A 56,141-nucleotide genomic window follows, 5' to 3' on the forward strand; every position below is an offset into this window, starting at 1 on the left:
GATCTTGGGCGTCGGAAAGTCGGCGAAGCAGATCGAGATGTCCATCGCGGTGATGACGAACTCGACCGACTTGACGAACTTTTCCACCTCGAAGCGGACCCCTTCCACGACCGCAGGGCTGCCGAGCGGCTTGCCGTGGGCGCGCTCCCAGAATCGGGCGTAGCGCCCTTGAGGGTGAAAAACGCCAGGTCAAGCGCGGGAAGGCGGCGCCCGTTCCATGATCAATCGCAAGAAGGGATCGCGCCGGTCACAGCCGTCCCGCTACCGTACTGGTAACACGCGCGTCGCTCGTCGTGGCGGAAGCAACCCGCCCGGCGGCACGCGCCGGGCATGGGATTGGGTCGGTGAGCCATGGCCGGGTCGCAGTCCGACGGTCGGCTGTCGGATGTCAGGTTCCTGACCGTCGCCGAGGTGGCGACGGTCATGCGGGTGTCCAAGATGACGGTCTACCGTCTCGTGCACAGCGGTGAGCTGACCGCGGTGCGGGTCGGCCGGTCGTTCCGGGTGCCCGAGCACGCCGTGCACGAATACCTCCGGGGCGCGTTCCAGGAGACCGCCTGACCGGCCGCCGGCCAGGCCGTCGAGTGCGACGTAACGGGCATCGACGGGGTCGCGTTGGTCCTGCTGATACGCTCCCGCTACCCTGGACTCCGATCGTGACCGCACACCGGTGCGCCCTGCCCACCACGCTGGTCCGGTCCGTTGTCCGCAAGCGGTCACCGGCATCACCCGAGGTGGTGTCACCCGGTCCGCCCCGCACGTTGCATCGAAAGGCTGTCGTATGGGCTCGGTGGTCAAGAAGCGCCGCAAGCGCATGGCTAAGAAGAAGCACCGCAAGCTGCTGCGCAAGACCCGCGTCCAGCGTCGCCGTCTCGGCAAGTGACCGGGGCCGGGCTCCGGCCCGGCACCCGGCATCACTTGCCATCTGTCGACCCTCGGAGGCTCAGGTGATCAGGCCGTGGCTGTCCCGGCTCGGTCCTGCCTGCCGGGCAAGGCGCGCGACATGACCCCCGGAGGCACCCTCGGTGCTCCGGGGGTTGTCGTCGTGACCGGGGTCGGTCGCTACCTCGGCGCGCACGTCGCCGCCCGCCTCGCCGCCGACCCCCGCATCGAGCGCGTCATCGGGGTCGATGCGGCGGCTCCCGTCCCCGAGTTGGCCGACCTGCTCGACGGGGTCGAGCGGATCCGCCTCGACCTCGACTCGCTCGGCGGCCTGCTCGTCGACCTCGACGTCGACGCGGTGGTGCACCTGGCGCTGGTCAGCGCGCCCGACCCGCAGCACGGCGGTCGGGCGGCGATGAAGGAACAGAACGTCATCGGCACCATGCAGCTGCTCGCCGCCTGCCAGCGCGTGCCGAGGCTGCGCAAGTTGGTGGTCCGGTCCTCGACCGCCGCGTACGGGGTGTCGTTCCGTGACCCGGCCGTCTTCACCGAGGAGACCGAGCCACGCGAGGTGCCGCGCGGCGGATTCGGCCGGGACATCCTCGACATCGAGGGGTACGTCCGCGGCTTCCGTCGCCGCCGCCCCGACGTCACCGCGACCGTGCTGCGCTTCGCGCCGTTCATCGGCTCCACCGCCGACACCACGCTCACCCGCTACTTCTCCCAGCCGGTGGTGCCCACCGTCTTCGGCCGAGACCCGCGGCTCCAGTTCGTCCACTTCGACGACGCCCTGGAGGTCCTGCACCGAGCGATCGCCGAGGACCACCCGGGGACGTACAACGTCGCCGGGCCGGGGGTGCTTTCCCTGTCGCAGGCGATCCGACGGGCCGGTCGGGTGGCCGTGCCGGTGCTGGAGCCGGGGTTCTCCGGTGCCGCCGCGATCGCCCGGAGCCTGGGCTTCGGCCGGTACGGGCTGGACCAGGTCGACCTCTTCGTGCACGGTCGGGTGGTGGACACCACCCGGCTCGAACGGGAGTTCGGCTTCACACCCCGTTCGACGGCCGCCGCCTTCGACGACTTCCTCCACGCCCACCACGGCGGTGCGGTGGTGACCGCGGAGCAGCTCGCCGCGGCCGAGCAGTTGGTGCTGGCGGGCATCCGGCAGGTGCGGGCCGCCGTACGGGAGCGGTCGTGAGCGGGGCCGACGAGCGGGGTGAGGCCCGCTACGGCGTACCGCTGGCCGTGCCCGGTCCGGACGCGGAGCCGGCGCGGCGCAACGGACATCGGCGCACGGCGGTGACGCCGGAGACCGACGCCACTCCCGTGCCGCCCGCGCCGGTCGTGGCCGACCAGCCCGGAGACCCCTGGGACCGCAAGGTCGCCAGCGGCCTCGCCTTCCTGCGGCGACGGCTCGCCGGCGACTACGAGGTGGACGAGTTCGGCTTCGACCCGGAGTTGACCGAGGCGGTCTTCCACCCGCTGATCCGGCTGCTCTACCGGGACTGGTTCCGCACCGAGGTCAGCGGAGTGGAGCACGTGCCGGAGTCCGGGCCCGGCCTGGTGGTCGGCAACCACTCCGGCACGGTGGCGCTGGACGCGCTGGTCCTCGCCACCGCGCTGCACGACCGGCACCCCGCGCACCGCTACCTGCGGCTGCTCGGCGCCGACCTGGTCTTCCGGATGCCGATGGTTTCCGAGCTCGCCCGCAAGACCGGCGGGACGGTGGCCTGCAACCCGGATGCGGAGCGGCTGCTCGGCAACGGCGAGCTGGTCGGCGTCTTCCCGGAGGGGTTCAAGGGGGTCGGCAAGCTTTACTCCGACCGCTACAAGCTTCAGCGGTTCGGTCGGGGCGGCTTCGTGTCGGCGGCGCTGCGCACCGGCACGCCGATCGTGCCGGTGGCGATCGTCGGCGGCGAGGAGATCTACCCGATGCTCGCCGACATCAAGCCGCTCGCCCGGCTGCTCAAGCTGCCCTACTTTCCGATCACGCCGACCTTCCCCTGGCTGGGGCCGCTGGGCATGCTGCCGCTGCCGAGCAAATGGCTGATCGAGTTCTGCCCGCCGATTCCGACCGCGCACCTGCGCGACTCGGCGGACGACCCGCTGGTCGTGTTCAACCTCGCCGACCAGGTGCGCGAGACGATCCAGCAGACCCTGCACGAACTGCTCGAACGCCGTCCGGACCCGTTCGGCCCCTGACCATCAGCCAGCGCGGTGACGGCGGCGGTGCAGCGCCAGACCGGCGGTGACCGCGCCGGCGAGCAACCCGGCGGCGGCCGTCGACGGTACGGCGATCCGGACCGCCCGGCGTCCGGTGCGGAAGTCGCGGACGTCCCAGCCGAGCCGGCGGGCCTGCCGCAGCAGCGCCGGATCGGGGTTGACCGCCACCGGGCGACCCACGACGGAAAGCATCGGCAGGTCGTTGACGGAGTCGCTGTAGGCGGCGCAGCGGCGTAGGTCCAGCCCCTCGACCGCGGCAAGCTGGGCCACCGCCTCGGCCTTGGCCGGCCCGTGCATGAGATCGCCGACCAGCCGGCCGGTGTACGTCCCGTCAGCCACCTCGGCGACCGTGCCGATCGCTCCGGTCAGCCCGAGCCGGGCCGCGATCACCCGCCCGATCTCCACCGGGGCGGCGCTGACCAGCCACACCCGTTCACCCGCGTCCAGGTGCCGCTGCGCCAGCCCGCGGGTGCCGGCCCAGATCCGCGGGGCCATCAGCTCGTCGAAGATCTCTTCCGCCAGCCGCTCCACGTCCTCGACCCGCCAGCCGTTGATGAAGGCGAGCGCCGCCTCCTTGGCCTGCGACATGTCCCCGACGCGTTCGGTGGCGAACAGCCGGAACCGGGCCTGCTGCCAGGCGAAGCGGGCCAGGTCGCCGGTGGTGAAATATTTCCGGGCCGCCAGCCCCCGGGCGAACCAGTAGATCGATGCGCCCTGCATCATCGTGTTGTCCACGTCGAAGAAGGCGGCGGCGGTGGCGGAACCGGGCGTCGAGGCCGCCACGATCCGGGCCATGGCGACCTCCTCCCCTCGACAACCGCGTATCCCCCGTTGGCGAGCGTAGCCGGCGTCGGGTAACGGGCGGCTGCTCGCGACGAGGAGTGTGGGGTGCCCGGCGGGCGGTCAGCGCTCGTCGGGGCAGACGTCCGGGGTCGGGCCGAGGGAATCGCTGGCCGACGGTGCCGGCAGTCCGCAGGCGATGGCGGCGCGGATCCCGGCGGCGCGGCTGCTCGCGTCGTCTAGGAGGGCCAGCGACCGGTGGGCGCGATCCCGCTCGACGTGGTCGGCCCGGTGAAGCAGCCCGCGGACCGCCTGCTGTTGGCTGACGAGGAACGCGTCGATCGCGTTCAACCCAGCCGGATCGGAGCGCTGCGCGGCCACAGTGGCCAGCAGGCGTACGCCCTGTCGGGTGTCGGCGTCCATGTCGTCCAGGACGGCACTGAGCCTGGCCCGGTCGCCGCGCACCGTGGCCGCCTCGTCGAATCGGGTCCGAGCGAAGTCGAGGAAGAGCTGACCCCGGCTGAGATCCGAGCTGGCCAGGGCGAGCTGGGCCCGCTCGGTGGAGCGCTTCATGCCGTAGAGCGCGTCGCCGGGGAGCGCGTTTTCGCTGGCGGCGGAGATGCCGGAGAGCGCGACCGCTCCGGCGGCCACCCCGACCAGGATCGCGCCCCGGGCGCGGGCCCGCCGGCCGGTCACGGCCGGTAGCAGCGACCCGCGTACGCCGGCGCCCGCCGGGGCGGTGTCCGGTTTGGCCAGCGTGTCGGCGCTCTGCCGTTCGGCGGCGGCGACCAGCATCGCGCGCAGCCCGGTGCGGAAGTTCGCATCGACCTCGACGGCCGGCCGGTCGGCGACGAGCCGCTGACCCACCACGACGAGCGCGGCGAGTTCGTCATCGGCTCGGGAACGGACGTGGTGCCGCCGGCCGCCGTTGGCCTCGTCGAGGAGCTGCGCGAAGCGCTCGGCACGCCGACGGGAGAAGAGGTCACTGTCCACCGTAGGCACCCCCTCTCGCTGGTGACGGCCTCCTCGGCCGTCGTCGTCACCAGCGACCGGTGGCAGCGTGACGCGACGGTCGACCGAGACGGCCGACCATGCCCGCCGGACCGGGTGGCCCGGGGGACGCCGGGACAACCACTGGTCGCACCCGGAGAAACGGACCGCGCCGGTCGCCGGTTACGGGGCCGGGGGCGATGAATCACCAAGCGTGATCGCCGCCATCGGGGTCGGACGCAAGCGTCCGCCCGCCCCCGGCGTGTCACCGAGCGGCACCGGGGTCGGGCATGGGCTGGGGGTCAGGGTTGGAAACCGTCGGGCAGTAACCGGGCCAGGGCCCGGACCGCCCGGTACTGCAACGCCTTGATGGCGCCCTCGTTCTTGCCCATCGCGCGGGCCGTCTCGGCGACCGAGAAGCCCTGGAGAAAGCGGAGCACGATGCACTCCTGCTGCTCCGGGTTGAGCTGCTTGACTGCGCTGAGCAGCGCGACGTTGGTGATGTGCTCGACCACGGCCGCTTCCGGGCTGCCCTCCGGCCCCCGGTCCTCCCGGTCGGCGTCGAGCACGTCGCCGGTGGTGACCTCCAGCCGGTACCGTCCCGACTTGAAGTGATCGGCGACCAGGTTGCGGGCGATGGTGACCAGCCAGGCACCCAGGTCGCGCCCCTGCCAGGTGACGCTGCCGATTCGCTTGAGCGCCCGGAGGAAGGTGTCGGAGGTGAGGTCCTCGGCGAGCTGACGGTTGCCGACCCGGAAGTAGACGAACCGAAAGACCGTGTCGACGTACCGGTCGTAGAGCAGACCGAACGCCTCGGCCTCGCCGGCCTGCGCCCGCTCGACCAGCGTCCACACCTCCGTCGCCGGATCGGACGGATCGGGGCGGCTCGGGTAGCCGGTGGTCGGGGTCGCGGCGGCGGGCACCGCTGGCAGGATCGCGGTGTCGGCGGCCGGCACCACCGGGAGCACGGCGGTGTCGCCGGCGGGCACCGCCGGGAGCACGGCGGTGTCGCCGGCCGACGGGTCGATGGCCGTTGGACCGTCGCCGCCGCGCCGACCCTGCGCTGGCGCGGTCGGCCGGGACTGGGTGCCGAGCCGGCTGGTGGCCGGCTTCGCGTTGCTGCCGGGCACCACCGGTCGTGGCGGCGCCTCGTTGTGGTGCGTGCGGTTGCGGACTCGTCGGGCCCCCTCACCCCGCACCGCCGGGCCCCACGTGCCCTCGCCGGAGGCGCCGGACTCGACTCGTTCGTTGACCGGTGTTCGCTGGGTCGGGCCGGTCATGCCGGCCGGCCGGTCCGCGTAACCGAAGGTGGTCACCGCGCCTCCCCGATCCAGGCGGGGCACGACCGCACCGGCCGTCGTGGCGTCGCGGCGAGACCGCGTACGCCTCGGCCGGGCAGGGCCGTTCCGGGACGTGCCGGCGGGCGGCAGATCCCCTTGAGGTGCTGGTCCAATGCGCTCACAGGCATGGGGGCCTCCTCGGGCTGAGGGGTGTCGACTCACGGCAAATGGGGTGAGCCAACCCGAGTGATGATAGGGGCCAACGTCACCCGTAGGTGGCAAGTCCGTTACACAGAGCGGAAGTATTTCCCGCTGCGTCGCACCCGTGGCGGACCGGTTGTCCGTCGCGTGCGGTTGACTTTCGCGTTGGGCACCGGGTCTTGAGTGGAACTCCTGGTCGGAGCGAATTCCGTGGCTTTCGGCGTGTCGCGGGGGCGGGCCGTGGGCACCTACCGCGCCGTGCTCCGAGCCGCCTGCCCGCGCGTAACCTGACCGGACGGAGAGTGAGACATCCGAAGCACTATCAGGAGGCAGGTAACCGATGTCCAGTGACGCCCGGCTCACCCTGATCACCCGGCCCGGCTGTCACCTGTGCGAGGACGCGAAGGCGGCGCTCGACCGGGTGGTGGCGGTCACCGGCGACCGCTGGATCGAGAAGGACGTCACCGACGACATCGAGTTGGAGCGCGAGTACGGCGACCGGCTGCCGGTGGTGCTGTTGGACGGCAAGGAGCACGGTTACTGGCGGGTCGAGGAGGACCGGCTGCTGCGGGACCTGACCACCCCGCAGCTCTGACCCGCCCCTATCGTGCAGGGATGACCTCTGCTCGCCGCCACCTGGTGTGGGACTGGAACGGCACCCTTCTCGACGACCTCGACCTGGTGGTGCGGGCCACCAACATCGCCTTCGCCAGCGCCGGCGGCCCGGCGGTCACCGCCGACGAGCATCGGATGCGGTTCCGCCGGCCGATCGTCGACTACTACGCCGAGATGATCGGCCGGGCGATCGACGAGGAGGCGTTCGGTCGGCTCGACCGAATCTTCCACGACGCGTACCGGGCCGGGCTGACCGACTGCGCGTTGGCCGCCGACGCGACCGCGGCGATCGCCGCCTGGCCGGGCAGCCAGTCGCTGCTGTCCATGTGGTTCCACGACGAGCTGGTGCCGACGGTGCGGACGTACGGGCTGACCCCGCACTTCACCCGGGTGGACGGGCTGCGGGCCGAGGTGGGCGGCGGACACAAGGCCGAGTGGCTGGAGAAGCACCTGGCCGAGCTGGGGCTCGCCGGCCGCGAGGTGATGCTGATCGGCGACTCGCTCGACGATGCCGACGCCGCGCTCTCGGTCGGCGCCCGCTGCGTCCTCTACGCCGGCGGCCTCTCCGACCCGGCCCGCCTCCGCGCCTCCCACCACCCAGTCGCCGACACCCTCACCGAAGCGGTCACCCTGGCCCGCACCCTCCCCTGACCGCTCCGCCCCCACCCTCACCTAGGCGCGGAGGTGGGTTAGGACGGCTAGGACTCGGCGGTGGTGGGTTGTGGCGTCCGGGGGGAGGTCGAGCTTGGTGAAGATGTTGCGGACGTGCTTCTCGACGGCGCCGTCGCTGATCACGAGCGCTCGCGCGATGGCGGTGTTGGAGCGGCCCTCGGCCATCAGGGCCAGCACCTCCCGCTCCCGCGGGGTCAGCGCGGTCAGCGGGTCGTCACGTCGGCGTCGGACCAGCAACTGGCCGATCACCTCCGGGTCGAGCACCGTCCCGCCGGCGGCCACCCGGTTCAGCGCGTCCAGGAACTCGTCGATCGCGGCCACCCGGTCCTTCAGCAGGTAGCCGATCCCGCCGCCGGCCCCGCCGGTGGTGGCGAGCAGGTCGTCCGCATACGACACCTCGACATACTGGGAGAGCACCAGGACCGGCGTACGGGGCACCCGTCGACGGGCCTCCACGGCGGCGCGGAGCCCCTCGTCGGTGTGCGAGGGCGGCATCCGTACGTCCACCACCGAGACGTCCGGCCGGTGCGTCACCACCGCCTCGACCAGGGCGTCCCCATCTCCGACGGCGGCCACCACCTCGTGTCCCGACTCGGTCAGCAGCCGGATCAGCCCCTCCCGGAGCAGTACGGCATCGTCCGCGACAATCACCCGCATGGGTCCGGTGTCTACCACGTCCTCGGTCATCGGCCTGCCCCTCAGCGGGGAAGTTCGACGCGGATCACGGTGGGGCCGCCGGTCGGGCTGGTGACGTCGAGCACTCCGCCGACCGCCCGGACCCGGTCGGCGATCCCGCTCAGCCCGTGCCCCTTGGCCAGGTGGGCGCCGCCCACCCCGTCGTCCGCCACGCTGATCTCCAGCCGGCCCACCCGGCGGGTCACCTCCACGCGGCAGGCGGCGGCCCGGCTGTGCTTGGAGACGTTGGTCAGCGCCTCGGCCACCACGAAGTACGCGGTGGTCTCCACCGCCGGGTCGAGCCGTCCCTCGGGCGTACCCAGGTCGTCGTCGACCACGAGTTCGGTGGGGACGAGGGCACGGGCGGCGAGGGCGGCCAGGGCGCTCGGCAGGCCCCGGTCGACCAGGATCGGCGGGGCGATTCCCCGGGACAGGGCGCGCAGCTCGTCGAGGGTTTCCCGGGTCTGGGTGACCGCCTCGTCGAGGGTCTGCCGGGCCGCCTCGGGGTCGGCGGCCATCTGCTGGCGGGCCCGGCTGAGGTCCATGGCGAGGCGGACCAGGCGCTGCTGCGGGCCGTCGTGGATGTCCCGCTCCAGCCGGCGCAGCGCGGACGCCTCGGCGGAGGCGGCGGCCCGCTTCTGGTCCTCGAGCGTGCTGATCCGGTTGCGCATCTCGGCCACCCCGGTCAGCAGGGAGCGGGCCAGGCTGGCCTGGAGCCGGGCGCAGCCCCGGGCCACCAGCGGCAGGGTGAGCAGGAAGAACAGGCCGATTGCGGTGTTCAGGGCCACCCGTGCCCCCGCGCCGTCGCCCATGCCGAGGAGCTGGCTCAGGTCCTGGTTGTCCGGACCACGCGGGATGGCCCAGTCGTACGCGGCGTAGGGGGTGCCGACGATGGCCACCACCCACCAGACCAGCAGCACCACGAAGGCGGGCAGCGACACCAACAGCTTGATGAAGGCGTGCAGCAGGTCGAGCCAGGACTGGGCGTCGCGCAGCGGCGTGAGGATTCGCCGCCAGAGGCCCGACCCGGGCTCGGCCGCCAGATAGATGGGGCGGACCCGGGGTTGGTGGAGCACCCCGGGCAGCCGGAACCGTTCGAGATCGGCCAGTCCGCGGGCCGCGTACAGGGTGCCGGCAAGGACCGGGAGGCCGAGCGTGGTGACCAGCAGCCCGGCGGTGAGTGAGACTCCCGCCACCGACAGCGTGAAGCCGGCCAGCGCTAGGGGCAGACCGGTCAGCACGTAGCCGGAGTCGCGCAGGAGCTGCTGGAGGAGCCCTCGGGGGGTGGTGGTGGGGGCTGGGGCATTGGTCAGGGATGCGGCGGTCATGTTTCGAGGCTATGGGTCGGAGCCCGCCGTACCCATCCCGTGCACCGGCCTCTCCGGGGTGGGGTTCTCCCTACCGAGCGTGAGAGTCGCCACGTCGGGCGGTGACATGGCGTTACTGGGCGCGCGCGATTGGTCAGAGAAGTCGGGATTGAGCAATAATCACCGAGCGGCGCCGACGGTGCGCGGTTATCGATCTTGTGAAGTGGAGGGGCAGGTGGAGGCGCGGCGCCGGCCAGCAAGATCGCGATTTGTGCACCTGTTCACAAGCGCCTACTCTGTAGTTCCGACGCGCCCTGCTAGCACAGCCGGCAACCTCGGTCGCCAGCGGGAGTCCCGAAACGACCGGCCACCGACGCTGGTCGAGGATCGCACCGCACGGAGTCTCATGAGTCAGCACCGTCACCCTGGCGCGCCCGGTCGCGCCGGTGCCGTACCGGCGCTCCCGGACCTGCCCGAGGCGACCGTCGCGCGGCTTCCGGAATACCTCCGTGCCCTGCACGCCCTCGCCGACGCCGGCGACGAGACGGTCTCCAGCGAGGGGCTGGCCAACGCCGCCGGGGTCAACTCGGCGAAGCTTCGCAAGGACCTCTCCCACCTCGGCTCCTACGGGACCAGAGGGGTCGGCTACGACGTCGCCCTGCTGATCGACCAGATCGAGTCGGTGCTCGGGCTCACCCAGTGCCGGTCGGTCGCCCTGGTCGGCGTGGGTAATCTCGGTCACGCTCTGGCCGGCTACGACGGCTTCGCCAGCCGCGGCTTCCGGATCGCCGCCCTCTTCGATGCCGATCCCGTCCGCATCGGCGAGGAGATCAACGGGCTGCTCGTCCGGCACATCGACGAGCTACCCCGGGTGGCCGCCGACGAGTTGATCTCGATAGGGGTCATCGCCACCCCGGCGCCGGCCGCCCAGTCGGTGGCCGACCAGCTCGTCGCCGTCGGCGTGACGAGCATCCTCAACTTCGCTCCGTGCGTACTCTCGGTGCCGGAGGGGGTCGACGTGCGCAAGGTCGACCTCGCGATCGAGCTGCAGATCCTCTCCTTCCACGAGCACCGCAAGGCCTCATTGACCGCCCTGCCCGCCACCGGCGGATCCGCACTCACCGCACTGCCGGGCGGGCTCACGGCCACCGACACCCAGGAGGCGATCGGCACGTGAAACTGCTCGCCGTCGGCGCGTCGTACCGCACCGCTCCGGTCGCCACACTGGAGCGGCTGGCCGTTCCGCCCGCCGACCTCACCCGCACCCTGGACCGGCTGGTCGCCCAGTCGTACGTCGCCGAAGCCGTGCTCGTCTCCACCTGTAACCGGGTGGAGGTGTACGCGGCCGTCTCCGGTTTCCACGGCGGCCTCGGCGACATCTGCGCGGTCCTGGCCGAGCAGGCCGGCTGCCCGCCCGCGGCGCTCGCCAACCACCTGTACGTGCACTATGACGCCGCCGCCGTCAACCACGTCTTCCGGGTCGCCGCCGGGCTGGACTCGATGGTGGTTGGCGAGGCCCAGATCCTCGGCCAGCTCCGGGACGCGTACCACGGTGCCAGCGGTGCCGACTCGGCGGGCCGGCTGCTGCACGAGCTGATGCAGCAGGCGCTGCGGGTGGGCAAACGCGCGCACGCCGAGACCAACATCGACCGGGCCGGTCAGAGCGTGGTCACCGCCGCGCTCGACCTGGCCGCCGACCTGCTCGACGGCGAGCTGGCCGGCCGGCCCGCCATGGTGGTGGGCGCCGGCGCGATGGGCGCGCTCGGTCTGGCCACCCTCTCCCGGCTGGGGGCCGGGCCGCTGACCGTTACCAACCGCAGCGCCGACCGGGCCGTCCGGCTGGCCGAATCGTACGGTGCGAATGCCGTGCCGATGGCCGAACTGGTCGATGCGCTCTCCACAGTGGACATCGTAGTGGCCGCCACCGCGGCCACGGAACCGGTCCTCACCCGCGACGTGGTGACCCGGGCGCTGGCTCGGCGCGACGCCGGCCGGGGCCGACTGGTCCTGCTCGACCTGGCCGTTCCGCGCGACGTCGAAGCGGGGGTCGCCGAGCTGCCCGGCGTCGAGGTGATCGACATCGACCGGATGGCCGCGATCCTCGCCGACGGCGCCGCCGCCGCCGATGCGGCCGAGGTGACCCGGATCGTCGCCGACGAGGTCGAGGCGTTCCTCAGCTGGCTGCGCGGTGCCGACGTGGCACCCACCGTGGCCGCCCTGCGCGGGCGCGCCGACGACGTGGTCGCGGCCGAGCTGCGTCGGTTGGCCCAGCGCCGTCCCGACCTCACCGACGACCAGCGCGCCGAGGTCGCCCGCACCGTGCACCGGGTCGTGCAGCGGCTGCTGCACCAGCCGACCGTACGGGTCCGCCAGCTCGCCGCCGAGCCCGGTGGCGACCAGTACGCGGCGCTGCTGCGCGAGCTGTTCGACCTGCAGGTGCCGCAGACCTCTCCGGTCGACACCGTGCCCGACGTGGTGGAACCAGAGATCACATTGCTGGCTGACACCGCCCCACCCACCGGAGGTGCCCGATGACCGCCCCCCTGCGCCTTGGCACGCGGGGCAGCGCCCTGGCGATGGCCCAGTCGGGCCACGTCGCCGAGGCCCTCACCAAGGCAACCGGCCGCGAGGTCGAGCTGGTCGAGGTGCTGACCGCCGGGGACCAGTCCTCGGCCCCGGTGCACCGGCTCGGCGTCGGCGTCTTCGTCTCCGCGCTGCGGGACGCGCTGACCGCCGGCACCATCGACTTCGCCGTCCACTCGTACAAGGACCTGCCCACGGCGGACGCCCCCGGCCTGCACATCGCCGCGGTGCCGCCCCGGCAGGACCCGCGCGACGCGCTGGTCGCCCGGGACGGCCGTACGCTCGCCGAGCTGCCGCCCGGCGCCCGGGTCGGCACCGGCGCGCTGCGCCGCATCGCCCAACTGCACGCGCTCGGGATGCAGCTGGAGGTCACCCCGATCCGGGGCAACGTGGACACCCGCCTCGGCCGGGTGCTCGGCCCGGACGCCGACCTCGACGCCGTCGTCCTGGCCCGGGCCGGGCTCGCCCGCCTCGGCCGGACCGACCTGATCACCGAGACGCTCGATCCGATGCTGATGCTGCCCGCGCCCGCGCAGGGCGCGCTGGCCGTGGAGTGCCGGATCGACGACCAGGACATGGTCGAGCTGCTCGCGGTGCTCGACCACGCACCGTCCCGCGCCGCGGTCGTCGCGGAGCGGGCGCTGTTGGCCACCCTGGAGGCCGGGTGCAGCGCGCCCGTCGCCGCCTACGGTGAACTCGCCGAGGGTGATGCCGGCGAGGAGATCTACCTGCGCGGTGCGGTGGTCAGCCCGGACGGTACTCGTGACCTCCGGTTGTCCCGTACCGGAACGCCCGCCGACGCGGCGGAGATCGGCAAGGCACTCGCCGCCGAACTCCTCGAACTCGGCGCCGACTCGATCCTCGGCCAAGAAGGACACGCCGGCCCGGGGACCCAGCAATTTGGGAGCACAGAATGACCCGCACCCGTAAGCCCGTAGGCCGTATCGCGTTTGTCGGGGCCGGTCCCGGCGACCCGGGCCTGCTGACCCGCCGGGCGCACGACGCCCTGGTCGACGCCGACCAGGTGGTGTACGACCGGGGAATCCCCGAGTCGCTGCTCGAGCACATCCGAGCCAAGGCCAAGTCCGACGCCCAGTTCAGCCCGGCCGAGGGCGTGCCGGGGGACGTGGCGAAGGTGCTGATCTCCGCGGCCCGCTCCGGGCAGAACGCGGTGCACCTGGTCGCCGGTGACCCGTTCGGCCACGACTCGGTGGTCCGGGAGGTGCAGGCGGTGGCGCGTACCGCCGCGCGTTTCGAGGTGGTTCCGGGCGTCGGCCAGGCCGAGGGGGTGGCCACCTACGCGGGCGTGCCGCTGCCGGGAATGCGGACCGCCGCCGACGTCGAGGACGTCACGGCGCTGGACTTCGACGCGCTGGCCGCGGCCGTCGGTCGGGGCTCCCTGGCCCTCGCCGTGGACGCCGGCGACCTGGCCGCGATCCGGGACGGCCTGCTGGCCGCCGGGGTGGACGGCACCACCGGCGTCGGGGTGACCGGCGACGGCACCGGCGAGACGCAGTACACCACCACGTCGACCGTGGACTCCTTCGTCGCGGCAGCGCTCGGTTTCACCGGCCGGGTCGTGCTCACCATCGGTGCGGGCGTCCCCGAACGCGACAAGTTGAGCTGGTGGGAGAACCGGCCGCTGTACGGCTGGAAGGTGCTCGTACCCCGGACCAAGGAGCAGGCCGGTGCGATGAGCGCCCGACTGCGGGCGTACGGGGCGATCCCGTGCGAGGTGCCGACCATCGCGGTGGAGCCGCCGCGTACCCCCGCTCAGATGGAGCGGGCGATCAAGGGTCTGGTCGACGGCCGGTACGCCTGGGTGATCTTCACCTCGGTGAACGCGGTGCGGGCCGTCTGGGAGAAGTTCGCCGAGCACGGCCTGGACGCCCGTCACTTCGGCGGTGTCAAGATCGCCTGCATCGGCGAGGCCACCGCGGACGCGGTCCGGGCGTTCGGCATCCAGCCGGAGCTGGTGCCCTCGGGCGAGCAGACCTCGGAGGGCCTGCTGGCCGAGTTCTCGCCGCACGACGAGATCCTCGACCCGGTCGGCCGGGTGCTGCTGCCGCGTGCCGACATCGCCACCGAGACCCTGGCCGCCGGGCTCACCGAACGGGGCTGGGAGGTCGACGACGTGACCGCGTACCGGACCGTCCGGGCCGCCCCGCCGCCGGCCGAGATCCGGGATGCGATCAAGTCGGGCGGCTTCGACGCCGTGCTCTTCACGTCTTCCTCGACTGTGCGCAACCTTGTCGGTATCGCCGGAAAGCCGCACGCGCGTACCGTTGTTGCTGTCATCGGGCCCAAGACGGCGGAGACGGCGACGGAGTTCGGCCTGCGGGTCGACGTGCAGCCGGGCCACGCCTCGGTGCCCGACCTGGTGGAGGCGCTCGCCGCCTACGCCGTCGAGCTGCGCGAGAAGCTGGCCGCCATGCCGGCCAAGCAGCGCCGCGGCTCGAAGGTGCAGGGGCCGACCGCCCTGAGGTTCCGCTGACAGGAGGCTCCCGTGGCATACCCCGAGATCCGGCCCCGCCGGCTGCGTCGTAACGCGGCCGTGCGGCGGCTGGTCTCCGAGACTCGCGTCGACCCGGCCGAGCTGGTCCTGCCGATGTTCGTCAAGGAAGGGTTGACCGAGCCGCGGGCCGTCGCGTCGCTCCCGGGAGTGTTCCAGCACTCCCGGGACTCGCTACGCAAGGCTGCCGTCGAGGCGGTCCAGGCCGGGGTGGGCGGGCTCATGCTCTTCGGCGTGCCCGCGTCGCGGGACGAGTCCGGGTCCGGCGGCCTCGACCCGGACGGCATCCTCAACGTGGCGATCCGGGACATCATTGCCGAGGTGGGCGACGCCACTGTGGTGATGAGCGACCTCTGCCTGGACGAGTTCACCTCGCACGGGCACTGCGGGCTGCTCACCCCGGACGGCACGGTGGACAACGACGCCACGCTGGAGGCCTACGCCCGGATGGCGGTCGCCCAGGCCGACGCCGGGGTCGGCATGGTCGGGCCGTCCGGGATGATGGACGGCCAGGTCGGCGTGGTCCGCCGGGCGCTGGACGCCGCCGGCCACCAGGATGTGGCGGTGCTCGCGTACGCGGTCAAGTACGCCTCCGCCTTCTACGGCCCGTTCCGGGACGCCGTTGAGTCAGCCCTCGACGGCGACCGCCGCACCTACCAGCAGGACCCGGCGAACCTGCGGGAGTCGCTGCGCGAGGTCGAGCTGGACGTCGCCGAGGGCGCCGACCTGGTGATGGTCAAGCCGGCGTTGCCGTACCTCGATGTGGTGTCGGCGGTCCGGGCCGCGGTGGACGTTCCGGTCGCCGCATACCAGGTCTCCGGCGAGTACGCGATGGTCGAGGCGGCCGCCGCGAACGGCTGGGTCGACCGGGAGCGGATCATGCTGGAGACGCTCACCTCGATCCGTCGGGCCGGGGCGCAGATCATCCTCACCTACTGGGCGGTCGAGGCCGCCCAACTGCTCCGCCAGCGCTATTGAGCTGTCCGCTGCGTGCCGGGTGCCGCGCGGAAAGCCGCAGCCCCGGCGGCGGACGTGGCCGGCAGCGCATCGGGATCCTTCGCTGGTCGCCACCTGGCACCGGTCCAGGCCACCGCAGACCGTCACCCTGCGTGCCTGAATCGGCGTCCCCAACCCACCGCGCCGCTCGCTTTGCTCTGCAGCCATCCACGCAGCAGTAAACCCTCCGTGTCTGACGCGTATGTGGCTGCAGAGCAAAGTCTGGAGAGGGCTTATTGGGCGCCGACGCGGCAGGCGAGTATCTGCCCGATTTGAGGCTTACAGGAAGGCGATCGAGCGGGCTGGTGATCGGCCGTAATGCTGTTGGCGTTACCCAACGTTACCTTTACGGTGAGTAATCAATTCCGTGCCGGTGCCCCGGTTTGGTGAGCCCGCCGGCCCACTGACGCGGCCGGAAGTTGTCCACAAGGTGCTCGGTTTTCCACAGCCGAGCCGGCCGGGGTTGCCACGGTGCGGCCTGCGGGTAGAGCGTGGCGGGGTGACCGATGCTGCCACTCCCGAACGTCCCGGCCGGCCCGAAGAAGCCGTGGAACCGCCCACGGTGCTCACCGAGCCCTTCGACGTTCCCTGGCCCGCTGCCGGGATCGTCCGGGCGATCCGCCGTCGTGCCGATGCCAGCCAGCGTGAGCTGGCCCAGTTCGCCCGGGTGCACCCGACCACTATCGGCCGGATCGAGGCGGGCACGCTGACCCCGAGCCTCGCCATGCTGCACCGGATCATCAGCGTGGCGGGTTTCCGCCTCGCCGTGGTGGATGAGTCGGGCCGGGTACTCAAGCCGATGCGCGACCGCAGCGACCTGCGCGACGGGGCGGAACGCCGCTACCCGTCCCATCTCGACGTCATCACCGACCCGGAGCCAGGGGAGTGGTGGGCCGACCGGTATGGCCTGGCCCGGCCACCGGAGACGTTCTACCGCGACCGGGCGGTCCGCGACGCCCTGCGGCGGCGCAGCCAGTGGGAGGTGCGGGTGGCCAAGTACCGGAGTGTCCCGCCTCCGCCCGATCTGGCCCGTCGTGGATACCGACCTTGAGCGATCCGGCGGTCTGCGTCAGCGTGGCGGATCGAGGTGGTGGACCAACTCGGCGACGTCGACGCCGTATTCGCACCACTCACGGTCGGGACGGTAGCCCAGCTCCGCGTTGACCTTGAGCATGGCCTCGTTGGCCTGCGCGTTCCAGGTCTGCACCTCGACCAGCTCCGGCTCGGCCGAGCGCAGCTCCAGCAGCATCCGGGCCTTGATGGCCCGGTCGATGCCGTAGCCGCGGTGGTCGCGGACCACGATGGTGTCGTACTGGTCGGCCCGGGTCGGGTGCTGCGCCGGCACCACCACCTCGGTCAACCCGGCCACCTCGCCGGTCTGCTCGTGCAGGGCCAGCACGATGTACGGCTTCATCCCCCGCCGGTGCAGGGTGGTGAGGCTGTCCCGCAGCCGCTCCGGGTCGTACGAGCTGGGCCGCAGCTCGCCGTCATCGACGTCGCGTACCTCGGCCTTGGCCCGCGCGTACGCCTCGATCAGCTCGTCCGGTGGGCCGCCCGGGCAGAACTCCAGGTGGTATCCGGCGCTCACACCGGTGGCCATCTCGGCCAGCGCCGGCCAGTCCACCGCGTTCAGGTCGAGCACGCTGCGGGTCTCGACGTATTCGCGGGTGAAGCCGAGCGATTCGTAGAACGCCACGGCCGGGGTGTCGCCGACCACTTCCACGCCGATCGACTGGAAGCCCTCGTCCCAGACCCGACGGGCGGCCACCCGGACCAGCTCGCGGCCGAGGCCGGTGCGCCGGGCCGCCGGGTGCACCAGCACCTCCAGCACCCCGATCCCGCCTAGGAGCAGCACGTTGACGTGCCCCAGGATCACGCCCGGGATGCCGTCCCCGGCCGGCTGGGCCTGGGCGATCCAGGAGATCCGCCGCTCGCCGGGCATCACCTCGGAGAGGTATTCCCGCAGCGAGCTCTCCCGCCAGGGCGGATCCTGCGGCAGGTCGGCCGCCAGGACCGCGTTCAGCGTGTCCAGCAGCGACGCGATCTCGGCGGACGACGCGTTCCGCGGGTCCCACTCGCGCACCATCACCTGTCTAGCTTGCCGCCAACGGCTGCCCGGGGGAAGGGTTCGGTGCTCGAATGTATGCGTCCGGTCACGTCACGTACGGCTCAGTCGCCCGTATTCGTCCGCCTTGTCGAAGACGGCCTGGGCGTACCGGCGCACGTCGTTGTAGGAGAGGATGGCACCCCACCAGTCACCCGGAACGGTCAGGTTCCGGCCACCCTTGCAGAGGTAGCGGCCGGCAGCCAGGGCCGCGTCGTTGATGTTGTGGGGGTCCTTGATCCCGTCGTTGTCGGCGTCCGCGCCGATTTCCTGCCACGTGCTCGGGATGAACTGCATCGGCCCGATCGCCCGGTCGTAGACGGTGTCGCCGTCGAGCCGGCCCTGGTCGGTGTCGCGGATCAGGCCGCGGCCGTCTCGCCCGTCGAGCGGGTCACCGCGGATCTCGGGTGCGGCGACACCGTCCGGACGCAGGGTGGCACCGTTCGCGGAACCATGCCGGGACTCGACGTAGCCGATCGCGGCGAGCGTGGTCCAGCTGAGCCGGCAGCCCGGCTGCGTTTCGTTGAGCACCAGCTCGGCGTAGCCGTACGCCTGTAGGGCGACCAGCGGAATGCCGGTCTTCCCGCTGATGCCCTGCGCCCACCCGGCCAGCGCGTCGGCCGGGCGACCGGTCGGCACCGGCACCACCGGCCCGGTCGGTTGCCCGGCGTCCGGCGGTGGCGTCCCGGTCGGCGGGTCGGTCGGCAGCCCGGTGGGGGCGTCGGTCGACCCGGGCAGCGCGCCGCCCTCGGGCACGCCGTGGGCCGGCCCGGTCACGGTGGCGTCGACGGCCACCGGCCGCGCCCCGCCGCCGACGGCAGCCGGCACCAGCAGCGCGCCGGCCGCCACGGTGACCGCGACCAGGGCCAGCAGGAAGAGGCCACCGAGGGTGGTTCGCCCGGCCGGACGGCGGGACCAGCCCCGGATGGCCCGGGCCGCGGCGACGGCGAGTTGCCGGGGTGGTGGAATCCGGACCGCGTGCGCGAAGGGCATCCGCCGCCGTCGACCGTCCGCCGAGCCGCTCGCGTCCGGCTCCGAAGTGGTCGGTGCCGGGGCCACAGTGGTCGTGCCGCCGGCCGTGGTGGGCTCGGGGGCCGGTCGGGACCGGGGGACCAGCGGCGGCCCGCCACCGCTGTCAGGTGGCACGGCCGGTCGTAGGGGCCGAACCGTCAATCGTTCTTTGCCGTCCACCACCCGTCGAGTATTACCCACACCTGCCGTCGCGTCCGGCCCGGCCGTACCCTGGTGGCATGCCCCGGTACGAGTTTCGCTGCCGCGCCTGCGGAGACACCTTCGAGGTCAACCGGCCGATGGCCGAGGCCGGCCAGCCGGCGTCCTGCCCGCAGGGCCACACCGACACCGTGAAACTGCTCTCCACCGTCGCGGTCACCGGTCGGGGTGGCGCCGGTCGGGCCGGCGGGGCGACCGCCCCGACCGGAGGCGGCTGCTGCGGCGGTGCCTGCGGCTGCTGACGCCGCCGGCGATTCCCCTTCCCGGTCGTCCGTCCTTGCCGCAGGTGTCATCCTTTGGCACCTTGAGTCGGAATCCGCCCGGCCGTTCTCACGATGCGTGACGGCGTGACCATAGGGCAGCATAAAGCCGACGTCAGGGTGGGAGGTTCCACGCATGTCGCCACGGATTCACCTCCCGAGTGGCTGGGTGACCTTCGTCTTCACCGACATCGAGGGCTCCACGCGGCTGGCCCAGCTACTCGGTCCGGGTTACCGCCCGGTGCTGCGGGAGCACCGCCGGCTGCTGCGTGGCACGCTGGCCGGCACCGACGGGGCGGAGCTGCTGACCGAGGGCGACTCGTTCTTCCTCGCCTTTCCCGACGCGGCCACGGCGCTCGCCGCCTGTCTGACCGCTCAACGCGCACTGGTCAGCCACGACTGGCCCACACCCGAGGCCAGGCCCCGGGTTCGGATGGGCCTGCACACCGGATACGCCGAACCCCGCGACGGCGAGTACGCCAGCCCTGAGGTGCATCGGGCGGCCCGGGTGGCCGCCGCCGCCCACGGTGGACAGGTCCTGTGCTCGGCCGCGACCGCCCGGCACGCCGATTCGCTGCCGGACGGAGCGTCCCTGCTGGACCTCGGGCTGCACCGGTTGCGCGGCTTCGACGACCGGGAACGGTTGTTCCAGGTGGTGGCACCCGGCCTGGAGCGGCGTTTCCCGCGACCGCGCACCGCCGACGTGGTGGCGCACAACCTGCCCACCCAGGCCACCTCGTTCGTCGGGCGCGAGGCGGAACGGGCCGAGCTGAGACGGCTGATCGAGACGTACCGGCTGGTGACGGTGCTGGGCGCGGGCGGCGCGGGCAAGACGCGGCTGGCGGTCGAGCTGGCCACCGGGACCGTCGAGGCGTACCCGGACGGGGTGTGGTTCGTCGACATCGCCGCAGTGACCGACCCGGGCCTGGTCGCCTTCGAGATCGCCGCGGTGCTCGGGCTCCGCCCGGAGCCCGGCCGGCCGATGACGGACACCCTGGTCGAGTACGCGGCCGCCCGGCGCATGCTGATCGTGCTGGACACCTGCGACGCCCAGCCGGCCGCCTCGGCCGAGGCGATCTCCCAACTGCTGGCCGGGGCCCGGGACGTTCGGGTGATCGCCACCAGCCGGGAGTCGTTCGGCCTGCCCGGCGAGGTGGTGTGGCGGATCCCGCCGCTCTCGGACGATCCGCGCCCGGACGGCGGGCAGAGCGACGCGGTCACGCTGCTGCTGGAGCGGACCGCGGCGGCCCGGGGTGGTCGGTTTCCGGAGCCGGCCGAGCAGGCCGACCTGCGTCGGGTGGTCCGCCGGCTGGACGGGTTGCCGCTGGCCATCGAGTTGGCCGCGGCCCGGCTGCGGGTGCTCTCGGCCGGGCAGCTCGCCGAGCGGCTCGACGACATGCTCGGCACGTTGGACGCCGGGCGGGCGGAGCCGGCGCCGTCCACGGCGGCGCACCGGTCGGCACACGAGCGGCACCTGACCATGCAGGCCACGGTCACCTGGTCGTACCGGACGCTGGAGACGCGCCCGGCCCGGCTGCTGCGCTGGCTCGCGGTCTTCGCCGGGCCGGTGGACCTGCCGACGGTGCAGTGGTTGCTCGACGACGACCCGCTCGACCTGCTCTCCGTGCTGGTGGACAAGTCGATGGTGCTGGCCGAGCCGCGCGCCTCGGGCAGCACCTACCGGATGCTCGACCCGATCCGGGCGTACGCGGCTCGCCGGCTGATCGAGGCGGGCGAGGAGCGGGCCGCCCGGGACCGGCACGTCGCCTGGTCCCGGCACGCTCTGGACCGCGCGCATCTGGGCCCGGACGGCGACCCGATCACCGTGTCCCTGTACGCGCTCGACCCGCTCGCCGGGGAGCTGCGGGCCGCCCTGCGTTGGTGCGCCAGCGGCGGCAGCGCCCGGTCGGGGCTGCGGCTGGCCGGCGGGCTGGACCAGTGGTGGCGGGAGCGGGGGCTGGCCCGGGAGGGGCGGCTCTGGCTGTTCCGGCTGTACGGCCGGATCGCCGAGACCGGCGAGACGATCCCGGAGGCCGAGCTGGCGGCGGCGTACCACATGCACTCGTTGCACGCCGGCGCGGACGGCGAGGTCGCCGAGGAGCTGCGCTACTCGCAGCGGGCCGAGGCGGCCGCCCGGCAGGCCGGCGACCGGGGCCTGCTCGCCCGGGTGCTGGCCGGCCGGGCCGCGCCACTTATCGATATGGGGCAGTTCGCCGAGGCGGAACGGGTCTGCCGGGAGGTGATCGAGTGGGCGTACGCGCAGGACGTGGTCTCCGACGCGTTGCGCGCCATCTACAACCTGGCCGAGCTGCTCTGGCGCCGGGGCGCACTGGACGAGGCGACCGAGTTGCTTGGTGCGGCCCGCCCGGTCGAGGAGGCCCGCCCGGTCGAGCGGGGCCGCCGCTCGGTGGACATGTTGCTCGGCATGGTGGCGCTGGCCCGGGGCGACCTGGCGGCCGCGCACGAGCACCTGCTGGTGGCGCTGCGTTCCCGGATGAACCACGGCTATCTGGGGCGGGCCTGCGACACGTTGAACGCGATCGCGGTGCGCTGCGCGCTCGACGGGGACGGGGTGAACGCGGCCCGACTGTTCGGCGCGGCCCAGGCCACCCGGGCGGACCTGCGGGCCACTCCCGGCATCTACGGCCCGTACTGGCAGGAGCGGCAGGCGGAGCTGCGCCGCGAGCTCGGCGACGTGGCGTTCGGCGCCGCCTACGGCGAGGGCGGCGAGCTGGCCCTGGAGGAGGCGGCGGCGCTGGCCCTCGGTGTCGAGCATCCGGACCAGGCCGCCGACTCCCCGCGCTTACCCCTTCTTACCCGTCAGCGCACGAAGCGCGCCGGGCTGGCCGGGCCCTCGTTCCAGACCCGGTCGAGGGCGGTCACGTAATAGGTGTACGCCGTGCCGGCCGCCGTGTCGGCGTCCACCCAGGACTGCACGTCGCCGGCCGTGCCGCGCACGGTGCCGACCAGGTGGGACGCGTCGGCGAAACCGCATGCGTCGATGTGCGCCTTGCCGTCGAACCGGTAGATCGCGTACGCGGTGGCGGTGCCGAACGGTCCCTTGCCGTCGGCCGGCTGCCGCCAGCGCAGGTGCACCCCGTCGGCCTTCCGGTCGACTCCGACGATCACGGGGTGCTGCAGCGGTCTGGCCGGGAGTTGGGCCATGGTCGGCACCAGCGCTGGGCGGGAGTAGTGCTCGGCGGAGTAGCTGTCGGTGGCGCCGAGTCGGTTGGCCCGCACCTGTACGGCCGAGAAGTGCACGTTGCCGAGCACCTCCGGGTACGAGCGGTTGAGCGTCAGGTGGTCCGACAGCTCGTTCGGGTTCATCCAGAACGATCCGTACGCCGGGTCGCCGCTCTTGTAGTCGGCTTGCCCGATGTAGAGCTGAACCCTGGTGCCGCGTACCTGCTCGGCCCACCAGGGCACCAGCCGGGCGTAGTCGGCCGCCGGGTACTGGCCGATGTACCAGTAGAGTTGCGGCACCACGTAGTCGATCCACTCCTGCTTGATCCACTTCCGGGTGTCGGCGGAGATGATGTCGTACGACTGTGAGCCGGTGGTGTCGGAGCCGGCCGGGTCGGCCGAGCGGTTGCGCCAGATGCCGAACGGGCTGACACCGAACTTCACCCACGGCTTGACCGCCTTGATCTTGGCGTTCATCTCCTGGACCAGCAGGTTGATGTTGTCCCGCCGCCAGTCGGCCCGGTCGGTGAAGCCCCGGTTGTGTTGGGCGAAGGCGGCGTCGTCCGGCACCTCGTAGCTGCCGCTCGGGTACGGGTAGAAGTAGTCGTCGAAGTGCACGCCGTCGACGTCGTACCGCGTGACCGCGTCCATCATCGCGGTCTCGACGAACGCCCGAACCTCAGGAATGCCGGGGTTGTAGTAGAGCCGGCTGCCGGCCACGTTGGCCGGCGGGTACGCGAAGACCCAGTCCGGGTGCTGCCGGGCCGGGTGGTTCGGCGCGAGCTTCGACAGGTCGGCGCCGGCGCCCGGGGCCGGCATCGACACCCGGTACGGGTTCAACCAGGCGTGGAACTCCAGGTTCCGCTTGTGTGATTCCTCGACGAGGAAGGCCAGTGGGTCCCAGCCCGGGTCCTGGCCGCGTACCCCGGTCAGGTACTCCGACCACGGCTCGTACGGCGACGGCCAGAACGCGTCGGCGGTCGGGCGGACCTGGACCACGACGGCGTTGTGGTGGAGCTGCTGGGCCAGGTCGAGCCAGCTCAGGTACTCCGCCTTCTGCTTGGCGATCCGGTCGGGCGCGGTCTGTGATGCCGCGCTCGGCCAGTCGATGTTGGTGACCGACGCGATCCACATGGCCCGGAACTGCCGCTTGGGGGTGGCCGGGTCGGTCGCGCAGGTGGTCGAGGATGCGTTGGTGGCGGTGTCCGCGGCGCGTGCGGGGGTGCTGGCGGCGAGTGCGCCGAGCAGCGCCACGGCCAGCCCGGCGGCGCTGAGCCGAGTTGCCTTCATGCGGATGCGGTCCCTTCGTCGGGCTCCCGGGGGTGTTTCCGGTGGCGGCGGGCACCCCGGCGCATCCGGAAACATTCGCCGTGGAATGTCCGCAGCCGGTAAGAAACTTTCATCAATTGCCCAGGCGCGCAAGACCTTCGAACGGATCGATGCTCAGTCGAAGAAGCGGGCCAGGTGAGACGGAGCCGGGGGCGGCGCGTCGGCAGGCAGCGGGGTGAGGTCGGCGAAGATGGAGGCGGCGTCGCAGCCGACGTGCAGCGGATACCAGCGCGGGGTGCCGGGCGGACGCTGGCCGCAGATGCCCTTGAACGTCTGCACGTCGAGCAGCCGTACGTGAGTCGGGTCGGCCACCGCGTTCACGTGTCGCCACCAGGGGCTCATCACGTGCAGGACGCCGCCCGGCCGGAGCACCCGATGGCACTCGTCGAGCAGCGGCAGGAAGTCGATCAGGTGCTCCAGGATGTGCACCGCGAAGAACACGTCCACCGAGTCGTCGGCGAGCGGCAGCGACCCCGACAGGTCGGCCACCGCGTTCACTCCGGGCGCCGGGTAGATGTCCAGCCCCAGGTTCCCCGGCCACTGCTTGGTCGCCCCGCAGCCCAGGTCCACCACCACCGGTGTACGGCCGCCGACGGCCACCCGGCACCAGACGCCGAGCACCCCGGCCAGGCGGCCCACCAGGTCCCGAACCAGCCGCAGTTCGGTCGGGTCGGCCACCGCGCCATCCAGGTGTGCGACGCCCCGGTCGAAGCGCACCTCCACGGTCAGCGTGCGCAGCCGCTCGTCGTGCCGGACCAGGTCGGCCCACGCCTCGGCGAGGAACCCGTCGACCAGCCGCAGCCGCTCGGCCGAGGGTGCCGACTGCCCCATCGTGACCATGCGCCCACCTCCGGGCGGCCCGATACCCGGATTCCCGCCCGATATGCCGGCCGGCGCGGGTCAGTCTTCGGTGATCCGCCCGGCGTCCAACCGCAGCCGCCGGTTGACGCTCACCGCCGCCAACATCCGCCGGTCGTGGGTGACCAGCAGCAGCGTCCCCGGGTAGGAGGACAGGGCCGACTCCAACTGCTCGATCGCCGGCAGGTCCAGGTGGTTGGTCGGCTCGTCCAGCACCAGCAGGTTCACCCCACGCCCCTGCAACAGGGCCAGCGCGGCCCGGGTCCGCTCACCGGGAGAAAGGGTCGCCGCCGGCCGCAGCACGTGCTCCGCGCGCAGGCCGAACTTGGCCAGCAGCGTCCGCACCTCCGCCGGCGGCAGCTCCGGTACGGCGGCGCCGAAGGCGTCCAGCAGGGGCTGGTCGCCGAGGAAAAGCCCCCGGGCCTGGTCGACCTCGCCCACCACCACGCCCGGGCCGAGCGCCGCGTGGCCCTCGTCCAGCGGCAGCCGGCCCAGCAGCGCGGCGAGCAGGGTGCTCTTGCCGGAGCCGTTCGCCCCGGTGATCGCCACCCGGTCGGCCCAGTCGACCTGGAGATCCACCGGGCCGAGCGTGAAACCGCCCCGGCGTACGACGGCACCCCGCAGCGAGGCCACCACGGCGCCGGCGCGGGGCGCGGCGGCGATCTCCATCCGCAGCTCCCACTCCTTGCGGGGCTCCTCGACCACCTCCAGCCGCTCGATCAGCCGGTCGGTCTGCCGGGCCTTCGCCGCCTGCTTCTCCGAGGTCTGGCCGCGGAAGTGTTTCACGTGCTTGTCGTTGTCGGTGGCCTTGCGGCGGGCGTTGCGCACGCCCTTCTCCATCCAGGCCCGCTGCGTCCGGGCCCGCGCCTCCAACTGGGCGCGGGTGTCGGCGTACTCGTCGTACTCCTCGCGGGCGTGCCGGCGGGCCACCTCCCGCTCCTCCAGGTAGGCCGCGTAGCCGCCGCCGTAGTGCCGTACCTGCCGCTGGTGCAGGTCCAGCTCCACCACCCGGGTCACCGTTCGGGTGAGAAACTCCCGGTCGTGGCTGACCAGCACCGTCCCGGCGCGCAGCCCGGTGACGAACCGTTCCAGCCGGTCCAGCCCGGCCAGGTCCAGGTCGTTGGTGGGCTCGTCGAGCAGGAAGATGTCGTACCGGCTGAGCAGCAGCGAGGCCAACCCGGCCCGGGCCGCCTGCCCGCCGGAGAGGCCGGTCATCGGATGCGCCAGGTCGACGCCCAGGCCCAGCTCGGCGGCCACCTGCTCGGCCCGTTCGTCGAGGTCCGCGCCGCCCAGGTCGAGCCAGCGCTCCAACGCGACCGCGTACACGTCGTCGGCGCCCTCGGCCCCGGCGGTGAGCGCCTCGGTGGCCGCGTCCAGTGCCGCCTGCGCCGCCGCCACCCCGGTACGCCGGGCCAGGAAGCCCCGGACCGTCTCGCCCGGCCGGCGCTCCGGCTCCTGCGGCAGGTAGCCGACCGTGGCGGTGGGCGGGTTCAACGCCACCGAGCCCTCCTCGCGGGGCTGCAACCCGGCGAGCGTACGCAGCAGCGTCGACTTGCCGGCGCCGTTCACCCCGACCAGCCCGACCACGTCGCCGGGGGCGACGACCAGGTCCAGGTCGGCGAAGAGCAGGCGGTCACCGTGGCCGGCGGTGAGGTCCTTGGCGATCAACGTGGCGCTCATGAGGTGGTCGAGCCTACCGGTGAGAGACACTCACTGCCGTGCTGACCACTCTGGCGATCGACTGCGGCGGCGGTGGGATCAAAGCTTCCGTGCTGGACGCCGCGGGGACCATGCGGGCCCGGCCGCTGCGCGTGCCCACGCCGTACCCGCTGCCGCCCGCGCTCTTCGTCAAGACGCTGCTGGACCTGGCCGGCCGGCTGCCGGCGGCGGACCGGCTCACGGTCGGGCTGCCCGGCATGATCCGGCACGGGGTCGTGGTGGCCACCCCGCACTACGTGACCCGGTCGGGCCCGCGCAGCCGGGTCGACCCGGAGCTGGTGGCCGAGTGGTCCGGCTACGACGCGCGCAGCGCCCTGGCCGGGGCGTTCGGGATCCCGGCGCTGGTGCTCAACGACGCCGAGGTGCACGGCGCGGGCGTGGTCGCCGGGACCGGCTGCGAGCTGGTGCTGACCCTCGGCACCGGGCTGGGCAGCGCGCTCTTCGACGGCGGGGTGCTCGCCCCGCACCTGGAGCTGTCCCACGCGCCGGTGCGCTGGAAGACCACCTACGACACGTACGTCGGGGAGCCGGAACGCCGCCGCCTCGGCGACGCGTTCTGGTCGCGGCGGATCCGGCAGGTGGTGGAGGGGCTGCGGCCGGTGTTCCGCTGGGACCGGCTCTATCTGGGCGGCGGCAACTCGCGGCTGATCCGGCCGGAGCAGCTGGCCCGGATGGGCGACGACGTGGTGGTCGTCCCGAACACGGCCGGGATCGTCGGCGGGGTCCGGGCCTGGGACCTGGTCGGCGACCGCTACGACCCCACCACCTGAGGCGCAACTTCCGGCGGAGGAACACTCGCGCTCCGGCCGTTGTTGTGCCAGCGTCGGACCAAGGGTGGGCGACAGGGGAGGTGGGTCGAGTGGATCTTCTGGCGGAGTACCGGCGGGCGACCATGTTCTTCGAAGCGGGTGACGCGACCGGGGCGGCCCGGCTGCTCGAGCCGATCATCGAGGCGGAGCCCGGCAACTCCTCGGTGCGGCAGCTGCTGGCCCGGGCATACTTCCAGTCGGCCCAGCTCACCCGGGCCGAGGAGCAGCTGCGGGAGATGATCGACCGGGACCCGAGCGACCACTACGCGCACCACGTGCTCGGTCGGACCCTCGAACGGCTGAACCGGCCCGTCGACGCGCTGCGGCACCTGCGCATCGCGGCGGCCATGTACTCGACCAACACCGACTACACCACGGCGCTGCGCCGGGTGGAGGCCCGGGTCAACGGACGCTGACGCACGGCGAGGGGGCGGCCCAGCAGGGCTGCCCCTCGCCGTCTCCGGGTCCGGCGACCCGACGCGCCTACCATGGAGTCGTGAAGCTCAAGCTCGATCTCCACGACATCTTCAACAAGGGCCACGACATCGACCGCGCCCTGCGCGGGATCATGGACGAGGCGGTGGCGAAGAAGGCCACCCTCGTGGAGATCATCCCAGGCAAGGGCTCCGGCCAGCTCAAAAAGCGGGTGCTGCGCTTCCTCGACCAGAAGGACGTCAAGCAGCTCTACCACCGCGTCGAAAAGGACTCCAAGAACTTCGGCCGCCTCTTCGTCCACTTCCGCTGGAAGTGACCAGGGCGCTGCGGCTGCCCTGGTGAGTCGTCTGCGCCATCAGCTCCATAGGAAGCGCGACACCTTATCTGCCACGGGCGGAAGCCTTGGATTTCACAGCGAGTAGGTGTGCGCCACCGCCAGCATCTCGGAGGTGTGGGAGCCGGCCACGCCGACGCCGGGTGGGCGGGGGCGGAAACCGGGGATGTCGGACAGGCCGTCGCTGGCGTCCATCACCCGCAGCACCACTTTCTCCGTCTCCATCCGCAGGGTGAGGGTCACCTCGACACCTTCCGGCGGCGGGGCGTGGAACAGCAGTCCGAAGCCCCATTCACTCTCCGCCGGCACGGGCTTGAGCGTCAGCGGCACGCCGGCCGCGCTGGCCTTGGTGACGGTGGCCGAGCCGGATTCGACGTGCAGCGAGAGCAGGCGGACCGGGCGTTTCGGAGTCACCCGTACCCGCAGGGTGCGCTCGGCGCCCGCAGCGGTGTCCGCCAGCACCGTGACGGCCGGTGGCGGCAGGTTCGCCCCGGGAGCGTTCCCGATCTTCAACCGGCCGTCGCCGAGGGCGGGGAAGAAGCGAGAAACCGTCCCCTCGTCGGGCACGTACTGGGCCGTCCACGGTTGCGGCTCGTCCTCGCGACTGAGCCACATCGCCCGGCCGGTGTCTGTGTCCAGGGCGTACATCAGGTGGGTGGGCACGGGGTGGGCGGTGTCGAAGCGGTCCACGGCCAGGCCGACCCCGGCGAACACCACGGCGGCGAGCGTGGTGGCGGCGGCCGGCAGCGCGCCGAGCCGGCGGGCCCGGACCGCCATCATGCCGCGCTGGCCGCCGGCCTGCGGGTGCAGCAGGTCGACCACGGGTAGCGCGGCCAGCCCGAGCAGCACCGCGAAGAGCGCGCCCACCCCGCCCATCGCCATGCCCAGCGCCGGGAAGAGCAGCACCACGGCGGGCAGCAGCACCACCACGGCCACCGCGCCGGACAGGGTCGCCGCGGCCACCGGCCACGGGCCGTCCAGCCGGGTGCTCAGCGCAGCCAGCCCGGCGAGCGCGCCGGCCAGCGCGGGCAGGGTCGCCAGGTACGCGCCACCGGGCACCTCGGCGGCGAGCAGCACCCCGAGCAGGGCCAGCCAGGCGAGCCCGCCGAACGCGAGGGCGGCCGGGCCGATCCGGCGGCGGGTCAGCGCGTACCAGGTGAACAGGACGGCGGCGGCGAGCGCCAGCACGGCGAGCCGGTACCAGACCGGCCGGTACGGGTCGAGCAGCCCGGCGTACCCGGGGCGGATCGTGGTGATCGCGGTCCAGAGCAGCCACGCGCTCAGCGGGGCGACCACGATCGGCACCAGGGCCAGCCCGATGCCGGCGGCGAGCCTCCCGACGGTGGCCCGGCCGCGCCGGACCAGCAGCCAGCCGAGCAGGCCGACCGCGACCAGGGCGGCCAGCGCCAGCGGCACGGTCAGCCAGCCGGGGTAGCGGACCAGGCCGCCCGGCACCGGGAAGTAGGTGGCGTCGTGGTCGGAACCGAGCTTGGTCAGGTCGGTGCGACCGAATTCGCGGGCCAGGCCGAGCGCGTTGTCGCCGTGCATCTGGAGGCTGCCCCGGTCCATCGCCGCCGGGGTGTCCAGCGGCGTGTGGTAGATGGCGCCGCCGTCGATGTACGCCGAGTTCAGGCCGACGAAGTCGTGGTCCAGGAAGGCGGTGAAGTCGGTGTCGTTCGGCAGCGCCCGGTAGATCTCCACCGCGAACGAGGTGCCCACCGGATGCGGGGCGGCCCGGCCGAAGACGTCTACCAGCTCGGCGTTGTTCCGGGACGTCTCGAACATGATCACCGGTCCGGTGCTGCCGCGTGCCTCCAGGTTGAGCACCACCCCGCCGTCGGCGGCCAGCGGGTGGCCGGCGGCGAACGCCGACGCCCCGCACAGGCACGCCTCCTCCGCGTCGGTGAGCACGAAGACGATGTCGTTGCGCGGGCGCGGGCCGGCGGCGAGCGCCCGGGCCACCTCCAGGATGCTGGCGACCCCGGCGGCGTCGTCGTTGCCACCGGGCCCGGACTGCACCGAGTCGTAGTGGGCCACCAGGAAGAGCCGCCCGGTCGAATCGGTGCCGGTCAGTCGGGCCACCACGTTGCGGACCCGGGCCAGGGTCGCCCCGCCAGCGGCGCCGCTGAGCTGACCGGCCTCCGGGGCGACGGTGTCCTGCACCTCGGTCTCCAGGCCGAGCCCGCGCAGCACGCCGACCAGGTGCTCCCGGACCTGGTCGTTGGCCGGGCTGCCGGCCACGTGCGGCCGGGCCGCGATGACCTTGACATGCTGGTACGCCCGTTCGGCGCTGAACCGGTCCGCCGGCGCGTCGGCGGGGCGCGGCGCCGGGGTGGCCAGGTCGACCAGGACACCCGCGCCGACCGTGAGCAGCGCGGCGACCGCGGCGACCGTGGCGGGCAGCCGGCGGCGCGGCCGGGCCAGCGCCCGATCGGCGGGGCGGGTCGGGGGTACGCCCACTCGGAGCTCCTCAGGGGTGGTCGGGGTGGCCCCATCCTGCCCCTCCACCGCGCAGTGGTGAAGCCTTCTTTGTGTGCGACCGTTGTCTGATACAGGATGAGCAGGGCGCTCGGAAGGAGTCGGACATCACCAGCGAACTCCCGCGTATCGCGGCGGTGCCGCGGCCGTCCTTCGTGCCCCGGGCTGCCGCGCCGGGCGGGCATCCGACCAACCTGCCGCCCGGTGACCGGCTGCGAGTGCTGCTGGTTGAGGACGACGAGGGCGACGCCTTCCTGGTTGGCGAGCTGCTCGCCGAGACCAACTCGATGATCGATCTGCTGGTCGCCACGAGTCTCAGCGAGGCTCGGCAGCGGATGGCCGGGGTCGACTGCGTCCTGCTCGACCTGGGTCTGCCCGACGCGCAGGGCCTTGACGGGCTGCGCCGGGTGCTGGAGGTGGCCAGCGGGGCCGCGGTCTGCGTGCTCACCGGCCGCTCGGACGAGCACCTGGGCATCGTCGCGGTCGCCGAGGGGGCCCAGGACTACCTGGTCAAGGGGCAGGTCGATGGGGTCCTGCTGACCCGCGCGCTGCGCTACGCGGTGGAGCGCAAGCGGGCCGACGAGAACGCCCGGCGGCTGCGTGAGGTGGAGCTGCGTCAGGCCGAGTCTGCCCGCCTGGAGCGGGGCCTGCTGCCGCAGCCGCTGATGACCACCGACCAGGTGTCGGTGCACACCTTCTACCGGCCCGGCCGGCACGCCGCGCTGATCGGCGGCGACTTCTACGACGTGGTGCAGACCCGGCCGGACCGGATCGACCTGATCGTCGGTGACGTCTGCGGCCACGGCGTGGACGAGGCCGCCCTCGGCGTCGAGCTGCGGGTCGCCTGGCGGGCGCTGATCCTGGCCGGGGTGCCGGATGACGAGGTGCTGCCCGCCGTCGAACAGGTGCTGATGAGCGAGCGGCGCCTCCGAGAGATCTTCGCCACGGTGGCGACCATCCGGCTCGACCTGGCGGCCGGCCGGGCCACCGTGCGGCTCGCCGGCCATCCACCGCCGCTGCTGCTCAGCGGCGGTAGAGTCGCCCCCGTGCCCGCCAAGGGTGGTCTGTTGCTCGGCGTACGGCCGCGCCGGCCCGTCGCCTTCGACCTGGAGCTCGACGCTGATGACTGGTCCCTGCTGATGTACACCGACGGTCTCATCGAGGGCCGGGTGGGCGCCGGCGACGACCGGCTCGACGTGCCCGGGCTCACCGACCTGCTCGCCGACCCGGCCAGCCGGGCGGTGTCGCTGGCCGAGCTGCCGGCCTGGCTGGTCGGCCGGGCCGAGGAGCTGAACGGCGGGCCGCTGGCCGACGATGTCGCGATGCTGTTGGTCAGCCGGGGCGGTGGCCGGTGACCGCGTTCCGGCAGGGTTGGACCCTGCGCCGTCGGGTGGTGGCGCTGCTGACCGTGGTCCTGGTGCTGCTGCTCGGGCTGGCCACGGCCGAGTCGCTGGTCGCGGCGACGAACCGGCAGAACATCGACGTGATCCTGATTAAAACGGGCCCGCTGCGGGTGCAGGGCCAGGAGCTGATGAACGCCCTGCTCGACCAGGAGACCAGCATTCGCGGGTACGCGGTGAACGGCGACCGCAAGGACCTCGCCCCGTACGAGGCGGGTCTGCGGCGGGAGCGGAACACCGTCGCCTCGATGCGCGAGCTGGCCGGCGACTACCCGGGCGTGCTGCGTGCGCTGACGGTCATCGAGGAGCGCGCGGCGCAGTGGCGGGCGGACGTCGCCCAGCCGGTGATCGGCGCGACCGAGAGCAGCGGCCCGGCCGCCGGGCGGGAGTTGGTCACCGACCAGACCCGGCAGCAGTTCGACGGCATCCGGGCCGCGGCGGACACCCTCCAGGACGAGATCCTCACCGTCCGGCAGCAGGCCGTCGAACGGACCAACCGGACCAGCAACGAACTGGTGGTGCTGCTGATCGCCGCCGCCCTGGTGGTGGCGGTGGCCGGGGTGGTCCTGCTGTTCTTCCTGGAGCGGATGTTGATCCGGCCGCTGGCCGCCCTGGCCGGGCACGTGCGACAGGTCGCCGACGGCGACTACCGGCACCACATCGAGGCGTCCGGGCCGCCCGAGTTCCGCCGGCTCGCCGAGGACATCGACGGCATGCGGCAGAAGATCGCCCAGGAGCTGGAAGAGGTCCGCGAGGCCCGGGAGCGCATCGAGTGGGTCAACGGCCAGTTGCAGAAGCAGGCCGAGGAGCTGACCCGGTCCAACCGCGACCTGGAGCAGTTCGCCTATGTCGCCTCGCACGACCTGCAGGAGCCACTGCGCAAGGTGGCCAGCTTCTGCCAGCTGCTGCAGCGCCGGTACGCGGGCCAGCTCGACGAGCGCGCCGACCAGTACATCGCCTTCGCGGTCGACGGCGCGCAACGGATGCAGCGGCTGATCAACGATCTGCTCGCGTTCTCCCGGATCGGCCGCCTCAACACCGGCTTCGTCGAGGTCGACCTCAACAAGGTGCTGGGCGATGTGGCCGCCCAGACCGAGGCCGCCCGCCAGTACGCCGACGCCGAGCTGACCTGGGACGAGCTGCCGGTGATCCGCGGCGAGGAGCCGCTGTTGACCAACCTGCTGGCCAACCTGGTCAGCAACTCGATCAAGTTTCGCCGGCCGGAAGTGCCGCCCCGGGTGCACGTGTCGGCCCGGCTGGTGGACGGCGAGTGGGAGGTCACCTGTCGGGACAACGGCATCGGAATCGAGCCGGAGTTCGCCGACAAGATCTTCGTCATCTTTCAGCGGCTGCACTCCAGGGACGCGTACCCGGGCACCGGCATCGGCTTGGCCATCGTGAAGAAGATCGTGGAATATCACGGCGGCCGGGTCTGGGTGGACACCGACGCCGAGGAGGGCACCGCGATCCGGTTCACCCTCCCCGCGCTCGCCGAGGCGGACGCGGTGCCGGTCGGTCGGCAGCCGGACGGCGCGGCACAGGAGGGGGCGCCCGAGGGGGCGGCCGTAGACGGTACAACGGGTGGCATGAAGGAGACGGTGGGATGACCGTGCCGGCGGACGGCAAGAGCCCGATCGAGGTGCTGCTGGTCGAGGACGACCCGGGCGACGTGCTGATGACCCAGGAGGCGTTCGAGGAGCACAAGCTCCGCAACCGCCTCACGGTCGTCTCCGACGGCGCGGAGGCGCTCGCCTACCTGCGCCGCGAGGGCCGGTACGCGGACGCGGTGACCCCGGACCTGATCCTGCTCGACCTGAACCTGCCCCGCCGCGACGGGCGGGAGGTGCTTGAGGAGATAAAGCAGGACGAGGAGCTCTGCCGGATCCCGGTGGTGGTGCTCACCACCTCCCAGGCCGACGAGGACATCCTGCGCAGCTACCAGTTGCACGCCAACGCCTACGTGACCAAGCCGGTGGACTTCGAGCGGTTCATCTCGGTGGTCCGCCAGATCGACGAGTTCTTCGTCAGCGTGGTCAAGCTGCCGCCGCGTGGCTGACCCGCTGCTGGTGGAGGTCGGCGCGCTGCTGCGGGAGGTCGCGGCGGACGTCGTGGTGCCGATGTTCCGCCGGCTCGACGCCGCCGACATCGCCGAGAAGGCGCCCGGCGAGGTGGTCACCGTCGCCGACCGGCGGGCGGAGGAGCTGATCAGCGCCCGGCTGCGACGGCTGCGCCCCGGGTCGGTGGTGGTCGGCGAGGAGGCGGTCGCCGACCGCCCGGACCTGCTGCGGCACCTGCGCGGCACCGGTGACGTCTGGTTGGTCGACCCGATCGACGGCACCGCCAACTTCGCCGCCGGACGGCGCCCGTTCGCCCTGATGGTGGCGCTGCTGACCGACGGCATACCGGTGGCCTCCTGGGTGTACGACCCGTTGGCCGGGACCATGGCCGCATGCCGCGTCGGCGCGGGCACCTGGCTGGACGGGACGCCGGTACGCAGCACCGGGCCGGTGCCGGAGGTCGGAGCGCTGCGCGGTGCCGCGATGACCCAGTTCCTGCCACCGGCCACCGGACAGCGGGTGGCGGCGGGTGGCGGGCGGATCGGTGAGCTGCTGCCCGGCCAGCACTGTGCCGGCCGGGAATACCTCGACATTCTCACCGGCGCGCAGCAGTTCGTCCTCTTCTGGCGCACCCTGCCGTGGGATCATGCGCCCGGCACCTTGCTCGTACGGGAGGCGGGTGGGGTGGCCCGCCGCTTCGACGGGACCGACTACCACCCGGCGGACGACGACCCGGGCCTGCTGGTGGCGTCCAGCGCGGAAGTCTGGGACGAGGTCCGGGCAGCACTGCTGGGCGGTTGACCGGTATCGTGACCGCCGGTCGACGGAAGGACGCTCTCGTGCCCAGGATCAGGCTCATCCGCCGGCCGTTGCTCGCCCTGCTCGCCGCGACGATCCTGCTGCTCGGTGCCGGCCTCGCCCCGGCCGGGGTCGCCGTCGCCGCGCCCACCCCGAGCGCCCCCGACGAGGGCGGCAGCAAGAAGCTGCGGGATGCCCTCGAAGCGGCGGCGAAGGGCCACATCGAGGCCAAGGCCCGGCTCGACAACTCCAAGCGCCGGCAGACCGAGCTGACCGCGCGGCTCAAGCAGCTCGAGGTGCGCCTGGTCGAGCTGAACTCGCAGGTGGGCGAGGTGGCCGCGCAGTCGTACCGGCTGGGCCGGCTGACAACGCTGTCGGCGCTGCTGGCCAGCTCCGACCCGGACTCGTTCCTCCAGCGTGCCGCGGAGCTGGACCTGATGGCCCAGCGGGACAGCCGACGGTTGCGTGATCTGTACGAGGCGAAGGCCGAGGCGGCCCGGGCCAAGCTGGCCATCGATGCGGAGATCCGCGAGCAGCAGAAGCAGCTCGCCGTCCTGGCAAAGAAGAAGCGGGACGCCGAGGCCGCGCTCGCCATGGTCAGCTCGGGTGCCGGCACCGGGTTCGGCGGCGGCTCGGCGTCGGCCAAACCGGCCCCGCGTAACTCGGACGGTTCCTGGCCGTCGGAGTCCTGTTCGGTGAAGGATCCGACCACCGGGAGCTGCATCACCCCGCGTACCCTGCACATGCTTCAGCAGGCCCAGGCGGCCGGTTACAAGCGGCACGTCTCCTGCCACCGCAGCGGCGGCGACGGCGAGCATCCGAAGGGGCGGGCCTGCGACTTCTCCGCCGCCGCCGGCGGCTTCGAGAACGTCTCGGCCACCGGCGGCGACAAGACGTACGGGGACAGCCTCGCCAACTACCTCAAGAACAACGCGGGCCGGCTCGGCGTCATGTACGTGATCTGGTACCGGCAGATCTGGATGCCGAACACCGGCTGGCGGTCGTACAACGGTGGCGGCAGCCCGGCCGGCGACCACACAAACCATGTTCATGTTTCCATGTATTGATTCCTACCGTCCATCTGATGCGTAGCATCGCCACGGTGAGCAGCACATCCTCCGATGTCGTGGTGGAGTCGGCGGCGAGCGCCCCGGCTCCACGGGCCCTGCCGAACGGGCTCGCCGCGTTCCTGGTCTTCCTCTCCAGCGGGGCAGTGCTGGTGCTGGAGACGGTCTCGCTCCGCCTGGTCGGCCCGTACGTCGGGGTGACCCTTCAGGTGACCAGCTCGGTCATCGGCATGGCGCTGGGCGCGATCGCGTACGGGGCCTGGATGGGCGGGTGGCTGGCCGACCGGCGGGACCCGCACGGTCTGCTGGCTCCGGCCCTGGTGCTTGCCGGCATCGCCACCGCGGTCACCCTGCCCGTCGTCCGGTACGCCGGTGAGGCGCTGCGCGGCGGCGCGGCTGGCGGCGTGCTGCTGTTGACCGCGTTGGCGGTGCTGGTGCCGGCGGGGCTGCTCGCCGCGATCACCCCGCTGGTGGTCAAGCTTCAGCTCGCCGACCTGCGCCGGACGGGGCAGGTGGTCGGGCGGCTTTCCGGCATCGGCACGCTGGGTGGCATCACCGCCACCCTGGTTACCGGCTTCGTGCTGGTGGCGGCGCTGCCCAGCACGGTGATCGTGCTCGGGTTGGCGGCCGTGCTGGGCCTGACCGGGCTGGCGCTCGGGGCGTACCTGCGGCGGCGGGCGGGGACCGGGCGGCCCGGTCCGGCCCGGGGCCGGGCGGCGCTGGCGGTGCTCGGCCTGGCTGCGGCGGGACTCTCGGCCGTCGCCCCGAACCCGTGCGACGTGGAGACGGCGTACCACTGCGCGAAGGTGGCGCCGGACCCGCAGCGGCCCGAGGGCCGCTACCTCTACCTGAACTCGGCGCAGCACTCGTACGTCGACCTGGCCGACCCGACCCACCTGGAATACGCGTACACGCAGTGGATCGGCCTGGTGGCCGACGCGGCCGCGCCGCAGGGGCAGCGGCTGGACGCCCTGCATCTGGGCGGCGGCGGCTTCACCATGCCGCGCTACCTCGCCGCCACCCGGCCCGACACCGACAACCTGGTCTTCGAGCTCGACGGCGGGCTGGTCGACCTGGACCGGCGGGAGCTGGGCCTGCGCACCGGGCCGCGGTTGCGCGCCGAGGTCGGCGACGCCCGGGTGCTGCTCGGCGCCGAGCCGACCGACAGTCGTGACCTCATCGTCGGCGACGCCTTCGGTCACCTGGTCGTACCCTGGCACCTGGCCACCCGGGAGATGGCGGCGGAGATCCGCCGGGTGCTGCGGCCGGGCGGGATCTACGCGCAGAACGTCATCGACATGCCGCCGGACCGCTTCATCCGGGCCGAGCTGGCCACCGTCGCCGCCGAGTTCCGGAACGTCGCGCTGATCGCGCCGCCCTACGGGATCGCCGGGCACTCCGGCGCGAACTTCCTGATCGTCGCGTCGGACGCGCCGCTGCCGCTGGCCGCGATCCAGGCCCGGCTGCCCCTGCTGCCGGAGAAGGCAGCCCTGCTGCACGACGCCGAGCTGACCAGATTCGTCGGCGAAGCGCTGGTGCTCACCGACGACTACGCCCCGGTGGACCAGCTGCTGGCTACCGCCTGAACGGGTGACTTTCTGACCGATTCCGACCGCTGAGGTGTACGCCGGCCGGCTGCGGGCAACAGGACCGACCATGGGTGTATCGGCCAGGGGCGACGCGCAGCTGCTGGGTGAGCGGTACCGGCTGATCGAGCAGCTCGGTGCGGGCGGCATGTCGGTGGTGTGGCGCGGCTACGACGAGGTGCTCGGCCGCCAGGTGGCGGTCAAGGTGCTCGCCTCCCGGCTCGCCAGCGACAAGGCGTTCCGGCATCGGATCCGGCTCGAAGCGCAGGCCGCCGCGCGGCTCTGCCACCCCAACATCACCAACGTCTACGACTACGGCGAGTCCGAGCAGGTCGGGCTGGCCGTGCCGTACGTCGTGATGGAACTGGTCGACGGCGGCCCGCTGAGCAGCCGGCTCGGCCGCGGCGGGCGGCTGCCCTGGCGGGAGGCGGTGGCCATCGGTGCGGAGGTGTCGTCGGCGCTGGCCACCGCGCACGCCCGGGGCGTGGTCCACCGAGACGTAACGCCGGGTAACGTCATGCTCACCCCGACCGGGGTGAAGGTGGTCGACTTCGGCATCTCGGCGCTGGTGGGGGAGAGCGACCAGGGCCCGGACGGCACCCTGCTCGGCACCCCCGCGTACCTGGCGCCGGAGCGGCTGGACCACGGCCAGGTCTCCCCGGCCACCGACGTGTACGCCGTCGGCCTGCTGCTCTACCGGATGCTCACCGGGCGGCTGCCCTGGCAGGCCAGCACCACCACCCAGATGCTCCAGGCGCACATGTACCACGACCCGGACCCGATGCCTCCGGTGGTCGGGCTGCCCGACGAGGTCGAGGAGCTGGTCCGGCGTTGCCTCGCGAAGCGCCCCGAGGACCGCCCCGCGACCGCCGAGGTGGCCGGCACGCTCGCCGGCGCGGCGGGGATCGCGGCGATCATGCCGGTCTCCCCGGCGCTCGGCCGGTTCGACCGGGCGCTGCCGGAGAACGCCGGGACCACCATCCTGCCCTGGTCGTCGGAGACCGACGCGCTGCCCTTCGCCGCCCTGCGTACCCGCACCCGCCGGGCCGCCGTGCGGCGGCGTCGGGTGGAGGCTGCGGTGGCCGCCGCCGGACTGGTCGCGGTCACCGCCGTGATCTGGGGGATGACCTCGAGGAGCCCGGCCAGCGGCGACGTGGAGCCGACCGAGGCCCGGATGGGGCTGCCGCAGCGGACGCCCTGCGCGGTGGACTACGTGTTGCGGCAGGACTCCGGCAAGGACTTCACCGCCGATCTGACCCTCACCAACACCGGTGGCCGGGAGTTGCGCGACTGGACGATGAGCTTCACCTTCCCCGGCCGGCAGACGGTCACCAAGGCCCAGCCGGCGGTACGCCAGCAGGGTCGGACGGTGCAGCTTCAAGCGCCGGCCGCCGACGCCGTGCTGGCTCCCGGCGCGTCGAAGAAGGTCTCGCTGACCGGCCGCTACACCGGGGGCAATCCGCTGCCGGTCGAGTTCAAGGTCGGTGGCACCACCTGTGGCGTGCAGGTGTCCGGGGTGGCCGGCTCGACGCCGGCCAAGGCGCCAGCGGCCAAGGCCCCAGCGAGCAAGGCGCCAGCGGCCAAGGCTCCGAAGGCCAAGACATCGGCCAAGCCGGATAAATCGGAGAAGACCAAGAAGCCCAAGAAGCCGGAAAAGACGGAGAAGCCGGGCAAAGGCAAGGGGCCGGACAAGAAGAAGTGACGTTCAGCTCAGCGTGGCGAACCGCTGTAGCTGGTCGATGCTGCCCTCCACGACGAGCATGCTCTCGGGTTTAAGCACCGTGTCCGGGCCGGCGTAGTGGAACCGCTCGCCGGGAAGCTTCGCGCCGACCACCATCACGCCGTAGCGGTCCGTCGGGCTCACGTCGCGCAGCCGCCGCCCCACCAGCGCCGCCGGTACGCGTACCTTGGCGATCGCGAACTCGTCGCCGAACTCGATGAAGTCCAGCATCTTGCTGACGATCAAATGCGCGATTCGCTCGCCGGTTTCTGCCTCGGGAAAGATCACGTGGTGCGCGCCCACCGAGCCGAGGATCTTCGCGTGCTTCTCGGAGGTGGCCCGGGCCCAGATCTGCGGGATGCCCAGCTCGGTCAGCGCCAGCACGGTGAGCACACTCGCCTCCACCGAGGCGCCGATGGCGACCACCACCCGGCGGAAGTCCGCCACGCCGAGCTGGCGCAGCGCCACCTCTTCGGTGGAGTCCGCCTGCACCACCCGGTCCAGCAGCGTCGACCAGTGCTGGACCCGCTCCGGATTGCGGTCGAGGGTCAGCACCTCCTGATCGAGGTGGGTCAGCGAGCGGGCCAGGCGCGAACCGAACCGGCCCAGACCGATCACCACGATGCCGCTGTCGTCCGTGTTTCTAGCCGACAATGGGTTGCTCCTCTGGATAGCGGTAGAGGCGTCGCCGGGTGTTCAACGCGATCGCGGAACCGAGGGTGAGCGGGCCGACCCGGCCGATGTACATGAGCGCGGTCAGCAGGTATTGGCCGGACGGCTTCAGCTCCGCGGCGAGCCCGGTGCTCAGCCCGGTTGTGCTGAACGCGGAGGTGACCTCGAAGAGCACGGCGTAGTAGCGGACGTGCTCGGTCAGCACGATCACCGTGACCGTGCCGGCGACGACCACCGCCACGCTGAGCAGCGCGACGGTCAACGCCTGCCGCTGGCTGGCGGTGGCGATCCGCCGGCCGCCCACCGTCACGTCCGGTTCGCCGCGCAGCTCGGCCCAGATGACGAAGGCGAGCAGAAAGAAGGTGGAGACTTTGATCCCGCCGGCGGTGCTGGCGCTGCCGCCGCCGATGAACATCAACACGATGATCAGCGGGAAGCTTTCCTCGCTGAGCTGGGCGACGTGAATCACGTCGAAGCCGCCGGTGCGGCTCAGCGCGATCTGCGAGAACGAGGCCAGCACCTTGCCGGCCGGGTCGAAGGTGCCGATCGTGGCGGGGTTGCGCCACTCGTTGACCAGCAGGGCGGCGAAGCCGAGCAGGATCAGCATGAAGCTGCCCCAGATGGTCAGCTTGGTGGCGATCGCCCAGTGGTGCGGCCGCCGCCACTCCCGCACCGCCTCGAAGAGCGCTGGGAAGCCCAGCCCGCCGATGATCGCGCCCAGGCCCAGCGGCAGCATCACCCAGGGGTCACGGGAAAGCCCGACCAGCCCGTCGGAGTAAAGGGCGAACCCGCCGTTGTTGAACGCCTGGATCGCGTGGAACGCGGCGTACCAGAGGGCCCGCCCGGGGGGATAGCCGTAGGCCAGCGCCAGCCGGCCGGCGATCACCGCCGTCATCACCGCCTCGGTGGCGAAGACCGTCGCCGCGATCCGGGCCAGCAACCAGCGGACGTCGCCGATGCCGTACTCGGCGGTCTCGGCCTGCACCAGCAGCCGGCTACGCAGGCCGAGCTGCCGGGACACCACCAGGACCACCAGCGCCGCGCCGGTCAGGATGCCGAGGCCGCCGAGCTGGGTGAGCACGGTGATCATCGCCAGCCCGAAGTCGGTCCAGTAGTTCGGGGTGTCGTTGATCGCCATGCCGGTGACCGAGACGGCCGAGGTGGCGGTGAAGAGCGCGGTGACGAACGGGGTGAAGTGGTGCGCCTTGTCGGCTGCGGGCAGCATCAGCAGGCCGGTGCCGATCAGGATCGCCGCCAGAAACCCGAACGGCACCAGCCGTACGGGACGACGGAGCAGACGGCGCACCACGCCATCTTCCGCCCAGAGATTCACCGACAGGACAGAAACCGACCAACTGGCGGTCAACCACACCGGGTCTGCTGGGCGTACTCATCGACGACAGGAGATGGCGTTGCGACGTACCCTTTCCGCCCTCGGCGTGGCCGGCGCGCTGCTCGCGGCGGCCGTGGTGGTGCCGGCCGTGGCCGCCCAGGCCAAGCCCGAGCCCGCCGCTGGGCAGTCCCACGCTGGGCAGTTCCGCGCGGACCAGCAGCCGATCGTGATCGGCCACCGTGGGGCCAGTGGCTACCGCCCGGAGCACACGCTGGAGTCCTACCGGCTGGCGATCCGGCTGGGCGCCGACTACATCGAGCCGGACCTGGTCTCGACTAAGGACGGTGTGCTGGTCGCCCGGCACGAGAACGAGATTTCCGGTACGACCGACGTGGCCGCCCACCCCGAGTTCGCCGCTCGAAAGACGACGAAGACCATCGACGGGGTGAAGGTCACCGGTTGGTTCACCGAGGACTTCACCCTGGCCGAGTTGAAGACGCTGCGGGCCAAGGAGCGGCTGCCCCAGGTGCGGGTGCCCAACACCGCGTTCGACGGTAGGTTCGAGGTGCCGACCTTCCAGGAGGTCATCGATCTGGCCCGGGCCGAGTCCAAGGCGCGTGGCCGGACCGTCGGCGTCTACCCGGAGACCAAGCACCCCAGCTATTTCGCCTCGATCGGGCGACCGTTGGAGGAGCCGCTGGTCGCGGTGCTCAAGGCCAACAAGCTGACCCACCGCAACGACCCGGTCTTCATCCAGAGCTTCGAGACGGCGAACCTGCGCAAGCTGGACCGGATGATCGACGTACGACTGATCCAGCTCATGGACGCCGCCGGCCAGCCATACGACTTCACCGTTGCCCGCGACCCGCGCAGCTATGCCGACCTGGCCTCGGCCGCGGGCCTCGCCTGGGTGGCCAAGTATGCCGACGGCATCGGCCTGCACAAGGATCTGATCGTGCCTCGGGACGCGGCCGGCAAGCTGCGCGCGCCGACCACGGTGATCCGGGACGCGCACCGGGTGAAGCTGCTGGTGCACGCCTGGACCTTCCGCGCCGAGAACCAGTTCCTCCCGGTCGATTTCCGGATCGGCACCGACCCGAACGCCCGTGGCGACATCACGGCCGAGTACGAGCTTTTCTTCGGCCTCGGCCTGGACGGCGCCTTCGCCGACCAGCCCGACACGGCCGTGGCGGCCCGCGCCGGCCGCTGAGACGTGCCCAGCTCCGTGCACGAGCTCCTGCGCTTCGCGACACCCCGCGGCGAGGGCATCGTGTTCCGTGGCCGGCCGTGGCCCGGGGTGTGCCCGCTCGGCGCTACGAACTTGATGACGTGAATGGATCGGCACGGCGGAGGTTTGTCTGCGCCGCTGCCTTTCGAGCTGATGGCGTAAACGAATCAGCCCAGGCGTCTGGGCCTGAATCGTTTACGCCATCAGGTCTGTAGGGAGCGAGGGGCTTACTGCCCGGGGCGCTCGGCGACGTAGGTGCCCCGCCCCGGCTGGCCGGTGATCAGCTCACGGTCGTGCAGCAGCGACATGGCGCGGTAAGCCGTGTTCATGTGAACGCCATACGCCTCGGCCAGCTCGCGGGTCGAGGGCAGCTTGTCGCCGGGCTTCAGCTCTCCGCTCCTGATCTTCGCGGTGAGGTCGTTGGCGATCTGGCGGTATGGCGCTTCGGCTGTGGGCATGGTGAGGACTCCGGTTGGTTCGGCGAATCCGATCCTGCCCTACTTGCACAAGTAACTGCAACAAGTTGCGACACATCGAAAGTGGAGGGTCGACCAGAACCAGATACTGGTGTAGGTTTGCGATGTCCGGCTCCGGTTGGTTCGGCAAACCCCCTGGAGTTCGGACCCAGAGGTGGGCTCCGGGGTCGTACCGCCGAGCAGGGCTGCGGTCGTGGGGCCGGGTGGGCCGGCCCCGTCCCCTGTCCGTGGGCCGGCCCGCCTTCCAGGATCCGACCAGGCGAGGAGGGTGCTCATGCGAAACGTGCTGAACCTGTTCCGGCCGGCGGCGAGGCGGGCGACGAGGCCAGCACCCCGGCCGCCGAACGACGGGTGGTACCGCTCGAAATACTGCCTGCCGCTGACTGTCGGGCAGATCCGCGAGCGGCAGTTCCGCAGTGTGCGGCGCGGGCTCGACCCGGCCGAGGTGCACGCGTTCCTGTGTCGGGTCGCCGGTGACCTGGCCGCCGCCCGCCGGGAGGTGGCCCTCACCCGCGAGGAGAACGTACGGATCAAGCGGGCGCTGCGGAGCTGGCAGTCGCGCTTCACGCCGGGGGTGCGGCGGTGAGCCGCGAGCGCTTCGTTGTACACCTGCCGGTGCTCGCCACCGACCTCGAGGGTGCGCGGCGGTTCGCCCGCAGTATCTGCCGGGCGCTCAGCTTCCTGGCCGACGTGGAGCGGGCCGGGACCACGGTGTCGACCGAGGACGCGCAGTCCGTACGCCACTGGGTTTACTGCGACCGGACGCTCGACGGCGGCCGACGTTGCCCGCGCCCGGCCGACCACGACGGCGCGTGCGGCCAGGGTGGATAGCGGTGGCGGTGGCGAGGGACGACACACCGCCCAGCGCATCGATGGCGACCCGGGTCATCGGGATCCCGCCGGGACGCCGGGAGCTGTCAGGGAAGGCCACCCCACCGCGCATACTTGTGTGTTTCGGCCACATAGCTCGTGGGTGATGTCACTTCTAGCGTGAGCCGACAACAAATGAGTTCCCCCTGTCCTCACCTGGAGTCGCAATGACGATCCGGCACACGCGACGGGTGTTCCTCTCCGCCGCCACGATGATGGCGGCCGCGTTGGCGGCCACGGCCTGTGGCAGCCCGCAGGACACCGCGTCCGGCGGCGGCGACAACGCCGCCCCGGTCAAGGTTGGTCTGGTGTATTCCCAGTCGGGGCCCCTGGCCAGCTACGGCAAGCAGTACATCGACGGCTTCAAGGCCGGCCTCAACTATGCCACCAAGGGCACCGGCAAGGTCGGTGGCCGCACGATCGAGGTCACCGAGGTCGACGACGCGGGGGACCCGGCAAAGGCGGTCTCCGCGGCCAAGGACCTGATCGGCAAGGGCACGAAGATCCTCGCGGGCTCCACCGCCTCCGGCGTGGCGTTGCAGGTCGCCCCGATCGCCGAGCAGAACAAGGTGCTCTTCGTTTCCGGGCCGGCGGCCACCGACGCGGTGACCGGGGCGAACCGGTACACGTTCCGGTCGGGCCGGCAGTCCTACCAGGACGTGATGACCGCCAAGTCCTTCATCGGCGACGCCGCCGGCAAGAAGGTCGTCGTGTTCGCCCAGGAGGGGGCGTTCGGCGACGCCAACGAGGCGGCGGTCAAGGCGGTGATCGGGGGCGCCGGTGCGACCGTGAGCAGCGTCCGGGCCCCGGCCAGCGCCGCCGAGTTCACCCCCTTCGCCAGCCAGATCAAGGCCGCCAAGCCGGACCTGCTCTTCGTCGCCTGGGCCGGCACCACCGCCCCGGCCATGTGGCAGACCCTCGACCAGCAGGGTGTACTCGCCGCGACCACGGTCGTCACCGGCCTGGACATCCGCGCCTCCTGGCCCACCTTCGGCGCGGCCGGCAGCAAGATCTCCTTCCTGTCGCACTACTTCGAGGGGGCCAGCAACACCGAGGCGGGCAAGGCGTTGAGGGACAAGGTCGGCACCATCGACCTGTTCCACCCGGACGGCTTCGCCGCCGCCCAGATGATCGCCCGCGCAGTGCAGGAGGGCGGCGACGATGTCGACAAGATGATCAAGGCGCTCGAGGGCTGGCAGTTCGACGGCGTCAAGGGCCAGATGACCATCCGCGCCGAGGACCACGCGCTGCTCCAGCCGATGTACCAGGCCAAGCTCACCGGCAGCGGCACCGACTTCACGGCAACCGCGGAGAAGGCCCTGACCGGTGACGAGACCGCGCCGCCGGTCACCCAGATGAAGGGCTGACCCGTGCTCGCCACCCGCGGTCTGACCTGGCGGATCGGTGAGGTCGCCATTGTCGACAGCGTCTACCTCGACCTCGCGCCCGGCGAGTTCCTCGGCGTGATCGGGCCGAACGGCGCCGGCAAGACCTCCCTGTTCAACCTGATCACCGGCCTGCGTCGGCCCACCGAGGGGCGAGTCCTGCTGGACGCCGAGGACATCACCGCCCTCCCGCCGCACCGGCGGGCCCGTCTCGGGCTGGGGCGTACCTTTCAGGCGTCCTCGGTGTTCGGCTCGCTGACGGTGCGGGAGAACGTCCGGCTCGCCGTGCAGGCGCACCGGGGTGGCTCGATGAAGCTGTGGCGGCGGGCGGCGGCCGACCGGGAGGTGGCCGCCGCCGCCGACGCGGCGCTCGACCGGGTCGGCCTCGCCCACCGGGGTACGGCGCTCGCCGGCACCCTGGCCCACGGCGAGAAACGCAAGCTGGAGATCGCCCTGCTGCTCGCCGGGGAACCCCGGGTGATGCTGCTGGACGAGCCGATGGCCGGGGTCAGCGCCGAGGACGTGCCCGAGTTGGTTGCCGTCATCAAGTCGTTGACCGCCGACAGCGGCCGGTCGGTGCTCATGGTGGAGCACCACATGGACGTGATCCTGGAGCTGGCCGACCGGATCGCCGTCATGCACCACGGGGCGCTGCTGGCCTGCGACACCCCGGACACGGTGATGGCCAATGCCACCGTTCAGGAGGCGTACCTGGGGGAATCGCTATGACCGAACCTGTCCTCAGCGTGCAGGACCTGTCGGTACGGATCGCCGGGCTGCACATCCTCCAGGGCGTGTCGTTCAAGGTCGCGCCCAGCGGGGTGACCGTGCTGCTCGGCCGCAACGGCGTCGGCAAGACCACCACGCTGCGCGCCATCGTCGGCCTGACGCCGCGTAACGGCGAGGTGCGCGGCACCGTCCGGATGGGCGCGCGGAGCCTGCTCGCCCGCCCCACCCACCGGCTGGTCCGCGAAGGCCTCGGCTACGTGCCGGAGGACCGCTGCGTCTTCGCCGGCCTCACCGTCGCGGAAAACCTGCGGCTCGCCGAACGGCGGGGCACCACCCCGGCGTACGACCGGGTTTATGCCCTTTTCCCTGAGCTGGACCGGCGCGGACGGCAACGGGCCGGCTCGCTCTCCGGCGGGCAGCAGCAGATGCTCGCGATCGGCCGGGTGCTGCTCAACGACAACCAACTGCTGCTGGTCGACGAGCCGACCAAGGGGTTGGCGCCGAAGGTGGTGACCGAGGTGGCCGAGGTGCTGGAACGGGTCGCGGAATCCGTGCCGGTGCTGCTGGTCGAGCAGAACCTGGCCGTGGTACGCCGGCTGGCGCGGGACGCCGTGGTGCTCTCCGCCGGCCAGGTGGCCTGGACGGGCAACGCCCAGGACCTGCTGCTGGAGACCGCGCTGACCAAGTCGCTGCTCGGGGTCGGCTCGGGGGAGGTGAAGGCGTGAGCACGGTGATCCTGCTGGCGCTGACCGGGCTCGGCCTGGCGGCGCTCTACTTCCTGGTCGCCTCCGGCCTGTCCCTGGTCTTCGGTCTGGCCGACGTGCTCAACTTCGCGCACGGCCTGTTCCTCGGCGTCGGGGCGTACGCGACCTGGTGGGCGGCCGGCAACCTGCCCGGGGCAGGCTCGGGCGGCTTCGGATTCGTGCTGGCGGTCGCCTTCGGCGTGCTCGCCGGGGCGCTCGTCGCGGTGCTGGTCGAGCTGGTGCTGATCCGGCCGCTCTACTCCCGCACCATCGAGCAGGTGCTGGTCACCGTCGGCCTGTCGCTGGCCGGAGTGGCGCTGCTGCAGGCCACCTGGGGTGCCGACGCGCGGCCGTTCCCCCGCCCGGCGTGGACCCTCAAGGTGACCTCGATCCTCGACGCGAACGTGCCGAACGCCGGGCTGCTGCTGATCATCGCCGCCGCGCTGGTGCTCGGCGGGCTGCTCGCCTTCCTCCGCTTCACCCGGTACGGCCTGATCATCCGGGCCGGGGTGGAGAACCGGGAGATGGTGACCGCGCTCGGCATCGACGTGCGCAAGGCGTTCACGCTGGTCTTCGCGATCGGCGGGGCGGCCGCCGCGCTGGCCGGCGCGCTCGGCGGGGTCTTCTTCGGCACCGTCTCGCCCGGGCAGGGCGGCTCGCTGCTGATCTTCGCGTTCATCGTGGTGGTGATCGGCGGGATGGGCTCGGTGGTCGGGTCCGCGTACGCGGCGGTCGTGGTCGGGCTGCTGCAACAGTTCGTCAACTACTACGGCGCCTCCGGCCTGGGCGACCTGTGCGTGGTCGGGCTGCTCGCCGTGGTGCTGCTGCTGCGTCCGCAGGGCCTGGCCGGAAAGGTGGCTCACGCATGACCAACTCGGTGGTGGAGGCGCCGCCGGCACGGGTGCCCGAGAAACTCGCGCCCTGGCCCGCCCGCTGGCGCCGGCTGCGGCCGTACCTGCCGCTGGTGGCGCTCGCCCTCGCGGCCGGCCTGCCCTACTGCAAGCTGTACCTGCCGGGCGTCTTCGAGGGGCTGCTGAACTCGCCGGGCACCCTGCAACTGCTCGCCGTCTGCCTGGTGTTCGGCGGCTTGGCGGCCGGCTACGACCTGCTCTTCGGGCGGACCGGGATGCTCTCCTTCGGGCACGCCCTCTATTTCGCCGCCGGGGTCTACGGCACCGCCATCCTCGTCACCCGCGGCGGGCTGCCACTGTGGCAGGCGGGGCTGCTCACCGTCACCGGCGGAACGATCCTGGCCGGGCTGCTCGGCGCGGTCGCGCTGCGTACCAGCGGGATCGCGTTCGCCATGGTCACGTTGGCTTTCGCCCAGGTCGGGGCGATCCTGGTGGCCCGGGACTTCGGCGGGCTCACCGGCGGCGAGGAGGGGCTGACGCTGGACGTCGCCGGGCTGCCGGCGGCGCTGATCGGGGTGGGGAACACGGTCAACCTCTACTGGCTGGCGTTGGCGTACCTAGCCCTGGTCGTGTTCGTGGTGCACCGGGTGAGCGGCTCGCCGACCGGGCGGGTGCTGGCCGGGCTGCGCGACGACGAGCGCCGCATCGGGGTGCTCGGGCTCGACCCGTATCGGTTCAAGCTGGTCGCGTTCACCCTGTCCGGCGGGCTCGCGGCGGCTGGCGGCGTGGTCTATTCGCTGCTGGTCGGCGCGTCTCCGCGCATCACCTCCTCCGAGCTGACCCTGTCGCTGCTGGTCATGGTGGTGCTCGGCGGCCCGGGCACCCGCTGGGGTCCGGTGCTCGGCGGCATCCTCTACATGTACCTGGACCACCGGCTGACCGCCTTCGGCAGCAGCGACGCGGTGAACAGCCTCCCGGCGTTCCTCAGCCGCCCGCTGTCCCAGCCCCTGTTCGTCCTCGGCACCGTTTTCATCCTGGCCGTCTACTTCTTCCCCGGCGGCCTAACGAGCCTCCGCTCCCGCCTGGCCCCCGTGCTGGGCGCCCTCCGCCGCCGATAATCAACATGGAAGGGCGGCGGCCCCCCGTGTGGCCGCCGCCTCTCGTCGTCGCTCAGCCGTTCAGCAGCTCGTACGCCAGGGCCGGCGCCTTCATCGCCGCGCTGCCGGTCGGCGCGGTGATCTTCGGAGCGCTGCCGAAGTCGGTGTACGTGACGACGTACCGGTACGCCTTGTGCTTGCCGACCGAGGGCATCTCCAGCACCAGCGAGGAAAGGTGATTGTCCGGCCCCACCAGCGCGGTGAACGGCACGTGCTTGCCGGCCTCACCGAGCGCTTCCGCTTCCCCTTCGTCCAACGCCTTGGCCGCGTTTCCGCTGGTCACGTCGATGAACCCGGTGTACTTGCCGGGCTCCTGCTGCTCGACCGAGGTGGCTGCCTCGATCAGCGGGCCGGCGTTGCCCTGGTCCGCGCCGTCGTAGCGCGGCACGCTGCCCTCGTCGGTCAGCTTTGACCGGTCCAGCGCCATCCACTTGTCGGGGAACTTCGGCAGGCCCGGCTGCCCGCTGAACTTCGCCTTCATCCACAGCTTGTCCTCGATCACCAGAAAGGACATCTTCGTGGTGATGCCGTCCTTGTCCGGGGGCATCGCCATGGTGATCTCGATGGCTTTCGATGCTGGGTCGATTCGTCCGCTCACGTCACTGGACGCGTCCTTGCCGGCGAACCTGAAGGCGCCGTCCGTCTCGCCCGGGACGGCGTCGAGGAGCGCCTCCCTGGGGGTGGCGGTCGGGCTGGCCACCGAGCCGCTTCCCGGCGTGGCGGCCGGTTCGCTCTTCAGCCCGCAACCCCCGACCAGGGTTGTGGCGGCCAGCGTGACGGCGACCGTCCCCACCATCCGTGAGAGGGTGCCGGCGCTGCCCGTTGCCTGTGTCATCGCACTTCTCTTTCTCGTTGCCTAACTCGGTCCGGGACCATGCTGGCGGCCGCAACGGCGGTTTGACTGCCGATATGCTGCCGTGCGACTGCCGCCGGCCGCCGTCGCCGGCCGAGAGGTGGGGTAGGAGCGGAAACTCGCATGTCAGAGGCGTTGCGCTTCGAGATCCTCGGTCCGCAGCGGGCCTGGTACGCCGACCGTCCACTCGACCTCGGCGCCGGCAAGCAGCGGTCGGTGCTCGCCGTGCTGCTGCTCTCCGCCGGCCGCCCGGTGCCGATCGGGCAGATCATCGAGGCGGTTTGGCCGGGTGAGTCCCCCGCCAACGGTCCCAACGTCGTACAGAAGTACGTCGCCGGCCTGCGCCGGGTGCTGGAACCCGAGCGGTCCCCGCGGACGCCGGGACAGGTGCTGACCCTCACCGACGCCGGATACCTGCTGCGGATCCGTCCGGAGGCGGTGGACGCGGTCCGCTTCGAACGCGGGGTGCACCTGGCCCGGCAGCAGCACTCGGCCGGGCGTACCGCCGAGGCGAAGGCAGAGCTGACGGCCGCCCTGGCGATGTGGCAGGGCGAACCGTTCACCGGGTTCGCCGGGCCGTTCTTCGAGGCCGCCCGACACCGGCTGGTGGAGCTGCGGGCCGTCGCACTGGAAACCCGCGTCGAGTTGACACTGGAGAGCGGCCGGCATCGCGAGCTGATCGGCGAACTTGTCGAGCTGGTGGCCGAGTTCCCGGTCCGGGAGCGGCTGCGGCACCAGCTCATGCTGGCGCTGTACCGCAGCGGGCGGCAGGCGGAGGCGCTCGCCGCGTACCGGGAGTTCGCCGACCTGCTCCGCGAGGAGCACGGCATCGAGCCGGGCGAGGCTCTGCAGGAGCTGCACGGGCGGATGCTGCGCTCGGATCCGACGCTGACCCCGGACGCGTCGTACAGCGGCCCGCCCGTCCTCGCGGCCGTCGGGCCGGATTCTGTCGTGACCGGCTCGGGCTCCCCGGTGGCGGCCCGGCCGCTGCCGGGGCGCGCAGCGCCTCCGTCGGCGTCCGCGCCGGCCGTGGCCCAGGCCGATAGTGGCTGGCCGGCCGCCACCGTTCCGCCCGGGCACCCTTCCAGCGCGTTCCAGCCCTCAGTCGGGCTGCCCCGGCAAGAAGCGCGGAGGTGGATCCGGACCACGGCGACCATCACCGGCACGGCGGCCACCCTGCTGTCGTTCGGCGCGCTCACCTGGGCGGTGGTCCTCGCGTACGCGTTGTGGCGTCGCAGTTGGCGGCTCGCGCTGGCCGGGATCGGCTACCTGCTGCTGTTCGCCAGCATGTTCGTCATCGCGATCAATGACGCATCGGTGGACGAGGATGCTTCCCTGGGCGTCGAAGGCGTGTACTGCCTCACCGCGATCGCGCTCTGTTGGCTCGTGGGCGCCGTCCACGTGGTGTTGCTCAATCCGGACCTGTGGTCGTTCCTGACCCGGCGGCACGGCGCCGGCCAGCAGCGCGCGGTGGAGCAACGGATGCGCCGGGAACAGGCGCGCTCCCTGCTCATGCACTTCCCGCTGGCCCGGTACGAGCTCCGCATCGGCCGTCCCGATCTGCCGCGCACCTTTGACGATGGCGGGCTGGTCGACGTGAACGGCGTCCCCGACCTCGTGCTGGCCGCGTTGCCGGGACTGACCGACGGGCAGCGCCAGCGGATCGTCATCGAGCGGTGGACGCGCGGGCCGTACACGTCCCTGGAAGACCTGGTCGCGCGCTGCCCGCTGCCGCCCGCGGCGGCGGACTGCCTCCGCGAGATCCTGCTCTTCCTGCCGTCCTCCGCGCCGCCCGTCCCGCCGTCGTGATCGTCGGCCGCCCCAGGACGCCTGGTAGAAATGCCGGATGAGTCAGGATCGGGTGGCCGTACGGGAACAGGCCGAGGCGGTGCTGCGGCGGCTGGCCGGCGAGCACGCCCGGCTCCGCGAGGACCAGTGGCGGGCGATCGAGGCGCTGGTGGTGGACCGGCGGCGGGTGCTCTGCGTACAGCGCACCGGCTGGGGCAAGTCGGCCGTCTACTTCGTGGCCACCGCGCTGCTGCGGGAGCGCGGGGAACACGGCCCGACCGTGATCGTCTCGCCGCTGCTGGCGTTGATGCGCAACCAGGTCGAGTCGGCCGCCCGGGCCGGCATCCGGGCCCGGACCATCAACTCGGCCAACCTCGACGAGTGGGACGAGATCACCGCCGAGATCCACGCCGGGGCGGTGGACGTGCTGCTGATCAGCCCGGAACGCCTCAACAACCCGGACTTCCGCGACGGCGTGCTGCCCAAGCTGGCCGCCACCACCGGGCTGCTGGTGGTGGACGAGGCGCACTGCGTCTCCGACTGGGGGCACGACTTCCGGCCGGACTACCGCCGGCTGCGTACCTTCCTCGCTGAGCTGCCCGAGCGGACCCCGGTGCTCGCCACCACGGCCACCGCCAACGCCCGGGTCACCCAGGACGTCGCCGAGCAGCTGGGTGACGCCCTGGTGCTGCGCGGGACCCTCGACCGGGAGTCGCTGCGGCTGGGCGTACTCGACCTGCCGAGCCCGGCCCACCGGCTGGCCTGGCTCGCCGACCACCTGGACCGGCTCCCCGGCTCCGGGATCATCTACACGCTGACCGTGGCGGCGGCCGGCGAGACGGCGGAGTTCCTGCGGGCGCGGGGCTGGTCGGTGGCCGCGTACACCGGGCAGGCCGAGGACGCCGACCGCCGCGCCGCCGAACAGGACCTGCTGGACAACAAGATCAAGGCGCTGGTCGCCACCAGCGCGCTCGGCATGGGCTTCGACAAGCCCGACCTCGGCTTCGTGGTGCACCTGGGCGCACCGCCCTCACCGATCGCCTACTACCAGCAGGTCGGCCGCGCCGGCCGGGCCGTCGAGCACGCCGAGGTGCTGCTGCTGCCCGGCGTCGAGGACGCGGCGATCTGGCGTTACTTCGCCTCGCTCGCCTTCCCACCCGAGGAGCAGGTCCGGGCGGTCCTCGCCGCCCTGCACACCGACCGGCCGATCTCCACGCAGGCCCTCGAACCGGTCGTCGACCTGCGCCGGGCCCGGCTGGAGCTGATGCTCAAGGTGCTCGACGTGGACGGCGCGGTCCGTCGGGTACGCGGCGGCTGGCTCGCCACCGGCGAGCCCTGGGTCTATGACGAGGCGCGCTTGCGGCGCGTCGCCCAGGCGCGCACCGCCGAGCAGCAGGCCATGCGCGAGTACGCGAGCACCCCCGGCTGCCGGATGCGCTACCTGCGGGAGTGCCTGGACGACACCGGGGCGGCCGACTGCGGCCGCTGCGACACCTGCGCCGAGGCGCTGTTCACCGCCGAGGTGTCCGGTGCCGCGCTCACCGCCGCGCAGGCCTTCCTCGGCCGCCCCGGCGTGCAGATCGCGCCCAAGAAGCTCTGGCCGACCGGCCTGGAGGCGGTCGGCGTACCCCTCAAGGGGCGCATCGCCCCGGCGGAGCAGGCGCTGCCCGGGCGGGCCGTGGGGCGCCTGTCCGACCTCGGCTGGGGTGGGCGGCTGCGCGGCCTGGTCGGCCCGGAGGCGGCGGACGCCCCGATCCCCGACGACGTCGCGGCGGCGGTCATCGAGGTGCTCAAGGCGTGGGCGCACGGCGACGACCCGTGGCCGCGCCGCCCCGTCGGCGTGGTCGCCGTCGCCTCCCGCACCCGCCCGACGCTGGTCGGCACGCTCGCCGAGCGGATCGCCACCGTGGGCCGGCTGCCGTTGCTCGGCCGGGTCGTCCCGATCGGACCCGCCGGGGCCGCCGGGCCGCGCGGCAACAGCGCCCAACGGGTACGCGCGCTGCACAACGCCTTCGCCGTGCCCGACGAGCTGGCCGACGCCCTGGCCGGGCTGGCCGGACCGGTGCTGCTCGTCGACGACCTGGTCGACTCCGGCTGGACCATGACGATGGCGGCCCGGCTGCTGCGCCGCGCCGGGGCGCCGGACGTGCTCCCGCTGGCCCTCGCCGTCGCCGGCTGAACCGTCGGCTTCACCTGGAAAAAAGTTCCCGGGCCGGCCGAACTGCGAGCGCCACCACCGTCACCGACCGTCGATGCGGCGGGGCCACGGCCGACGGTACGGTGGGCGCATGACCGAGGCGGAGCCGATCGGGGTGGACCGGAGCACGCTCCGGCTCGCCCTGATGGTGGGCGGGCTGGTGCTCGCCGTGCTGCTCGGGTTCGGGCTCGGCCGGCTGAATCCGCCACCGACCACCGCGTCCGGCGCCGTCCCGGTGACCGCGGCGCACACCCACCCGCCGGGCACCGCCCCCCACTCGCACGACGGGTCCACCGCCACGCAGGCCGGTGGTGCGGACGCCGCCGGCCTGTCGATCAGCTCGGGCGGCTACACGATCGCCCCGTCGACCGTGGAGTTCCCGGTCGGCCGGGCCGGTGAGCTGCGCTTCCAGATCAGGAACGAGCAGCGCCGGGCGGTCACCCGCTTCGCCGTCGTGCACGAGAAGCCGATGCACCTCATCGTGGTGCGCCGCGATCTCAGTGGCTACCAGCACCTGCACCCGACCATGGCGGCCGACGGCACCTGGTCGGTGCCGCTCACCCTGCCCGAGGCGGGCGTCTGGCGGGCGTACGCCGATTTCACCGCGGTCGCCGACGACGGCCAGCAGACCGCCGTGACGCTCGGCGTCGATCTGGCCGCGCCCGGCGGGTACGTGCCGCGACCGCTGCCGGCCGAGAGCACCGCCGCCACGCTCGACGGGTTCAACGTCGGCTACGAGGGCACGCCGAAGGCGGGCGAGATGGTGCCGGTGCGGTTCACGATCCGGGCCGGCGACGCCCCGGCGGCGTTGGAGCCCTACCTCGGCGCGTACGGCCACCTGGTCGCGCTGCGCGAGGGGGACCTCGGCTACCTGCACGTGCACCCCGGGCCGCAGGCCGAACCGGGCACCGTGACGTTCTGGATGATCGCGCCGGGAGCAGGTCGCTACCGGATGTTCCTGGACTTTCAGGTGGCCGGCGTGGTGCGTACCGCCGAGTTCACCGTGTCGGTGGCCTGAGCTGGTCAGCCGGCCCGGCGGATCGGCCGGCGGGCCAGGTAGCGGAGCAGGTCGCGGATGTGGTGCTTCTCCTCGGCGGGGACGCTCGGGTCGGCCAGCCGCTCCAGGATCACCCGGACGTCTGCCTCCACCGGGGTGTCGTCGGCGCGGCGGCGGGTGAGCGGGCCGGCGTCGGGGAGGCCGAGCGCGCGGAAGGCGGCCGCCACCGGCAGGTCGAGCGCTCCGCAGAAGCCGCGCACCTTGGCCAACTCGGGATAGTCCTGCCAGTCACCGGCCAGCCAGCGGAACACCGTGGAGCGACCCACCCCGGTGTGCGCGGCCAGGTCGGTCACCGTCCAGCCGCGCTTCTCACGGGCGTCGTCGATGGCCCGCCGCACGAAGCGCGCGAAGGCCATCTGCGGCGAAACCTCTGCCATCGCCCTGGGGCTTTTCCTTCCCGGCTGCGGCACCGGCCGGTGCTCGTATGAGCGTAGTACGGCCGCAGTCGGAAACAACTGACTGATCGGGCGGAAGGTTTCGTGGGCCGTCAGGCCGGCGGTGCTCCGGACAGCAGCGTCGCCAACCGGGGTGTCACCCCCCACTGGTCGACCAGTTCCCGGTACTCCGCCCGCTGGTCGTCGGCCGGCTCGCTTCCCGTCCGCCGGGCCCGGATCAGCAGGTTGCGCGGGGTGTGTCGGGAGTCGACGAACTCCACCACCTCGGCGCGGTAGCCGTGCAGCCGAAGCAGGCCGGCCCGCAGCGCGTCGGTCAGCACGTCGGCGAACCGCTCGCGCAGGATGCCCTGCCGGGTGAGCAGCCCGTGCGGTCCCGGTGCCGGTCGGGAGCGGAGCTGAGCCGCCACGTCGTGGTGGCAGCAGGGGGCGGCGAGCACCCAGCGGGCATCCCACCGGACGGCCCGGGCCAGCGCCTCGTCGGTGGCGGTGTCGCAGGCGTGCAACGCCAGCACCAGGTCGGGGGCCGGCTCGACCACCGCGTCGGCGATGGTGCCGGCTACGAAGCGCACCTGAGGAGCCCAGCCCAGCCGCTCGGCCAGCTCGGTGTTGCGCCGGCGCTGGTCCTCCCGGACGTCCACCCCGACCAGCTCCACGTCCAGGCCGCGCTGCGTCAGGTACCGGTACGCGGCGAAGGTCAGGTACGCGTTGCCGCAGCCCAGGTCGACCACGCGCAGCGGCCCGGCCAGGTCGGCCGGCAGGGTGGCCGCCAGCGCGCGTAGGAACGCGTCCACCTGGCGGCGCTTGGCGGCCGAGCCGCCGATCTCGTCGAACATCGGGTCGCCCGGGTCGAGCAGGTATTCCTTGGCCCGGTCGTGACCGCCCGGCTCGGGCGCCGGGCGGCTCGCCGCCGCCCGGTGCACCTGTGCCTCGCCCGACTTGGTCACTCGTAGCTGGAGCGTCGTGTCGGCCGTCTCCACGTGCCAGTTGCCGAACGGCTCGGCGAGCAGCGCGTCGACCGCCGCGCCGGCCTCGTCGCCCGGCGACACGTTCCTGATGTGGGGCCGGGCACCGTCGGAGGTGGAGATCTGCAGCCGGGGGCCGGCCTTGAGGGCGACCGGGCGTAGTTCGGCGCGGACCACCGAGGGGCGCTGACCGCGACGCCGACCCGCGGCGACCGCCCGGGTCAGGGTGGGGTCGAGCAGCAGCGCCCGCACCTCGGTGAGGGCGGCGTCGAGCGGTTCCGGCATGGCTCCTCTTCATACTCGGTGCGCCAGGCTTCTCGGCGTGTCGCGCCAGAGCGGACCGATGTCTTGGGAGCGGTATGCCG

The 56,141-nt window shown here is 72.4% G+C and carries 52 protein-coding genes; 35 read left to right on the plus strand and 17 right to left on the minus strand.

Annotated elements, in window-relative coordinates; genetic code table 11:
• Nucleotides 1-351: 351 nt before the first annotated feature.
• The 4 genes from ABZ671_RS21640 to ABZ671_RS21655 all read left to right on the plus strand — a co-directional run bounded on the left by ABZ671_RS21640 (nucleotide 352) and on the right by ABZ671_RS21655 (nucleotide 3,081).
• On the plus strand, nucleotides 352-561 hold the full coding sequence (locus ABZ671_RS21640) for a helix-turn-helix domain-containing protein (RefSeq protein WP_089005106.1): 210 nt from the start codon (nucleotides 352-354) through the stop codon (nucleotides 559-561).
• A 220-nt stretch (nucleotides 562-781) separates the two neighbouring features.
• Entirely contained in the window at nucleotides 782-883 is a 102-nt protein-coding gene (locus ABZ671_RS21645) for an AURKAIP1/COX24 domain-containing protein (RefSeq protein ID WP_007465623.1), read from the plus strand.
• A 120-nt stretch (nucleotides 884-1,003) separates the two neighbouring features.
• Nucleotides 1,004-2,077: an NAD-dependent epimerase/dehydratase family protein gene (locus tag ABZ671_RS21650; RefSeq protein ID WP_357861025.1), complete on the plus strand. Its 1,074-nt coding sequence runs from the start codon at nucleotides 1,004-1,006 to the stop codon at nucleotides 2,075-2,077.
• Between the two features lie 128 nt (nucleotides 2,078-2,205).
• Nucleotides 2,206-3,081, plus strand: a complete 876-nt coding sequence (locus ABZ671_RS21655; protein ID WP_357861028.1) for a lysophospholipid acyltransferase family protein — start codon at nucleotides 2,206-2,208, stop codon at nucleotides 3,079-3,081.
• A 3-nt stretch (nucleotides 3,082-3,084) separates the two neighbouring features.
• Here ABZ671_RS21655 and ABZ671_RS21660 read toward each other — a convergent pair whose 3' ends face one another.
• The 3 genes from ABZ671_RS21660 to ABZ671_RS21670 all read right to left on the minus strand — a co-directional run bounded on the left by ABZ671_RS21660 (nucleotide 3,085) and on the right by ABZ671_RS21670 (nucleotide 6,188).
• A complete protein-coding gene (locus tag ABZ671_RS21660) occupies nucleotides 3,085-3,897 on the minus strand; it encodes an HAD-IB family hydrolase (RefSeq protein ID WP_357860875.1) in 813 nt (270 codons plus the stop codon).
• Between the two features lie 108 nt (nucleotides 3,898-4,005).
• The gene (locus ABZ671_RS21665) at nucleotides 4,006-4,875 is read right to left on the minus strand and encodes a DUF5667 domain-containing protein (RefSeq protein ID WP_357860878.1); all 870 of its coding nucleotides are present in this window, start codon (nucleotides 4,873-4,875) and stop codon (nucleotides 4,006-4,008) included.
• 299 nt (nucleotides 4,876-5,174) lie between these two features.
• On the minus strand, nucleotides 5,175-6,188 hold the full coding sequence (locus ABZ671_RS21670; RefSeq protein ID WP_357860881.1) for an ECF subfamily RNA polymerase sigma factor, BldN family: 1,014 nt from the start codon (nucleotides 6,186-6,188) through the stop codon (nucleotides 5,175-5,177).
• 505 nt (nucleotides 6,189-6,693) lie between these two features.
• Here ABZ671_RS21670 and ABZ671_RS21675 point away from each other — a divergent pair.
• Nucleotides 6,694-6,948: a glutaredoxin family protein gene (locus tag ABZ671_RS21675; protein WP_357551655.1), complete on the plus strand. Its 255-nt coding sequence runs from the start codon at nucleotides 6,694-6,696 to the stop codon at nucleotides 6,946-6,948.
• 20 nt (nucleotides 6,949-6,968) lie between these two features.
• Nucleotides 6,969-7,619: an HAD hydrolase-like protein gene (locus ABZ671_RS21680; protein WP_357860885.1), complete on the plus strand. Its 651-nt coding sequence runs from the start codon at nucleotides 6,969-6,971 to the stop codon at nucleotides 7,617-7,619.
• 21 nt (nucleotides 7,620-7,640) lie between these two features.
• Here the strand turns inward: ABZ671_RS21680 and ABZ671_RS21685 are convergent, their stop codons facing one another.
• Both ABZ671_RS21685 and ABZ671_RS21690 read right to left on the minus strand, forming a co-directional pair.
• On the minus strand, nucleotides 7,641-8,297 hold the full coding sequence (locus tag ABZ671_RS21685) for a response regulator transcription factor (RefSeq protein WP_357861031.1): 657 nt from the start codon (nucleotides 8,295-8,297) through the stop codon (nucleotides 7,641-7,643).
• 41 nt (nucleotides 8,298-8,338) lie between these two features.
• Nucleotides 8,339-9,643, minus strand: a complete 1,305-nt coding sequence (locus ABZ671_RS21690; protein WP_357860888.1) for a sensor domain-containing protein — start codon at nucleotides 9,641-9,643, stop codon at nucleotides 8,339-8,341.
• Between the two features lie 385 nt (nucleotides 9,644-10,028).
• Here ABZ671_RS21690 and ABZ671_RS21695 point away from each other — a divergent pair, with 385 nt between their 5' ends.
• The 6 genes from ABZ671_RS21695 (at nucleotide 10,029) to ABZ671_RS21720 (ending at nucleotide 16,764) form a co-directional block, all read left to right on the plus strand.
• Entirely contained in the window at nucleotides 10,029-10,799 is a 771-nt protein-coding gene (locus tag ABZ671_RS21695; protein ID WP_357860891.1) for a redox-sensing transcriptional repressor Rex, read from the plus strand.
• Complete coding sequence (locus ABZ671_RS21700; protein WP_357860894.1) at nucleotides 10,796-12,157, plus strand: glutamyl-tRNA reductase; 1,362 nt, start codon at nucleotides 10,796-10,798, stop codon at nucleotides 12,155-12,157. Before ABZ671_RS21695 ends, ABZ671_RS21700 begins: the two co-directional genes overlap by 4 nt.
• Nucleotides 12,154-13,122 carry a hydroxymethylbilane synthase gene (hemC, locus tag ABZ671_RS21705; protein ID WP_357860897.1) on the plus strand — a complete coding sequence of 323 codons (969 nt, stop codon included), beginning with the start codon at nucleotides 12,154-12,156 and terminating at the stop codon, nucleotides 13,120-13,122. Before ABZ671_RS21700 ends, hemC begins: the two co-directional genes overlap by 4 nt.
• Nucleotides 13,119-14,699, plus strand: coding sequence for a uroporphyrinogen-III synthase (locus ABZ671_RS21710; RefSeq protein WP_357860900.1), 1,581 nt, complete (start codon nucleotides 13,119-13,121; stop codon nucleotides 14,697-14,699). The genes hemC and ABZ671_RS21710 overlap by 4 nt, the downstream gene beginning before the upstream one ends.
• Before the next feature lie 12 nt (nucleotides 14,700-14,711).
• A complete protein-coding gene (hemB, locus tag ABZ671_RS21715) occupies nucleotides 14,712-15,695 on the plus strand; it encodes a porphobilinogen synthase (RefSeq protein ID WP_357860903.1) in 984 nt (327 codons plus the stop codon).
• Nucleotides 15,696-16,212: 517 nt separating this feature from the next.
• Nucleotides 16,213-16,764, plus strand: a complete 552-nt coding sequence (locus tag ABZ671_RS21720) for a helix-turn-helix transcriptional regulator (protein WP_357860906.1) — start codon at nucleotides 16,213-16,215, stop codon at nucleotides 16,762-16,764.
• Nucleotides 16,765-16,782: 18 nt separating this feature from the next.
• Here the strand turns inward: ABZ671_RS21720 and ABZ671_RS21725 are convergent, their stop codons facing one another.
• Together ABZ671_RS21725 and ABZ671_RS21730 are read right to left on the minus strand one after the other, a co-directional pair.
• Nucleotides 16,783-17,799 (minus strand): GNAT family N-acetyltransferase, encoded by a 1,017-nt coding sequence (locus ABZ671_RS21725; protein WP_357861034.1) that lies wholly within the window; start codon nucleotides 17,797-17,799, stop codon nucleotides 16,783-16,785.
• A 72-nt stretch (nucleotides 17,800-17,871) separates the two neighbouring features.
• Nucleotides 17,872-19,011: a lytic murein transglycosylase gene (locus ABZ671_RS21730; protein ID WP_357860909.1), complete on the minus strand. Its 1,140-nt coding sequence runs from the start codon at nucleotides 19,009-19,011 to the stop codon at nucleotides 17,872-17,874.
• 56 nt (nucleotides 19,012-19,067) lie between these two features.
• Between ABZ671_RS21730 and ABZ671_RS21735 the strand changes: the two genes are divergently transcribed.
• Together ABZ671_RS21735 and ABZ671_RS21740 are read left to right on the plus strand one after the other, a co-directional pair.
• Nucleotides 19,068-19,289, plus strand: a complete 222-nt coding sequence (locus ABZ671_RS21735; protein WP_357860912.1) for a zinc ribbon domain-containing protein — start codon at nucleotides 19,068-19,070, stop codon at nucleotides 19,287-19,289.
• A 154-nt stretch (nucleotides 19,290-19,443) separates the two neighbouring features.
• Nucleotides 19,444-22,194 carry an adenylate/guanylate cyclase domain-containing protein gene (locus tag ABZ671_RS21740; RefSeq protein ID WP_357860915.1) on the plus strand — a complete coding sequence of 917 codons (2,751 nt, stop codon included), beginning with the start codon at nucleotides 19,444-19,446 and terminating at the stop codon, nucleotides 22,192-22,194.
• Here ABZ671_RS21740 and ABZ671_RS21745 read toward each other — a convergent pair.
• The 3 genes from ABZ671_RS21745 to ABZ671_RS21755 form a co-directional block, all read right to left on the minus strand.
• On the minus strand, nucleotides 22,128-23,780 hold the full coding sequence (locus ABZ671_RS21745) for a family 10 glycosylhydrolase (protein WP_357860918.1): 1,653 nt from the start codon (nucleotides 23,778-23,780) through the stop codon (nucleotides 22,128-22,130). The genes ABZ671_RS21740 and ABZ671_RS21745 overlap by 67 nt on opposite strands.
• 153 nt (nucleotides 23,781-23,933) lie before the next feature.
• Nucleotides 23,934-24,659: a methyltransferase domain-containing protein gene (locus tag ABZ671_RS21750; RefSeq protein ID WP_357860921.1), complete on the minus strand. Its 726-nt coding sequence runs from the start codon at nucleotides 24,657-24,659 to the stop codon at nucleotides 23,934-23,936.
• 60 nt (nucleotides 24,660-24,719) lie between these two features.
• A complete protein-coding gene (locus tag ABZ671_RS21755; RefSeq protein WP_357860924.1) occupies nucleotides 24,720-26,357 on the minus strand; it encodes an ABC-F family ATP-binding cassette domain-containing protein in 1,638 nt (545 codons plus the stop codon).
• 38 nt (nucleotides 26,358-26,395) lie between these two features.
• On the opposite strand from ABZ671_RS21755, the gene ABZ671_RS21760 reads away from it, so the two are divergent.
• The 3 genes from ABZ671_RS21760 (at nucleotide 26,396) to ABZ671_RS21770 (ending at nucleotide 27,956) form a co-directional block, all read left to right on the plus strand.
• Nucleotides 26,396-27,166: an ROK family protein gene (locus tag ABZ671_RS21760; protein ID WP_357860926.1), complete on the plus strand. Its 771-nt coding sequence runs from the start codon at nucleotides 26,396-26,398 to the stop codon at nucleotides 27,164-27,166.
• Nucleotides 27,167-27,255: 89 nt separating this feature from the next.
• The gene (locus ABZ671_RS21765; protein WP_357860929.1) at nucleotides 27,256-27,621 is read left to right on the plus strand and encodes a tetratricopeptide repeat protein; all 366 of its coding nucleotides are present in this window, start codon (nucleotides 27,256-27,258) and stop codon (nucleotides 27,619-27,621) included.
• 80 nt (nucleotides 27,622-27,701) lie between these two features.
• Entirely contained in the window at nucleotides 27,702-27,956 is a 255-nt protein-coding gene (locus ABZ671_RS21770; RefSeq protein ID WP_013736060.1) for a Smr/MutS family protein, read from the plus strand.
• A gap of 93 nt (nucleotides 27,957-28,049) precedes the next feature.
• Here ABZ671_RS21770 and ABZ671_RS21775 read toward each other — a convergent pair whose 3' ends face one another.
• On the minus strand, nucleotides 28,050-30,434 hold the full coding sequence (locus tag ABZ671_RS21775) for a M28 family peptidase (protein ID WP_357860933.1): 2,385 nt from the start codon (nucleotides 30,432-30,434) through the stop codon (nucleotides 28,050-28,052).
• Nucleotides 30,435-30,607: 173 nt separating this feature from the next.
• Here ABZ671_RS21775 and ABZ671_RS21780 point away from each other — a divergent pair, with 173 nt between their 5' ends.
• The 7 genes from ABZ671_RS21780 to ABZ671_RS21810 all read left to right on the plus strand — a co-directional run bounded on the left by ABZ671_RS21780 (nucleotide 30,608) and on the right by ABZ671_RS21810 (nucleotide 39,062).
• Complete coding sequence (locus ABZ671_RS21780) at nucleotides 30,608-31,807, plus strand: fused response regulator/phosphatase (RefSeq protein WP_357861037.1); 1,200 nt, start codon at nucleotides 30,608-30,610, stop codon at nucleotides 31,805-31,807.
• Nucleotides 31,804-33,459 carry an ATP-binding protein gene (locus ABZ671_RS21785; protein ID WP_357860936.1) on the plus strand — a complete coding sequence of 552 codons (1,656 nt, stop codon included), beginning with the start codon at nucleotides 31,804-31,806 and terminating at the stop codon, nucleotides 33,457-33,459. The genes ABZ671_RS21780 and ABZ671_RS21785 overlap by 4 nt, the downstream gene beginning before the upstream one ends.
• Nucleotides 33,456-33,908, plus strand: coding sequence for a response regulator (locus tag ABZ671_RS21790; protein WP_357860938.1), 453 nt, complete (start codon nucleotides 33,456-33,458; stop codon nucleotides 33,906-33,908). The genes ABZ671_RS21785 and ABZ671_RS21790 overlap by 4 nt, the downstream gene beginning before the upstream one ends.
• Nucleotides 33,901-34,710, plus strand: coding sequence for an inositol monophosphatase family protein (locus tag ABZ671_RS21795; RefSeq protein ID WP_357860941.1), 810 nt, complete (start codon nucleotides 33,901-33,903; stop codon nucleotides 34,708-34,710). The genes ABZ671_RS21790 and ABZ671_RS21795 overlap by 8 nt, the downstream gene beginning before the upstream one ends.
• Nucleotides 34,711-34,802: 92 nt before the next feature.
• A complete protein-coding gene (locus ABZ671_RS21800) occupies nucleotides 34,803-35,774 on the plus strand; it encodes a hypothetical protein (RefSeq protein ID WP_357861040.1) in 972 nt (323 codons plus the stop codon).
• A 35-nt stretch (nucleotides 35,775-35,809) separates the two neighbouring features.
• Complete coding sequence (locus ABZ671_RS21805) at nucleotides 35,810-37,360, plus strand: fused MFS/spermidine synthase (protein WP_357861043.1); 1,551 nt, start codon at nucleotides 35,810-35,812, stop codon at nucleotides 37,358-37,360.
• Nucleotides 37,361-37,430: 70 nt separating this feature from the next.
• Nucleotides 37,431-39,062 (plus strand): serine/threonine-protein kinase, encoded by a 1,632-nt coding sequence (locus ABZ671_RS21810; RefSeq protein ID WP_357860944.1) that lies wholly within the window; start codon nucleotides 37,431-37,433, stop codon nucleotides 39,060-39,062.
• 3 nt (nucleotides 39,063-39,065) lie between these two features.
• Here the strand turns inward: ABZ671_RS21810 and ABZ671_RS21815 are convergent, their stop codons facing one another.
• Complete coding sequence (locus ABZ671_RS21815) at nucleotides 39,066-39,734, minus strand: TrkA family potassium uptake protein (RefSeq protein ID WP_357860947.1); 669 nt, start codon at nucleotides 39,732-39,734, stop codon at nucleotides 39,066-39,068.
• Nucleotides 39,724-41,058, minus strand: coding sequence for a potassium transporter TrkG (locus tag ABZ671_RS21820; protein WP_357860950.1), 1,335 nt, complete (start codon nucleotides 41,056-41,058; stop codon nucleotides 39,724-39,726). The genes ABZ671_RS21815 and ABZ671_RS21820 overlap by 11 nt, the downstream gene beginning before the upstream one ends.
• A gap of 106 nt (nucleotides 41,059-41,164) precedes the next feature.
• Between ABZ671_RS21820 and ABZ671_RS21825 the strand changes: the two genes are divergently transcribed.
• Nucleotides 41,165-42,295: a glycerophosphodiester phosphodiesterase gene (locus ABZ671_RS21825; RefSeq protein ID WP_357860953.1), complete on the plus strand. Its 1,131-nt coding sequence runs from the start codon at nucleotides 41,165-41,167 to the stop codon at nucleotides 42,293-42,295.
• A 245-nt stretch (nucleotides 42,296-42,540) separates the two neighbouring features.
• Here the strand turns inward: ABZ671_RS21825 and ABZ671_RS21830 are convergent, their stop codons facing one another.
• The gene (locus ABZ671_RS21830) at nucleotides 42,541-42,771 is read right to left on the minus strand and encodes a winged helix-turn-helix domain-containing protein (RefSeq protein WP_357860956.1); all 231 of its coding nucleotides are present in this window, start codon (nucleotides 42,769-42,771) and stop codon (nucleotides 42,541-42,543) included.
• Between the two features lie 292 nt (nucleotides 42,772-43,063).
• Between ABZ671_RS21830 and ABZ671_RS21835 the strand changes: the two genes are divergently transcribed.
• From ABZ671_RS21835 to ABZ671_RS21865, 7 genes are all read left to right on the plus strand, one after another.
• Entirely contained in the window at nucleotides 43,064-43,375 is a 312-nt protein-coding gene (locus tag ABZ671_RS21835) for a DivIVA domain-containing protein (RefSeq protein ID WP_357860959.1), read from the plus strand.
• On the plus strand, nucleotides 43,372-43,620 hold the full coding sequence (locus ABZ671_RS21840; protein WP_357860962.1) for a hypothetical protein: 249 nt from the start codon (nucleotides 43,372-43,374) through the stop codon (nucleotides 43,618-43,620). The genes ABZ671_RS21835 and ABZ671_RS21840 overlap by 4 nt, the downstream gene beginning before the upstream one ends.
• 206 nt (nucleotides 43,621-43,826) lie before the next feature.
• Complete coding sequence (locus ABZ671_RS21845) at nucleotides 43,827-45,026, plus strand: substrate-binding domain-containing protein (RefSeq protein ID WP_357860965.1); 1,200 nt, start codon at nucleotides 43,827-43,829, stop codon at nucleotides 45,024-45,026.
• Nucleotides 45,027-45,029: 3 nt separating this feature from the next.
• Nucleotides 45,030-45,773 carry an ABC transporter ATP-binding protein gene (locus ABZ671_RS21850; protein ID WP_357860968.1) on the plus strand — a complete coding sequence of 248 codons (744 nt, stop codon included), beginning with the start codon at nucleotides 45,030-45,032 and terminating at the stop codon, nucleotides 45,771-45,773.
• Nucleotides 45,770-46,498 (plus strand): ABC transporter ATP-binding protein, encoded by a 729-nt coding sequence (locus ABZ671_RS21855; protein ID WP_357860971.1) that lies wholly within the window; start codon nucleotides 45,770-45,772, stop codon nucleotides 46,496-46,498. The genes ABZ671_RS21850 and ABZ671_RS21855 overlap by 4 nt, the downstream gene beginning before the upstream one ends.
• A complete protein-coding gene (locus ABZ671_RS21860; RefSeq protein WP_357860974.1) occupies nucleotides 46,495-47,385 on the plus strand; it encodes a branched-chain amino acid ABC transporter permease in 891 nt (296 codons plus the stop codon). The genes ABZ671_RS21855 and ABZ671_RS21860 overlap by 4 nt, the downstream gene beginning before the upstream one ends.
• A complete protein-coding gene (locus ABZ671_RS21865) occupies nucleotides 47,382-48,485 on the plus strand; it encodes a branched-chain amino acid ABC transporter permease (protein ID WP_357860977.1) in 1,104 nt (367 codons plus the stop codon). The genes ABZ671_RS21860 and ABZ671_RS21865 overlap by 4 nt, the downstream gene beginning before the upstream one ends.
• A gap of 52 nt (nucleotides 48,486-48,537) precedes the next feature.
• Here the strand turns inward: ABZ671_RS21865 and ABZ671_RS21870 are convergent, their stop codons facing one another.
• A complete protein-coding gene (locus tag ABZ671_RS21870; protein ID WP_357860980.1) occupies nucleotides 48,538-49,359 on the minus strand; it encodes a hypothetical protein in 822 nt (273 codons plus the stop codon).
• A 141-nt stretch (nucleotides 49,360-49,500) separates the two neighbouring features.
• On the opposite strand from ABZ671_RS21870, the gene ABZ671_RS21875 reads away from it, so the two are divergent.
• The 3 genes from ABZ671_RS21875 (at nucleotide 49,501) to ABZ671_RS21885 (ending at nucleotide 54,380) form a co-directional block, all read left to right on the plus strand.
• Nucleotides 49,501-51,186, plus strand: a complete 1,686-nt coding sequence (locus ABZ671_RS21875) for a BTAD domain-containing putative transcriptional regulator (RefSeq protein ID WP_357860983.1) — start codon at nucleotides 49,501-49,503, stop codon at nucleotides 51,184-51,186.
• Between the two features lie 37 nt (nucleotides 51,187-51,223).
• Nucleotides 51,224-53,344 (plus strand): RecQ family ATP-dependent DNA helicase, encoded by a 2,121-nt coding sequence (locus tag ABZ671_RS21880; protein WP_357860986.1) that lies wholly within the window; start codon nucleotides 51,224-51,226, stop codon nucleotides 53,342-53,344.
• Nucleotides 53,345-53,453: 109 nt separating this feature from the next.
• Nucleotides 53,454-54,380: a hypothetical protein gene (locus ABZ671_RS21885; RefSeq protein ID WP_357860989.1), complete on the plus strand. Its 927-nt coding sequence runs from the start codon at nucleotides 53,454-53,456 to the stop codon at nucleotides 54,378-54,380.
• Between the two features lie 5 nt (nucleotides 54,381-54,385).
• On the opposite strand, the gene ABZ671_RS21890 is transcribed toward ABZ671_RS21885, so the two are convergent.
• Together ABZ671_RS21890 and ABZ671_RS21895 are read right to left on the minus strand one after the other, a co-directional pair.
• On the minus strand, nucleotides 54,386-54,796 hold the full coding sequence (locus ABZ671_RS21890; protein WP_357860991.1) for a helix-turn-helix domain-containing protein: 411 nt from the start codon (nucleotides 54,794-54,796) through the stop codon (nucleotides 54,386-54,388).
• Nucleotides 54,797-54,906: 110 nt separating this feature from the next.
• Complete coding sequence (locus ABZ671_RS21895) at nucleotides 54,907-56,061, minus strand: SAM-dependent methyltransferase (protein WP_357860994.1); 1,155 nt, start codon at nucleotides 56,059-56,061, stop codon at nucleotides 54,907-54,909.
• Nucleotides 56,062-56,141: the final 80 nt, after the last annotated feature.

The organism is Micromonospora sp. NPDC006766, from assembly GCF_040636055.1.
Lineage (GTDB): Bacteria > Actinomycetota > Actinomycetes > Mycobacteriales > Micromonosporaceae > Micromonospora.

Excerpts from the sequence above, each read along its gene's own strand:
- ABZ671_RS21885 (WP_357860989.1), top strand. The coding sequence starts at position 53,454 with ATGACCGAGGCGGAGCCGATCGGGGTGGACCGGAGCACGCTCCGGCTC.
- ABZ671_RS21745 (WP_357860918.1), bottom strand. The coding sequence starts at position 23,780 with ATGAAGGCAACTCGGCTCAGCGCCGCCGGGCTGGCCGTGGCGCTGCTC.
- ABZ671_RS21865 (WP_357860977.1), top strand. The coding sequence starts at position 47,382 with ATGACCAACTCGGTGGTGGAGGCGCCGCCGGCACGGGTGCCCGAGAAA.
- hemC (WP_357860897.1), top strand. The coding sequence starts at position 12,154 with ATGACCGCCCCCCTGCGCCTTGGCACGCGGGGCAGCGCCCTGGCGATG.
- ABZ671_RS21675 (WP_357551655.1), top strand. The coding sequence starts at position 6,694 with ATGTCCAGTGACGCCCGGCTCACCCTGATCACCCGGCCCGGCTGTCAC.
- ABZ671_RS21710 (WP_357860900.1), top strand. The coding sequence starts at position 13,119 with ATGACCCGCACCCGTAAGCCCGTAGGCCGTATCGCGTTTGTCGGGGCC.
- ABZ671_RS21740 (WP_357860915.1), top strand. The coding sequence starts at position 19,444 with ATGTCGCCACGGATTCACCTCCCGAGTGGCTGGGTGACCTTCGTCTTC.
- ABZ671_RS21880 (WP_357860986.1), top strand. The coding sequence starts at position 51,224 with ATGAGTCAGGATCGGGTGGCCGTACGGGAACAGGCCGAGGCGGTGCTG.
- ABZ671_RS21750 (WP_357860921.1), bottom strand. The coding sequence starts at position 24,659 with ATGGTCACGATGGGGCAGTCGGCACCCTCGGCCGAGCGGCTGCGGCTG.
- ABZ671_RS21725 (WP_357861034.1), bottom strand. The coding sequence starts at position 17,799 with ATGGTGCGCGAGTGGGACCCGCGGAACGCGTCGTCCGCCGAGATCGCG.
- ABZ671_RS21895 (WP_357860994.1), bottom strand. The coding sequence starts at position 56,061 with ATGCCGGAACCGCTCGACGCCGCCCTCACCGAGGTGCGGGCGCTGCTG.
- ABZ671_RS21890 (WP_357860991.1), bottom strand. The coding sequence starts at position 54,796 with ATGGCAGAGGTTTCGCCGCAGATGGCCTTCGCGCGCTTCGTGCGGCGG.
- ABZ671_RS21650 (WP_357861025.1), top strand. The coding sequence starts at position 1,004 with ATGACCCCCGGAGGCACCCTCGGTGCTCCGGGGGTTGTCGTCGTGACC.
- ABZ671_RS21790 (WP_357860938.1), top strand. The coding sequence starts at position 33,456 with ATGACCGTGCCGGCGGACGGCAAGAGCCCGATCGAGGTGCTGCTGGTC.
- ABZ671_RS21810 (WP_357860944.1), top strand. The coding sequence starts at position 37,431 with ATGGGTGTATCGGCCAGGGGCGACGCGCAGCTGCTGGGTGAGCGGTAC.
- ABZ671_RS21835 (WP_357860959.1), top strand. The coding sequence starts at position 43,064 with ATGCGAAACGTGCTGAACCTGTTCCGGCCGGCGGCGAGGCGGGCGACG.
- ABZ671_RS21645 (WP_007465623.1), top strand. The coding sequence starts at position 782 with ATGGGCTCGGTGGTCAAGAAGCGCCGCAAGCGCATGGCTAAGAAGAAG.
- ABZ671_RS21680 (WP_357860885.1), top strand. The coding sequence starts at position 6,969 with ATGACCTCTGCTCGCCGCCACCTGGTGTGGGACTGGAACGGCACCCTT.
- ABZ671_RS21875 (WP_357860983.1), top strand. The coding sequence starts at position 49,501 with ATGTCAGAGGCGTTGCGCTTCGAGATCCTCGGTCCGCAGCGGGCCTGG.
- ABZ671_RS21855 (WP_357860971.1), top strand. The coding sequence starts at position 45,770 with ATGACCGAACCTGTCCTCAGCGTGCAGGACCTGTCGGTACGGATCGCC.
- ABZ671_RS21690 (WP_357860888.1), bottom strand. The coding sequence starts at position 9,643 with ATGACCGCCGCATCCCTGACCAATGCCCCAGCCCCCACCACCACCCCC.
- ABZ671_RS21640 (WP_089005106.1), top strand. The coding sequence starts at position 352 with ATGGCCGGGTCGCAGTCCGACGGTCGGCTGTCGGATGTCAGGTTCCTG.
- ABZ671_RS21755 (WP_357860924.1), bottom strand. The coding sequence starts at position 26,357 with ATGAGCGCCACGTTGATCGCCAAGGACCTCACCGCCGGCCACGGTGAC.
- ABZ671_RS21845 (WP_357860965.1), top strand. The coding sequence starts at position 43,827 with ATGACGATCCGGCACACGCGACGGGTGTTCCTCTCCGCCGCCACGATG.
- ABZ671_RS21685 (WP_357861031.1), bottom strand. The coding sequence starts at position 8,297 with ATGCGGGTGATTGTCGCGGACGATGCCGTACTGCTCCGGGAGGGGCTG.
- ABZ671_RS21660 (WP_357860875.1), bottom strand. The coding sequence starts at position 3,897 with ATGGCCCGGATCGTGGCGGCCTCGACGCCCGGTTCCGCCACCGCCGCC.
- ABZ671_RS21735 (WP_357860912.1), top strand. The coding sequence starts at position 19,068 with ATGCCCCGGTACGAGTTTCGCTGCCGCGCCTGCGGAGACACCTTCGAG.
- ABZ671_RS21830 (WP_357860956.1), bottom strand. The coding sequence starts at position 42,771 with ATGCCCACAGCCGAAGCGCCATACCGCCAGATCGCCAACGACCTCACC.
- ABZ671_RS21870 (WP_357860980.1), bottom strand. The coding sequence starts at position 49,359 with ATGACACAGGCAACGGGCAGCGCCGGCACCCTCTCACGGATGGTGGGG.
- ABZ671_RS21695 (WP_357860891.1), top strand. The coding sequence starts at position 10,029 with ATGAGTCAGCACCGTCACCCTGGCGCGCCCGGTCGCGCCGGTGCCGTA.